General features: G+C 60.3%; 58 protein-coding genes and 2 pseudogenes (2 of these 60 running past the window's edge). 26 read left to right on the plus strand and 34 right to left on the minus strand.

The genetic code is table 11. The annotated features are described in order from the left end of the window. The 5 genes from folP to FHT92_RS25880 all read left to right on the plus strand — a co-directional run. A protein-coding gene (folP, locus tag FHT92_RS25860; protein WP_409527176.1) for a dihydropteroate synthase crosses the window boundary here: on the plus strand, positions 1 to 250 show its end. The gene continues 680 nt to the left of window position 1, outside the view; the window shows 250 of its 930 coding nt (coding positions 681-930); the start codon falls outside the window, past its left edge; its stop codon occupies positions 248 to 250. 75 nt (positions 251 to 325) lie between these two features. Then, complete coding sequence (folB, locus tag FHT92_RS25865; protein WP_112547776.1) at positions 326 to 694, plus strand: dihydroneopterin aldolase; 369 nt, start codon at positions 326 to 328, stop codon at positions 692 to 694. Then, entirely contained in the window at positions 675 to 1,202 is a 528-nt protein-coding gene (gene folK, locus FHT92_RS25870; RefSeq protein ID WP_210276866.1) for a 2-amino-4-hydroxy-6-hydroxymethyldihydropteridine diphosphokinase, read from the plus strand. Before folB ends, folK begins: the two co-directional genes overlap by 20 nt. Before the next feature lie 185 nt (positions 1,203 to 1,387). Next, the gene (locus FHT92_RS25875; RefSeq protein ID WP_183830738.1) at positions 1,388 to 1,882 is read left to right on the plus strand and encodes a hypothetical protein; all 495 of its coding nucleotides are present in this window, start codon (positions 1,388 to 1,390) and stop codon (positions 1,880 to 1,882) included. Positions 1,883 to 1,886: 4 nt separating this feature from the next. Continuing rightward, positions 1,887 to 2,330 carry a DUF421 domain-containing protein gene (locus tag FHT92_RS25880; protein ID WP_183746784.1) on the plus strand — a complete coding sequence of 148 codons (444 nt, stop codon included), beginning with the start codon at positions 1,887 to 1,889 and terminating at the stop codon, positions 2,328 to 2,330. A 13-nt stretch (positions 2,331 to 2,343) separates the two neighbouring features. Here the strand turns inward: FHT92_RS25880 and FHT92_RS25885 are convergent, their stop codons facing one another. The 4 genes and pseudogenes from FHT92_RS25885 to FHT92_RS25900 all read right to left on the minus strand — a co-directional run bounded on the left by FHT92_RS25885 (position 2,344) and on the right by FHT92_RS25900 (position 5,191). Then, on the minus strand, positions 2,344 to 2,919 hold the full coding sequence (locus FHT92_RS25885; protein WP_183830740.1) for a cysteine hydrolase family protein: 576 nt from the start codon (positions 2,917 to 2,919) through the stop codon (positions 2,344 to 2,346). A 20-nt stretch (positions 2,920 to 2,939) separates the two neighbouring features. After that, positions 2,940 to 3,155 (minus strand): annotated as a pseudogene (locus FHT92_RS25890) (hypothetical protein); the annotation flags it as partial. A 54-nt stretch (positions 3,156 to 3,209) separates the two neighbouring features. After that, positions 3,210 to 4,010 (minus strand): SDR family oxidoreductase, encoded by an 801-nt coding sequence (locus FHT92_RS25895; RefSeq protein ID WP_183830742.1) that lies wholly within the window; start codon positions 4,008 to 4,010, stop codon positions 3,210 to 3,212. Positions 4,011 to 4,021: 11 nt separating this feature from the next. Continuing rightward, complete coding sequence (locus FHT92_RS25900) at positions 4,022 to 5,191, minus strand: zinc-dependent alcohol dehydrogenase (RefSeq protein WP_183746796.1); 1,170 nt, start codon at positions 5,189 to 5,191, stop codon at positions 4,022 to 4,024. Positions 5,192 to 5,351: 160 nt separating this feature from the next. Between FHT92_RS25900 and FHT92_RS25905 the strand changes: the two genes are divergently transcribed. Then, positions 5,352 to 5,531, plus strand: coding sequence for a hypothetical protein (locus tag FHT92_RS25905; RefSeq protein ID WP_183746799.1), 180 nt, complete (start codon positions 5,352 to 5,354; stop codon positions 5,529 to 5,531). A gap of 87 nt (positions 5,532 to 5,618) precedes the next feature. On the opposite strand, the gene FHT92_RS25910 is transcribed toward FHT92_RS25905, so the two are convergent. Continuing rightward, positions 5,619 to 6,263 (minus strand): flavodoxin family protein, encoded by a 645-nt coding sequence (locus tag FHT92_RS25910; RefSeq protein WP_210278597.1) that lies wholly within the window; start codon positions 6,261 to 6,263, stop codon positions 5,619 to 5,621. Positions 6,264 to 6,352: 89 nt separating this feature from the next. Then, positions 6,353 to 6,904 (minus strand): hypothetical protein, encoded by a 552-nt coding sequence (locus tag FHT92_RS25915; protein WP_183746801.1) that lies wholly within the window; start codon positions 6,902 to 6,904, stop codon positions 6,353 to 6,355. 9 nt (positions 6,905 to 6,913) lie between these two features. On the opposite strand from FHT92_RS25915, the gene FHT92_RS25920 reads away from it, so the two are divergent. Continuing rightward, complete coding sequence (locus tag FHT92_RS25920; RefSeq protein ID WP_183830744.1) at positions 6,914 to 7,051, plus strand: hypothetical protein; 138 nt, start codon at positions 6,914 to 6,916, stop codon at positions 7,049 to 7,051. Between the two features lie 63 nt (positions 7,052 to 7,114). Here FHT92_RS25920 and FHT92_RS25925 read toward each other — a convergent pair whose 3' ends face one another. From FHT92_RS25925 to FHT92_RS25935, 3 genes are all read right to left on the minus strand, one after another. Next, on the minus strand, positions 7,115 to 8,194 hold the full coding sequence (locus FHT92_RS25925; protein WP_183830746.1) for a YcjF family protein: 1,080 nt from the start codon (positions 8,192 to 8,194) through the stop codon (positions 7,115 to 7,117). After that, complete coding sequence (locus FHT92_RS25930; RefSeq protein ID WP_183830748.1) at positions 8,191 to 9,666, minus strand: YcjX family protein; 1,476 nt, start codon at positions 9,664 to 9,666, stop codon at positions 8,191 to 8,193. Before FHT92_RS25930 ends, FHT92_RS25925 begins: the two co-directional genes overlap by 4 nt. 86 nt (positions 9,667 to 9,752) lie before the next feature. Continuing rightward, a complete protein-coding gene (locus tag FHT92_RS25935) occupies positions 9,753 to 10,247 on the minus strand; it encodes a histidine phosphatase family protein (protein WP_183830750.1) in 495 nt (164 codons plus the stop codon). A gap of 277 nt (positions 10,248 to 10,524) precedes the next feature. On the opposite strand from FHT92_RS25935, the gene dksA reads away from it, so the two are divergent. Then, positions 10,525 to 10,944, plus strand: a complete 420-nt coding sequence (dksA, locus tag FHT92_RS25940) for an RNA polymerase-binding protein DksA (protein WP_007826301.1) — start codon at positions 10,525 to 10,527, stop codon at positions 10,942 to 10,944. A gap of 126 nt (positions 10,945 to 11,070) precedes the next feature. Here the strand turns inward: dksA and FHT92_RS25945 are convergent, their stop codons facing one another. Then, a complete protein-coding gene (locus FHT92_RS25945) occupies positions 11,071 to 12,162 on the minus strand; it encodes a flagellar biosynthetic protein FliO (RefSeq protein WP_183746815.1) in 1,092 nt (363 codons plus the stop codon). A gap of 286 nt (positions 12,163 to 12,448) precedes the next feature. Between FHT92_RS25945 and cckA the strand changes: the two genes are divergently transcribed. Next, positions 12,449 to 15,052 (plus strand): cell cycle histidine kinase CckA, encoded by a 2,604-nt coding sequence (gene cckA / locus FHT92_RS25950; RefSeq protein ID WP_183830752.1) that lies wholly within the window; start codon positions 12,449 to 12,451, stop codon positions 15,050 to 15,052. Positions 15,053 to 15,130: 78 nt separating this feature from the next. On the opposite strand, the gene FHT92_RS25955 is transcribed toward cckA, so the two are convergent. Further along, positions 15,131 to 16,057, minus strand: a complete 927-nt coding sequence (locus FHT92_RS25955) for a pseudouridine-5'-phosphate glycosidase (protein ID WP_183746821.1) — start codon at positions 16,055 to 16,057, stop codon at positions 15,131 to 15,133. A 30-nt stretch (positions 16,058 to 16,087) separates the two neighbouring features. Then, a complete protein-coding gene (locus FHT92_RS25960) occupies positions 16,088 to 17,032 on the minus strand; it encodes a carbohydrate kinase family protein (RefSeq protein ID WP_183746824.1) in 945 nt (314 codons plus the stop codon). A gap of 229 nt (positions 17,033 to 17,261) precedes the next feature. Between FHT92_RS25960 and recA the strand changes: the two genes are divergently transcribed. From recA to FHT92_RS25975, 3 genes are all read left to right on the plus strand, one after another. Further along, complete coding sequence (gene recA, locus FHT92_RS25965) at positions 17,262 to 18,350, plus strand: recombinase RecA (RefSeq protein WP_183746827.1); 1,089 nt, start codon at positions 17,262 to 17,264, stop codon at positions 18,348 to 18,350. Positions 18,351 to 18,506: 156 nt separating this feature from the next. After that, positions 18,507 to 21,161, plus strand: a complete 2,655-nt coding sequence (gene alaS / locus FHT92_RS25970) for an alanine--tRNA ligase (protein WP_183830754.1) — start codon at positions 18,507 to 18,509, stop codon at positions 21,159 to 21,161. 194 nt (positions 21,162 to 21,355) lie between these two features. Further along, a complete protein-coding gene (locus FHT92_RS25975) occupies positions 21,356 to 22,207 on the plus strand; it encodes a GyrI-like domain-containing protein (RefSeq protein ID WP_183830756.1) in 852 nt (283 codons plus the stop codon). A 9-nt stretch (positions 22,208 to 22,216) separates the two neighbouring features. Here the strand turns inward: FHT92_RS25975 and FHT92_RS25980 are convergent, their stop codons facing one another. The 3 genes from FHT92_RS25980 to FHT92_RS25990 all read right to left on the minus strand — a co-directional run bounded on the left by FHT92_RS25980 (position 22,217) and on the right by FHT92_RS25990 (position 24,493). Further along, a complete protein-coding gene (locus FHT92_RS25980; RefSeq protein ID WP_183830758.1) occupies positions 22,217 to 22,846 on the minus strand; it encodes a glutathione S-transferase family protein in 630 nt (209 codons plus the stop codon). Then, a complete protein-coding gene (locus tag FHT92_RS25985) occupies positions 22,752 to 23,132 on the minus strand; it encodes a hypothetical protein (protein WP_183830760.1) in 381 nt (126 codons plus the stop codon). The genes FHT92_RS25980 and FHT92_RS25985 overlap by 95 nt, the downstream gene beginning before the upstream one ends. 149 nt (positions 23,133 to 23,281) lie before the next feature. After that, on the minus strand, positions 23,282 to 24,493 hold the full coding sequence (locus FHT92_RS25990; protein ID WP_183746838.1) for an NADP-dependent isocitrate dehydrogenase: 1,212 nt from the start codon (positions 24,491 to 24,493) through the stop codon (positions 23,282 to 23,284). Between the two features lie 190 nt (positions 24,494 to 24,683). Between FHT92_RS25990 and FHT92_RS25995 the strand changes: the two genes are divergently transcribed. The 6 genes from FHT92_RS25995 to FHT92_RS26020 all read left to right on the plus strand — a co-directional run bounded on the left by FHT92_RS25995 (position 24,684) and on the right by FHT92_RS26020 (position 31,889). Then, positions 24,684 to 25,226, plus strand: a complete 543-nt coding sequence (locus FHT92_RS25995) for a hypothetical protein (RefSeq protein WP_183746839.1) — start codon at positions 24,684 to 24,686, stop codon at positions 25,224 to 25,226. 109 nt (positions 25,227 to 25,335) lie between these two features. After that, entirely contained in the window at positions 25,336 to 27,372 is a 2,037-nt protein-coding gene (locus FHT92_RS26000; RefSeq protein WP_183830762.1) for an FUSC family protein, read from the plus strand. A gap of 7 nt (positions 27,373 to 27,379) precedes the next feature. Further along, positions 27,380 to 28,210, plus strand: a complete 831-nt coding sequence (locus FHT92_RS26005) for an RNA methyltransferase (protein WP_183830764.1) — start codon at positions 27,380 to 27,382, stop codon at positions 28,208 to 28,210. Further along, entirely contained in the window at positions 28,191 to 28,994 is an 804-nt protein-coding gene (murI, locus tag FHT92_RS26010) for a glutamate racemase (RefSeq protein WP_183830766.1), read from the plus strand. The genes FHT92_RS26005 and murI overlap by 20 nt, the downstream gene beginning before the upstream one ends. Positions 28,995 to 29,090: 96 nt before the next feature. Beyond that, the gene (locus FHT92_RS26015) at positions 29,091 to 30,266 is read left to right on the plus strand and encodes an MFS transporter (RefSeq protein WP_183830768.1); all 1,176 of its coding nucleotides are present in this window, start codon (positions 29,091 to 29,093) and stop codon (positions 30,264 to 30,266) included. 108 nt (positions 30,267 to 30,374) lie between these two features. Then, positions 30,375 to 31,889 (plus strand): ATP-binding protein, encoded by a 1,515-nt coding sequence (locus tag FHT92_RS26020; protein WP_183830769.1) that lies wholly within the window; start codon positions 30,375 to 30,377, stop codon positions 31,887 to 31,889. 5 nt (positions 31,890 to 31,894) lie between these two features. Here the strand turns inward: FHT92_RS26020 and FHT92_RS26025 are convergent, their stop codons facing one another. After that, on the minus strand, positions 31,895 to 32,230 hold the full coding sequence (locus FHT92_RS26025; RefSeq protein ID WP_183830771.1) for a cupin domain-containing protein: 336 nt from the start codon (positions 32,228 to 32,230) through the stop codon (positions 31,895 to 31,897). A gap of 99 nt (positions 32,231 to 32,329) precedes the next feature. On the opposite strand from FHT92_RS26025, the gene FHT92_RS26030 reads away from it, so the two are divergent. The 6 genes from FHT92_RS26030 to FHT92_RS26055 all read left to right on the plus strand — a co-directional run bounded on the left by FHT92_RS26030 (position 32,330) and on the right by FHT92_RS26055 (position 37,316). Beyond that, complete coding sequence (locus FHT92_RS26030; RefSeq protein WP_183830773.1) at positions 32,330 to 32,860, plus strand: MarR family winged helix-turn-helix transcriptional regulator; 531 nt, start codon at positions 32,330 to 32,332, stop codon at positions 32,858 to 32,860. Positions 32,861 to 33,058: 198 nt separating this feature from the next. Then, positions 33,059 to 33,676: a 30S ribosomal protein S4 gene (gene rpsD, locus FHT92_RS26035; protein WP_183746862.1), complete on the plus strand. Its 618-nt coding sequence runs from the start codon at positions 33,059 to 33,061 to the stop codon at positions 33,674 to 33,676. Between the two features lie 68 nt (positions 33,677 to 33,744). Continuing rightward, on the plus strand, positions 33,745 to 34,674 hold the full coding sequence (locus FHT92_RS26040; RefSeq protein WP_112547754.1) for a glutaminase: 930 nt from the start codon (positions 33,745 to 33,747) through the stop codon (positions 34,672 to 34,674). Positions 34,675 to 34,733: 59 nt separating this feature from the next. After that, positions 34,734 to 35,600: a tRNA 2-thiocytidine(32) synthetase TtcA gene (gene ttcA, locus FHT92_RS26045; protein ID WP_183830775.1), complete on the plus strand. Its 867-nt coding sequence runs from the start codon at positions 34,734 to 34,736 to the stop codon at positions 35,598 to 35,600. A gap of 43 nt (positions 35,601 to 35,643) precedes the next feature. After that, a complete protein-coding gene (locus tag FHT92_RS26050) occupies positions 35,644 to 36,474 on the plus strand; it encodes an inositol monophosphatase family protein (RefSeq protein ID WP_183830777.1) in 831 nt (276 codons plus the stop codon). A gap of 17 nt (positions 36,475 to 36,491) precedes the next feature. Next, on the plus strand, positions 36,492 to 37,316 hold the full coding sequence (locus FHT92_RS26055; RefSeq protein WP_183830779.1) for an inositol monophosphatase family protein: 825 nt from the start codon (positions 36,492 to 36,494) through the stop codon (positions 37,314 to 37,316). A gap of 4 nt (positions 37,317 to 37,320) precedes the next feature. Here the strand turns inward: FHT92_RS26055 and hisC are convergent, their stop codons facing one another. The 5 genes from hisC to FHT92_RS26080 all read right to left on the minus strand — a co-directional run bounded on the left by hisC (position 37,321) and on the right by FHT92_RS26080 (position 41,978). Continuing rightward, positions 37,321 to 38,379, minus strand: a complete 1,059-nt coding sequence (gene hisC, locus FHT92_RS26060; RefSeq protein ID WP_183830781.1) for a histidinol-phosphate transaminase — start codon at positions 38,377 to 38,379, stop codon at positions 37,321 to 37,323. A gap of 30 nt (positions 38,380 to 38,409) precedes the next feature. Beyond that, positions 38,410 to 39,690, minus strand: a complete 1,281-nt coding sequence (locus tag FHT92_RS26065) for a multidrug effflux MFS transporter (protein ID WP_183746875.1) — start codon at positions 39,688 to 39,690, stop codon at positions 38,410 to 38,412. A gap of 110 nt (positions 39,691 to 39,800) precedes the next feature. Continuing rightward, positions 39,801 to 41,048, minus strand: coding sequence for a multidrug effflux MFS transporter (locus tag FHT92_RS26070; protein ID WP_183830976.1), 1,248 nt, complete (start codon positions 41,046 to 41,048; stop codon positions 39,801 to 39,803). 137 nt (positions 41,049 to 41,185) lie between these two features. Continuing rightward, the gene (gene grxD, locus FHT92_RS26075; protein WP_007826252.1) at positions 41,186 to 41,524 is read right to left on the minus strand and encodes a Grx4 family monothiol glutaredoxin; all 339 of its coding nucleotides are present in this window, start codon (positions 41,522 to 41,524) and stop codon (positions 41,186 to 41,188) included. 226 nt (positions 41,525 to 41,750) lie between these two features. Beyond that, positions 41,751 to 41,978, minus strand: a complete 228-nt coding sequence (locus FHT92_RS26080; protein ID WP_183830783.1) for a hypothetical protein — start codon at positions 41,976 to 41,978, stop codon at positions 41,751 to 41,753. 166 nt (positions 41,979 to 42,144) lie between these two features. Here FHT92_RS26080 and FHT92_RS26085 point away from each other — a divergent pair, with 166 nt between their 5' ends. Continuing rightward, a complete protein-coding gene (locus FHT92_RS26085; protein ID WP_183830785.1) occupies positions 42,145 to 43,290 on the plus strand; it encodes a hypothetical protein in 1,146 nt (381 codons plus the stop codon). A 6-nt stretch (positions 43,291 to 43,296) separates the two neighbouring features. Here FHT92_RS26085 and FHT92_RS26090 read toward each other — a convergent pair. The 11 genes and pseudogenes from FHT92_RS26090 to FHT92_RS26140 all read right to left on the minus strand — a co-directional run. Then, a pseudogene (locus FHT92_RS26090) lies at positions 43,297 to 43,545 on the minus strand (EamA family transporter); the annotation flags it as partial. A gap of 175 nt (positions 43,546 to 43,720) precedes the next feature. After that, positions 43,721 to 43,933 (minus strand): hypothetical protein, encoded by a 213-nt coding sequence (locus FHT92_RS26095; protein WP_183746884.1) that lies wholly within the window; start codon positions 43,931 to 43,933, stop codon positions 43,721 to 43,723. Between the two features lie 61 nt (positions 43,934 to 43,994). Continuing rightward, complete coding sequence (locus FHT92_RS26100) at positions 43,995 to 45,809, minus strand: hypothetical protein (protein WP_246735559.1); 1,815 nt, start codon at positions 45,807 to 45,809, stop codon at positions 43,995 to 43,997. A gap of 125 nt (positions 45,810 to 45,934) precedes the next feature. Beyond that, a complete protein-coding gene (locus tag FHT92_RS26105; protein ID WP_007826248.1) occupies positions 45,935 to 46,168 on the minus strand; it encodes a BolA/IbaG family iron-sulfur metabolism protein in 234 nt (77 codons plus the stop codon). A 19-nt stretch (positions 46,169 to 46,187) separates the two neighbouring features. Continuing rightward, positions 46,188 to 48,422, minus strand: a complete 2,235-nt coding sequence (purL, locus tag FHT92_RS26110) for a phosphoribosylformylglycinamidine synthase subunit PurL (protein ID WP_183746887.1) — start codon at positions 48,420 to 48,422, stop codon at positions 46,188 to 46,190. A 150-nt stretch (positions 48,423 to 48,572) separates the two neighbouring features. Further along, a complete protein-coding gene (locus FHT92_RS26115) occupies positions 48,573 to 49,406 on the minus strand; it encodes an IclR family transcriptional regulator (RefSeq protein WP_183830787.1) in 834 nt (277 codons plus the stop codon). 16 nt (positions 49,407 to 49,422) lie between these two features. After that, a complete protein-coding gene (locus tag FHT92_RS26120) occupies positions 49,423 to 49,812 on the minus strand; it encodes a RidA family protein (RefSeq protein WP_183746893.1) in 390 nt (129 codons plus the stop codon). Positions 49,813 to 49,829: 17 nt separating this feature from the next. Continuing rightward, on the minus strand, positions 49,830 to 50,600 hold the full coding sequence (locus tag FHT92_RS26125; protein WP_281413047.1) for an amino acid ABC transporter ATP-binding protein: 771 nt from the start codon (positions 50,598 to 50,600) through the stop codon (positions 49,830 to 49,832). Between the two features lie 12 nt (positions 50,601 to 50,612). Next, complete coding sequence (locus FHT92_RS26130; protein WP_183746898.1) at positions 50,613 to 51,272, minus strand: amino acid ABC transporter permease; 660 nt, start codon at positions 51,270 to 51,272, stop codon at positions 50,613 to 50,615. A gap of 4 nt (positions 51,273 to 51,276) precedes the next feature. Beyond that, positions 51,277 to 51,939, minus strand: a complete 663-nt coding sequence (locus FHT92_RS26135; RefSeq protein WP_183830788.1) for an amino acid ABC transporter permease — start codon at positions 51,937 to 51,939, stop codon at positions 51,277 to 51,279. Between the two features lie 54 nt (positions 51,940 to 51,993). Beyond that, positions 51,994 to 52,833: a transporter substrate-binding domain-containing protein gene (locus tag FHT92_RS26140; protein ID WP_183746904.1), complete on the minus strand. Its 840-nt coding sequence runs from the start codon at positions 52,831 to 52,833 to the stop codon at positions 51,994 to 51,996. Between the two features lie 186 nt (positions 52,834 to 53,019). On the opposite strand from FHT92_RS26140, the gene FHT92_RS26145 reads away from it, so the two are divergent. Continuing rightward, complete coding sequence (locus FHT92_RS26145; protein WP_183830790.1) at positions 53,020 to 54,099, plus strand: D-TA family PLP-dependent enzyme; 1,080 nt, start codon at positions 53,020 to 53,022, stop codon at positions 54,097 to 54,099. A 164-nt stretch (positions 54,100 to 54,263) separates the two neighbouring features. Here the strand turns inward: FHT92_RS26145 and FHT92_RS26150 are convergent, their stop codons facing one another. Together FHT92_RS26150 and FHT92_RS26155 are read right to left on the minus strand one after the other, a co-directional pair. Then, entirely contained in the window at positions 54,264 to 54,845 is a 582-nt protein-coding gene (locus FHT92_RS26150) for an acyloxyacyl hydrolase (RefSeq protein WP_183746910.1), read from the minus strand. 125 nt (positions 54,846 to 54,970) lie between these two features. Continuing rightward, positions 54,971 to 55,522 carry the end of a PLP-dependent aminotransferase family protein gene (locus tag FHT92_RS26155; RefSeq protein ID WP_183746914.1) on the minus strand. 867 nt of this gene lie beyond the right edge of the window, so only the last 552 of its 1,419 coding nucleotides appear in the window; its start codon lies off the right edge, out of view; it ends in the stop codon at positions 54,971 to 54,973.

The raw sequence follows: 55,522 nt of genomic DNA on the forward strand, positions 1-55,522 counted from the left end.
CCTGCCGCTTCTTGCCGGCACCTCGCGCAAGCGCTTCCTCGGCGCCGTCACGGGCCGGGAGCCCGCAGAGCGCGATGCGGCGACGGCCGCGACCAGCGCGCTCTTGCGAGTTCAAGGCGCGGCTGTTTTCCGGGTACACAATGTCGCAATCAACAGGGATGCGCTTGCCGTAGCCGATGCTATGCTGGCCGCCCGGAACGACACTTCTAAAGCGTATCACGATCTGTCAGATCCGCATGCCACGCTTTAAGTCTTTGTTTTACGCATGTCGTTGTCGCAAAACCGCTACGCACTTTTGCGCGATATGCTTTAGGGGGAGGCCGTCATGAGTACCTATACGATCCTAATGCAGAACTGCGCCTTCTTCGCCCGCCACGGCGTGCATGCCGAAGAGGAATTCCTCGGCCAGCGCTTTTTCGTGGATGCCGAACTGGAGGTGGAAGCGGGCAGTGCACTGGAAAACGATTCCATCGATGAGACCGTCCACTACGGCACCGCCTTCACCATCATCGAGGAGATCGTCGTCGGCCAGCGGCGTTACCTGATCGAGGCGCTGGCGTTCGATATCGCCAAAGGGCTCTGTAAAAAATTCCCACAGATCATCAGGGCCAAGATCACGGTGCGCAAGCCGAATGCGCCGATCCCCGGCGTGCTCGACTTCGTGCAGGTGACCGTTGAGCATCGTGCCCGATAATCCATTCCATCTCGCAACGCTCGGCCTCGGCGGCAATATCGGCGATCCGGTCAAGTCCATGGCCGCGGCACTCACGCGGCTCGATGCCGACGCGGATTGCCGCGTGGCGGCCGTTTCGCGGCTTTACCGCACGCCGCCCTGGGGCAAGACCGACCAGTCCTATTTCTTCAACTCCTGCGCGGCGGTGGAAACGCGGCTTGCCCCGGAAGCGCTGCTCGATCTCTGCCTGTCGATCGAGCGGGAGATGAAGCGCGAGCGTATCGAGCGCTGGGGGCCGCGCACGCTCGATATCGATGTGCTGACTTATCAGGGAGTCGAGCAGGATGCGCCGCGGCTGGAATTGCCGCATCCACGCATGACGGAGCGGGGCTTCGTGCTGATGCCGCTTGCGGATATCGCACCCGAACTCATGGTCCGGGGCAGGGCGGTTGCCGACTGGCTGGCCGGTGCCGATATCGCGGGGATCGAGATTGCGGACGAGAGCCGCAACTGGTGGCGCAAGGCCTGAAGGGCCACCAAGAGCAGGCTGCAAGACCTAACAGCCCTCAGAATCTCCGCCATGCGGGGCTTTTCCGTGTGTTCGTAACGTCTTGTCGCCTACACCGGCTGCGCTAACTCAGAAGGGCGACTGAGCCGGAGGTATCATGAGGCAATTCAACAGCGGCCGGAAAGGCTGCTCGTTCAGGTGCTGATATGCCGAGAACGAGCAGCAGCCTTCCCGAAGGCATCGAAGATCATACTCGCTTCCAGCAGCGCGTCTGGTGTGCGCAACGCTGGGCATGGATCGGTTTTGCCGCCGTTCTCATCGCCGCGCTTTTCGGAGCGCTCGGGCGCAGCGGGCCTCTCTCCCAACAGGAATTGAAGCTCGCCGGCGGCAACATCGAGCTGCCGATCGTTACGCGGTGGAATGCGCCCGACGAGTTGCGCGTCTTTTTCTTGCCATCCTCTTCGGATCGTAGGCTCGTCCTCGATCCCGATTTTTTCACGATCTTCTCCATCGAAGGCATCGACCCGCCGCAGAGAGCGGCAGACTACGAGAATGGCCGTATCGGCTATGTCTTTCCTGCCGATGCCGCCGCGACGAGCCAGGTTATTCTGAGGCTTCATACGCAGAAGCCGGGGCTGCATTCCTTCCGCATCGGTATCGGCCAGGACGTCATCGAACGTTCGGTCCTCATCTTGCCGTAAGCCGATGGACGCAGTCGTTCGTGGCGTTGCCATTTATTTCACCCTTCTGGTAATCATTCGCCTGTCGGGACGGCGCACGCTCGCCCAGATGACACCCTTCGACTTGGTCATCGTGCTGGTGATTTCGGAGACGACACAGCAAGCGATGCTGGCTGACGATTTCTCGATCACCAATTCCGTGCTCCTGATCCTGACGCTGTTTACGACCGACATTGCGCTTTCCTACCTGAAGCGCTGGTCGCGCCGGACCGCCAGATTGATTGACGGCGTTCCGACCGTTCTCGTTACCAACGGCGTTTATGACGAGGCTGCCCTGAAGGGTTCGAGACTTCAGCGAGAGGATGTGATGGAAGCTGCAAGAACGGCGCAAGGCATTGAGAGTGTCGAAGATATCCGGTTTGCAATTCTCGAGGTGAGCGGCAACATCAGCATCATTCCTAAGGAGTAAGGGGAACGGCGAATCAGAGACTGGAGAGGAATGCGTCCGTTTCGGTAATCTCCACCTGCACCGAAAAGCGGCCGCCCAGCAATTCGAGCGTGGCGTCATGCGTTTCGTCTGCGCTGCTGCAGACGGCGTCTTTCAACAGGATGACTCGATAACCGAGATCGATTGCGCCGAGTGCTGCAGCGAGCACGCAGATATCCGTTTCGCCGCCGGTAATGACGACGGTCTCGACCTTGTCTCGAGTGAGTGTTTCATACAGCCGTCCGTCGACCCAGGGAGAATAAGTTCGCTTGTTGAAGAAGCGGGCAGGTGGGGCGAAAGCCTTGAGATCAGCAACGATATCCGTGAGTTCCGGCAGCAACTGCTCGCCGGTCATCATCGGCCACTTTTCGTAATAGTTCCTCCACATGCCCGGCATGGCATCAGCAGTCGGCGGGGGAATAAAGCGTGTGAAAATCGTTCGCTCGGGGTATCGTCCTGCGAGTTCGATGATCTGGGGCGACACCGTCGCCATCCATGGCACATGCCATGCTGTCTGTTCCGCGAACATTCTTTGCATATCGATGCAGAGATGGATCCAGTTGTCGGGCATCGGACCTGCAGCTTCCAGATTCAGGGCGAATTGATGGTGGGCAGGAAATCCTCGACCTGTTTGCGGTCAGCGGCAGAAAGCGGCTCGACTTGTTCCTTCCAAAAGCGTTCGGCCTCCGGCGGATCTTTTTCCCACTGGCGCACAGTGGTGATGTTATCGTCGATCTTGGAGCGGCGGTGTCCGCCGAGGCGCAGATATTCCTTGGCGAGCTTCAGGCTTCTCGTTTCCGTATCCGTATTGGTCGCGTTCATTTCATTGATCTCCCTTGCTTTGTGTGGTCTGGGCGGGCCTCACTTTTCACCAGAAGCCGGCTTCGCCATTTTCGCATGCTGGTGGGCAAGCATGCTGGCGGGGGTGACGTTGGCGACCGCGGCTTGCAGCTTGTTCTTCCAGCCGCTGACGACATCGCCTTGCCCATCCAACATAGCGTCGTAGCCGATGCGGGCTACGTCGGCAGGGTCATCTTTTTTCGATTGGCCGATCGACGTATCCAGCAGATCCGCCCGCTTGAAGAATTCTGTTTCGGTTGCACCGGGCATTAGGCAACTCACCGTGACGCTGCTTTCCTTCAGCTCTTCGCGCAGAGCAAAGGAGAAGCTGTTGATGAAGGCTTTCGTAGCGTTGTAGATGGCCTGGTATGAGCCCGGCATGAAACCGGCGATCGAACCGGTAAGAAGGATGCGTCCTTGCCCCCGCGCCCGCATATGATTGCCGATCTGCTGGACCAGATAGATCGTGCCGATAATATTGGTGTCGACAACCTTCCTCGCCTCCGCAAAATCCTGATCGAGAAATCCCTTCCCGAGGCCGCGACCTGCATTCGCCATCAGCAAGTCAACTGACCGGCCATCGGCTTCGACCCGTTCCATTAGCTTATCGACGCCCTGAATAGTGGAAAGATCGGTATCGACAGCCTCGACGGCCACGCCGAATTCCTTGAGATTTGCGGCCGCCTGGACAATGCGCGCTTCATCCGCGGCGATGACGAGGTCATAGCCATCCTGTGCCGCGCATTTGGCAAGTTCATAACCGATGCCGGTGGACGCCCCCGTAACGACGGCGAGGCCCTTGGTCGAAGCAGTATCAGCCATGTCGCTTCTCCTTATGGCTTCAGGACAACCTTGATGCAGCCATCCTGTTTGTCGCGGAAAGTCTTGTAGAGGTCGGGGCCATCCTCCAGGGATGCCCGATGAGTAATGATAAAGGACGGATCGATTTCGCCCTTCTCAATGCGCTCCAACAGCAGCGGCAGGTAGCGTTGCACCGGCGTCTGGGCCATCTTGAAGGTTAGGCCGCGGTTGATCGCCGAGCCCATCGGAATCTTGTCGAGAAAGCCGCCATAGACGCCGACGATGGAAACGGTGCCGAAGTTCCGGCAGCAATGGATAGCCTGGCGAAGGACATGCGGTCGGTCCGTGCCCATAAAGGTGGCGACCTTGATGCGGTCGAGCCTTGAATCCCAACTAGCGGCAGCCTCGGCCTCGGTTCCGACAGCATCGATACACGCATCGGCTCCGCGGCCGTCCGTCAGATCCATAATCTTGTCGTAAATATCCTCATCCATGAAATCGAGGACGACGGCGCCTGAAGCTTCGGCCAACGCCAGCCGCTCCGGCACGGTATCGACAGCGATGACGCGTTCGGCGCCGAGCATGAAGGCAGACTTGATCGCCATCTGGCCGACCGGGCCGCAACCCCAGATGGCGATCGTATCGCCCGGTTGAATATTGCAGAAATCGGCTGCCATATAGCCTGTGGGGAAAATATCGGAGAGAAAGAGGACCTGTTCGTCCGTCAGCCTATCCGGAACCTTGATCGGGCCGATGTCGGCATAGGGCACGCGCAAATATTCTGCCTGTCCGCCGCTGTAGCCGCCGAGCAGATGCGAATAGCCGAACAGGCCGGCCGGCGAGTTTCCCCACAGCTTTCGCACCTTGGACGAGTCGGGATTGCTACGCTCGCATCCCGAGAAGAAGCCGCGTTTGCAGAAGAAACATTCGCCGCAGGAGATGGTGAAAGGCACTACGACACGATCGCCGACCTTGAGTTTGGTATTGTCCTTGCCGACCTCGACAACCTCGCCCATGGTTTCGTGCCCCATGACATCGCCGCTGCGCATTTCAGGCATAACGCCGTCAAAGAGGTGAAGATCGGAGCCGCAGATCGCGCAGGCGGTGACCTTGATGATCGCGTCGCGGCCGTCCTGAATTTTGGGGTCTGGGACGCTTTCGCAGCGGATGTCGTGTTTGCCGTGCCAGGTAAGGGCCTTCATCGCAGTTCTCCGTTTTTGTTTTCGTAGAACTGTGCAGATCCCGAAATGATCCTGTGGAGTTCACGAAATATTAAATGCGGAACGATGTCGCGCTGCCGCGGTTTCCTTATCGAGGCGGCAGCCAGCCGCTCTCGCAAAACAATCCAAAGGAGAATTTATCATGGCAAACCAAGGCGGTTCACACGAACAGCACGTCAAGGCAGGCCAGCAGAGCCACAAGAATACCGGCTCGCAGCAGGCTTCGTCGTCGCGCGATAATCAGTCCGGTTCGGGGACCCGCGGCGGCACGCATGAACAGCATGTGAAGGCCGGTCAGCAGAGTCACAAGAACTCTCATTAAAAATCTGACCAATATGGAAAGAAGAAGCCCGCAGAAGCGGGCTTTTTTCATGTCTTCGTTTCAACCGTAAACCACGTCGCCGGGCAGTTATTTCCTCTCGCCCGGATAATGGTTCTGCTTAAGCAGGTTCGCCAGATGAACCGTGTTGCGGGTGAGCATGTCGACCGCCGTCGTGACCACTTCGGGTATCTCTTGGAGATCGACAAAATTGGTGCTGGCCATGGCTTCGCCCACCCAATAGGCGACGGCATTGGCAGGTATGGTGAAACCGACATCGTTCAGTGCCTGATAGAGTTCGGCCGAGACGTAATGGGCGCCGTCCTCATTGCCGACGACCGCGACGGCCGCTACGCGGCCATAGGACATCATACGGCCCTGATCGTCCGTTTCTTCAAGGAAGGCATCCATGCGCTCCAACGCGCGCTTGGCAATGCTCGAGGGCTGCCCCAGCCAGATCGGTGTGGCGAAGACGAGGATATCAGCATCGAGGATCGTCTTGCGGATATCGGGCCAGGCATCGCCAGGTCCCTCGTCGGAAGTGACGCCGGGCAAGATGTTATGGTCGGCAAGGCGGATCGTTTCCATATCGACATCCTGCTTGCGCATGGCTTCGCCGATGAGGGCAAGCATACGATCGGTGGAGAAAGGCTCGCCGCCGCTGGATTTCAGGGTTGCGTTAAGGCGACGGCTTTCGGGGGCACGATCGATCTCCGGGTTGTTCGTTCCAGACAACCCGGACCGATGCTCATGGTTCCCGATGCCAAAAAGCAAAAGCGGCGGAAAACCGCCGCTTCAGGAAAACCCGGTCTACGATAATGACTTTACTCGATCGAACCGACGGCTATTTCATCGACCTGTCGGGTCAGCGTCAGGCCGATCACCGGGATCATCTGGCTTTCGACCTTGACGGAGACCGTAACATTCATGGTCTTGTCGTCGCGCACGCGGGCAATCATCGCACCGTTCAGCTTGGCGCGGTTGATGCCGACCACGACGGTATCGTTGGTAACGGCGCCAGAAACGACATCGAGGCCTTTACCTTCGGCGCCGTCGAGGAACTTGCCCTTGTAGGTGGAGCCGGACTGCGAGATGACGGCGCTCATCGGCTGCTTGAAGACGCCGACGCGGCAGGTGCCGTCGAGCTTGATGCCGGCGGCGGAATCATCGGCCGGCGAGCCGACGAGATTACAGGTGAATTTGGTGCCCTTGTACTTGCCGGCGACGATTTCGCCAGGCCCCTTCCAGGTGCCGGCGACGGATTCGAAGAAGGCCTTGTCGCGGGTTGCAGCAGTAGCTTGAGGAGCGACGTCTGCGACCGGAGACAATGCCGCGGCGGCCAGGCCGCATACAAACAGAAACTTGCGCGAATACATGGATTTTCCTTGGCAAACACCACTCTGGAACTGGCAGGCAGTTTTGCCGGAGAATGGTTAACCCTTTCTTTCCGAGACGCCGAAATGCGCGGAAATGCAGGGCTTTCGCAAGGCAAGACTTTTGAAGAGGTGGATGTAGCACATTGAATTCGCTCGGATTTTCCGCAGCTTGAATAAGAAGGCATGCATGTGTCTAAATCCGGCGATTTATTAAGGATTGCCATTGCGCGCAGTCATCGACGGCGTCAGGTCACCGATGAAATCGCCGATTCCCGGCCGTTTCAGCGCCCGGAAGGTCAGCGGACGGCAGAGATCCATGGCGGCAATGCCGATCCGCGCCGTCATCAGTCCGTTGATGACGCCTTCGCCGAATCGAGCCGAAAGCTTGGAAGCGAGCCCATGGCCGAGCACCTGCTGCACGAGGCTGTCACCGACGGCAATCGAGCCGGTCACCGCAAGGTGGGCGAGCACGTCACGCATCAATCTCAGCATGCCGAGCGTGCCGGGACGGCCGCCATACAGTTCGGCCATGGCGCGGATCAGGCGGACAGCCTCATAGAGCACGTAGAGGAGGTCGACGATGGCGCGCGGGCTGACAGCCGTGACGATCGAGACACGCTTGGAGGAATTGACGATCAGCGCGCGTGCCCGACGATCCAGCGGTGCCAGCAATTCGCGCTCGGCAAGCGCAATCAGATGCGGAGCGTCGATGATCTCGCCTTCGGTTTCCTTCAACGTGGCGCGGCCCTTGGCGGTCTCCGGCTTGTTTCCGAGCAGACCTGTCAGGCGAGCGACGACTGCGCGAGCCTTGGCGGGGCGGGTTTCCAGGACCGCGGCATCGGCCTCAGCCTTGATGGTCTGCACCGCGGCAAGCCGCATCATGCCTGCCGTCTCCCTGATGACGATGGCAATGACGGCGAGGATGCCGATCGCGAGAACGGCAAGCGCGGCATAACCCAGCCAGTCGGCGCGGCTGAAGAGATCGTGGATCAGCCGGTCGGTCCAGAGGCCGAAAGCGAGCGAGAGGAGAATACCGAAAGCGCCGGCGGCGATTCTGGCAAAGGAGGTACGGCGCTTGTGCGGAGTGGCGACAGGTACCGGGCTCAGATCCTGTTCCGGATTAAGGAAGGGATCTTCGTCATCCGGCGTCAGCACCACCTCACCGGAAAAGCTTGCGGGCTTGCGACGTTCTGTGCGCGGGGCTTCGGGCGCCGAATTCTCTTCCTCATAGGTGAAGGCGGCAGGTGCGCGGCGCGGCTGATTGGGCTCATCGATTGGCGGCTTGCTCATGCGAGTCGGTCTCCGAACAGGAACTGCATGGCACGGTCGAGGCGGATATGCGGCACGGAGAGTTTGATGCCGCCGCCGGTTTCCTCGAGCTGCGGCGGGCGGAAGCGCACGACATTGACATCGGGCAACTCGACCGAGGCGTCGCCTGCTTCGATGAGCTCGAACAGGGATTCGGGATTTTCCGGCAGATCGCCGGGGAAGATTGCCGTCTTGCGCTCCCCGTCGAAGATTTCGCCGGCGATTTTTTCACCGGCCATGGGCGTTCCGACGATGACGGGCAGGTCGTGGCCGTCGCGGCGCACCGTGGCTTCCCGCGTGGCGCGTACGGAGGCGAGCGCCATGACATCGATGCCGGCGCCGGCCATGCCGATGCGCTCGATGGCGCGATCGACGAGGCGGCGCGTCAGGCGATCCAGCCTGTCGTGGCTTTCGTGGTGCAAATGGTCCGCCTTGGTGGCGGCCACCAGCACGCGGTCGATGCGCCGGCCGAGCAGCGAGGAGAGGATGGAATTGCTGCCGGGGCGGAAGCAGGCGAGCACATCCGTCAGCGCTCGCTCCAGATCCTGCACGGCTTCGGGACCGCGGTTCATGGCCTGTAATGCATCAACCAGCACGATCTGCCGGTCAAGCCTCGCGAAATGCTCCCGGAAGAAGGGTTTGACGACGACGGACTTATAGGCCTCGTAGCGGCGATCCATCATCGCCCAAAGCGAGCCGCGCTCGGGCCTTCCATCCGGGGGTAGGGCAAGCGGCGCGAAAGTCAGCGCGGGCGACCCTTCGAGATCGCCGGGCAGCAGGAAGCGGCCGGGCGGAAGCGTGGAAAGCGAGCGTTCGTCGGCTTTGCAGGCCTTCAGATAGTCGGCAAAGCTGGTAGAGAGATCGCGGGCGACCATTTCGTCGGCGGAAGCGGTGATATCTGTCGCTTTCGTCATCGCAAGCCAGGCGCCCGACAGCTCGGAGCGGATGCCGGTTGCGGCAAGAGCAATGGTTTCCTCGCTGAAGGTTCGGAAATCTTTGCCGAGCAGCGGCAGGTCGAGCAGCCATTCGCCGGGATAATCGACGATATCAATCGACAGGCGGCCGGGTGAGAACATGCGCGTCCAGGAGCTGGCGCTCTGATAGTCGAGCGTGATGCGCAGCTCGGAGATCGCCCGGGTGGAATCCGGCCAGATACGCTCCTTCACCAGGGCTCGGATATGATCTTCATACTGGAAGCGCGGCACGGCGTCATCAGGCTGCGGCTCCAGGCGCACAGCCGAAACGCGGCCGGACCGCACGGCCTCGAAGAGCGGCAGGCGGCCCCCATGCAGAAGATTGTGGACCAGAGAAGAAATGAAGACCGTCTTGCCGGAGCGGGAAAGGCCGGTGACGCCGAGCCGGATCGTCGGATTGACGAGACCGCTGGCGCGGTCTGCAAGATTGTCCAGCGCGATCAGCGCATCGTCAGCAAAGGATGTCAGGCGTGGCGGCAAATCGGAATCCCTGATGGCACTGTCCGCAATATAGGCCCAACATATAGGAAACCGCCGCTGCCTGAAAAAGAAGCGGCGAAAAAGCTCTAATCGATGACGAAATCGATGAGACGCCAAGTCAAAGCGGAAGCATCATAATCGATGACCGCAAGACCCGATGTCGGGAAACCTGACGGTAGAGAGGAGGCCATTGCTTCATGGCCGATCAGTGCCTGCAGGGCCTGTTCCATGGTCGGATTATGGCCGACAAGCATGACGGTGCCAACGTCCTGGGCGTCGATGATTTCGAGATAAGTATCGACCGAGGCGTTGTAGAGCGTGTCGACGAAGCGCATGTCGAGCGTTTCGCCCATGGCCCGATGCATGGCTTCGGCGGTGTCACGGCAGCGAATCGCGGTGGAACTGATCAGGACATCAGGACGGTAACCCTTGTCGGCGGCGCGGTCGGCGACGATCTCGGCATCGCCGTAACCCTTCTGGTTCAGTGGGCGGTCGAAATCGCGCTGTCCCGGCTCGGCCCAGGCGGCTTCGGCATGACGCAGCAGGTAGATCCGGTGGGGTGGAGGCAGGAGGGCGGCCATGGGCAAATCCAGCTTCGAACGGAGCCTTTTCAGTAGCGGTTGCAGTCCGGCAACGTCAACCGCCCACAGGCTTCCAAGGTCGCAAAAGCGAAGCTCAAACACCGCGTTTTGAAAGCGAAGCAAAAATCGCTATTCGGAATAACGATGCGAAAATAGTCTGTTAGCTTAAATTTATGACAGATTTAAAAATCTGTTTGCCTGTCTTATTTGGCTTGAATCGCGGATAGCCCTTGGGATATACACCCGGCCAGATGAGATGTTCTTCAGGAGAATCGCGTTGAGTGAGAAGATCGATCTTAGCAATTATGTACCCTCGGAAGACGAGGAGTTCATGAATACGAACCAGCGCGCTTACTTCAGAGCCAAGCTGGTTGCCTGGAAAAACGATATCCTTAGAGAAGCGCGCGAAACACTCGACCATCTGGCTGAGGAAAGCGCAAACCACCCCGATCTCGCCGACCGTGCATCCTCTGAAACCGACCGGGCGATCGAACTTCGCGCCCGCGACCGACAGAGAAAGCTGATCTCCAAGATCGACGCAGCCCTGCAGCGTATTGAAGATGGCACTTACGGCTACTGCGAGGAAACCGGCGAACCAATCGGCCTGAAACGCCTCGACGCCCGCCCGATCGCCACGCTGTCGATCGAAGCGCAGGAACGCCACGAGCGCCGCGAAAAGGTTTACCGGGACGAATAATCGCTCCCGGAATAATCACTTCCCAGATGGAAATGAAAAGGCACCCCGAGACGATCGCGGTGCCTTTTTGTTTTGGCGGTTCTTGCTCCGGATCATACGACCCCAGCTTTTACTTGTCCCGCCCGCTCACTTGTCACGATTGACGCTCATTTCGCCGAAGATGCGGGCAACTTCCTTCTGAAGGGCGGCATCCGCACCTGTGATCGGCGCCATTTCGGGATCACGGCGCGGCATTGAGCCAGACTGATGGGAGCCGGACTGAGGGGAGCCGGACTGCGAAGAACCGGGCTGCGAGGCAGGGCGAGCCTGCTGGGTATTGGGTGAGGGAACCACGCGCTCGGCGGCAGGATTGGCTGAAATTTCTTCATCGAGGATGCGCTGGAAATCGCGGCGAATGTCGGCTGACTGCAAACCGCCGTCTTCCGTTGCGACACGGGGGACGTGCGAAACGGCGGAAACGCTCTGGGCCGGTGCGGATACCTGCGGTTCGATGCGCTGCTGCGGCAGCACGCGCTGACGGGCTGCATCGAGAATATCGGCGGCGTTGGCCGCGTCCTGCACGGGGGCGGGGCGTTCGGGCTGCCACGGCTGAATCGGCACCGGGCGCTGTGGATCGCCACGTTCGGCCGTGAGCGTCGGAATCGGGTTCGGCTGGACGGGTGCCTGCTGAGCGAACGTCTGCTGCTGGCTGGCCATCGGCGGGGCGACGGCCGGAGTGACCGGCACTTCGGTCCGATGACGGACGGGCTCGGCCGGTGGCGCGATGACCGGAGCGGGCTCCGGCCTGTGGGTTTCGAAATCGGATTCACCGGTTCTGGCCACAGGCGGTGCGACCGGTTTTGGCCGTGGTTGCGGGGCAGGCGGCGGCTGGATGAGCGCGCGTTCTTCGGCCTGCAGCGGACGGAACTCGCCTGCCATTTCCGTCTCCTGCTCCGGCAGAATGCGGCTTTCGATGACGATGTCGGTCGGACCGCCGATCATGACGAGGTGTTCGACATTGTCGCGGCGCACGAGCACGAGACGGCGACGGGCATCGACGGCTGCTGCATCGAGCACCTGAAGGCGCGGCTGGCGGTTGCGCCCGCCGCGAACGAAGGGCGAGGGCGCACGGTTGCGCAGGAACCAGAGAATGGCGATGAGCAGGATGAGCGCAATACCAACGCCGCCGGCGGCAAGCAGGAAGCGGCTACCGTAAGCTCCTACAACATCATCGAACATAGGCACGCACTCCATTTCGCATTATGGCACAAGAGACGACTTTTCCGTTTCTTAGGCAAGAGCCGCCGGCTCTGTCCAGGCACCAACGAAGGCCTTTTCGTGTCATGCAACTTATTTGGCCGGGCGAGCTTAGAGGCAAACTGGCGCGTTTGCCTGTGAATTCAAGCAGTCTGACGAAAGCTGGTGTTTTTGCGGGCGCAGCAAGTTGATAAGAAGGAAAGACTGCCTGATTCCTGTTTCGTAGCGGCGTTGCGAGCGCGGCAGGAAGGGCTTATGCGAGGAATAGATGACGAAATCGCGTCAGGTCGACGACTATAACGCACCGCTCGTGGATCATGGGGGGCGTTCCGGCACGGCGATACGCATCATTCTGCTGGCGATCGTTCTGATCGCGGCGGCGGCAGGCTTCGTCTTCTTCAAGGATTCCCTCGGCAACGAGCTGGTCCTCGGCTGTCTCGGCGTTCTCGCCATGGTCGGCATCTTCTTCCTCGTCTCCTCGGTCATCGGTTTCATCGAGGTCATGCCGCAGCGCCAGTCAGACAGTCTGGCGCGTGCTTTTCTCAACAGCCATCCCGACGGAACGCTGATAACAGACGAGAAGGGCCGCATCGTTTATGCCAATGCCGCCTATGGCGCATTGACCGGCGCACGCAAGGCGACTGAAGTGCAGACGCTGGAGACGCTGCTGTCGCGCCACCGGGAATCGAACGAGGCGCTCTATCGGCTGGTGAACGGCCTGCGCGAGGGCCGGGAAGGCCGCGAGGAATTCCGCCTCCTGCGTGCCGTCGGGCCTGGAAGCAGCGCCGGCGCCCACTGGTATCGCCTGAAGGCGCGGCAGCTGACACCCGAAGAAGGCGGCAAAAAGCCGCTGCAGATCTGGCAGATCACCGACATCACCGCCGAGCGCGAGGACCAGGAACGCTTCTTCAAAGAGCTGCAGAACGCCATCGATTATCTTGACCATGCTCCGGCCGGTTTCTTCTCAGCCGGACGCAAGGGTGAGATTTTCTACCTGAACGCAACGCTAGCAGAATGGCTGGGTCTCGACCTCACCAAATTCATGCCGGGCTCGATGACTATCGGAGATCTCGTCGCGGGCGAGGGGTTGGCGCTGATCCAGTCGGTACAGGCCGAGCCGGGTCTGAAGAAGACCGTCACACTCGACCTTGACCTGCGCAAATCAAACGGCCAGAGCCTGCCGGTCCAGATCATCCACCGCGTCACCTCCATGCGTGACGGGGCGCCGGGCGAGAGCCGGACGATCGTGCTGACGCGCGACAAGGACGGCGAGAACGGCCAGTCGGCTTCGGCGGCCGCCATGCGCTTTACCCGCTTCTTCAATAATACGCCGATGGCGATTGCCTCCGTCGACGGCAATGGCAAGATCCTGCGCACCAATGCACCGTTCCTGAAACTCTTTTCCAATATCATCTCGCGTGACGATCTGGAGCGCGGCGCGCTTCTGGAAACGATCGTGCAGGAGAGCGACCGGCCACAGATTGCCGCAGCGCTGGCCGCCGCAAAGGACCGACAAGGCGATATCGCGCCGATCGATTCCCGCACGCCGACCGACGAGGCGCGGTTCTTCCGCTTCTATGTGAATGCCGTCATCGACCAGTCCGACGAGGCGCCGGAAGAGGCGGCCATCGTCTATGCGGTCGAGGTGACCGAGCAGAAGGCGCTCGAAGCGCAGATGGCGCAGACACAGAAGATGAATGCTGTCGGCACGCTTGCCGGCGGCATCGCTCATGATTTCAACAATGTGCTGACGGCGATCCTGCTCTCTTCCGACCATCTGCTCCTGCAGGCGCGACCTGCCGATGCAAGCTTCGCCGATCTGATAGAGATCAAGCGCAACGCCAATCGCGCGGCAGTGCTTGTGCGCCAGCTTCTCGCCTTCTCGCGCAAGCAGACGATGAGGCCGACGGTATTGAACCTGACCGATGTCGTCGGCGACCTGCGCATGCTCGTTGACCGGCTAATTTCGGGTACCAACGTCAAACTCGACGTCGAATATGGTCGCGATCTCTGGCCTGTTAAAACCGATCTTTCGCAATTCGAGCAGGTGCTGATCAATCTCTGCGTCAATGCGCGCGACGCCATGCCCCAGGGCGGCACGCTGACGCTGCGAACGCGTAACCTGCCGGCCGCCGAAGTCGCCGCCTTCAACTACTCCTACATGCCGCATGAGGACATGGTGCTGGTGGAAGTGACCGATACCGGCACCGGTATTGCGCCCGAGATCATGGACAAGATCTTCGAGCCTTTCTTCACGACGAAAGAAGTGGGCAAGGGTACCGGTCTCGGCCTCGCCATGGTCTACGGCATCGTCAAGCAATCCGGTGGTTATATCCAGCCGGAATCGGAAGTCGGCAAGGGCACGACCTTCCGCATCTTCCTGCCGCGCCACATCGTCGAACCGGCGGTGGCTGCCGAAGCGGAAGCCGCCGATCAAGCCGTTGCGGCCGGCGGTGCGCAGATTGTGGAACTCGTCCAGCCGAAGCAGCCGGAAGACCTGACAGGCTCAGCCGTCATCCTGCTCGTCGAGGACGAAGAAGCGGTGCGGCGAGGCGGCAAGCGCATGCTGGAGACGCGCGGCTATACGGTCCATGAGGCGGGCTCTGGGGTCGAGGCCCTCGAGATCATGGAAGAGCTGGAAGGCAAGGTGGACATCGTCGTCTCCGACGTGGTGATGCCTGAAATGGACGGGCCGTCTTTGCTGCGCGAGTTGCGCAAGAACTATCCGGACCTGAAGTTCATTTTCGTGTCAGGCTATGCCGAGGACGCATTCGCCCGCAACCTGCCGCCGGAAGCGAAGTTCGGCTTCCTGCCGAAGCCGTTCTCGCTGAAGCAGCTGGCTGTGGTGGTGAAAGAGACGCTGGATAGTTGATATGATTAAGGGGCGCTGTGCGCCCCTTAAGCCATTCCGCGATGGATCTCGTTGGCGGTGCCGGCGCCAGATGTTGGCTTACTCGCCAAGCGCCACGGCAATCTCCGCTGCAAGCCGCGCGTTGTTCTCCACAAGCGCAATATTCGTCTTCAGGCTTTGGCCATCCGTCAGATCGAAGATCGTGCTCAGCAGGTAAGGTGTTACCGCCTTGCCGGTAACTTCATCGCGCTCGGCGCTGTCGAGGGCGCGTTCGATATAGATTTCCATTTCCTCGCGAGCGATCTCGTCGGCTTCCGGCACCGGGTTGGCAATCAGCATGCCGCCATCGATGCCGAGCTGTTCGCGCGTCGTCTGGAAGTTGGCGATCGCGGCTGGGCTGTTCAGCGTCAGCGGGCTGCGGATACCCGAGGAGCGCGACCAGAACGCCGGGAATTCATCGCTTTCATAGGTGACGACGGGCACACCGCGGGTTTCCAGCACTTCCAGCGTTTTCGGAATATCGAGGATTGCCTTGGCGCCGGCGCAGACCACGATGACGCCGGTGCGGGCCAGTTCTTCCAGATCGGCGGAGATATCGAAAGTTTCTTCGGCGCCGCGATGCACGCCGCCGATGCCGCCGGTCGCGAAGACCTTGATGCCGGCGCGAGCTGCCGCGATCATCGTGGCGGCAACGGTCGTCGCGCCGGTGCGACGCTCGGCGATCGCGAAGGCGAGATCGGCGCGCGACACCTTCAAGACATCCGTCGCCCGGGCGAGCTGCTCAAGCTCAGCGGCTTCGAGGCCGACATGCAGAGTGCCGTGGATGACGGCGATGGTGGCGGGAACCGCCCCCTGATCGCGAATGATCGATTCGACGCTGCGCGCCATCTCGATATTACCGGGATAGGGCATGCCGTGGGTGATGATGGTCGATTCGAGCGCCACGATCGGGGCGCCGCGCTGCTTGGCGGCGGCCACTTCCTTGGAATAGGAGATCGGCAGGAGGGGCGAGATAGGTTTGGTCATGGTCCGTATCCGTTTATCGATGTTGCCGCTTCATTGCAGAATTCTCGCCGCCGGGACAAGCGAAAGCATGTCGCGAAGAAGGTCCGACGCGAGATTTTCGTTCACCGCATGCCGCGACTGGACGGTGAGGGCTGCTGCCGCCGCGCCATGGCGGACCGCTTCTTCGAGCGGATGGCCGTGCATCAAAGCAGACAGTGTGCCCGCCGCAAGCGAATCTCCCGCACCGGTGACATCGGCCACCTCATCAGAGATCGGCGGCTGCAGGAGAAGTGCGCGACCGTTCTTGAAGGCGACAAGCTCGCGCTGGCCGCGGGTGACGACCGCGCCGCTAACGCCGATGTCACCGAGCAGCGACGGCCACCCGGCAGCATTGTCCGGCCGCTTGCCAGTGAGGGCTGCAGCCTCGGCCTCATTCATGAAGAGATAGTCGATACCTTCCAGGCAGGGCAGGAGGCGCACCACCTTGGCCGGTGAAATGGCGATTGCCGCCACCGGCTTGCCGAGCGCCTTGGCCCTTGCGACGATCGCAGCTGCCGTGTCCTCGGGCAGGTTGGCGTCGAAGAGGATGAAATCGGTGGCAGCGAAGGCATCGCGCACCCAGCGGATCGACAGCCGCCGCGGCACGAAGAAGCGGTAAAGCTCCATATCCGCCAACGCGATGACGAGATTGCCGTCCTTCTCAATGATCGCCGTATAGCTCGGCGTCTTGCGGTCGAGGAAGACGAAGGGGCGGTCGTTAATTCCGGCAATATCGGCCGCCTCGCTCACCATCTCGCCGATCGGATCGCCGCCACGCGGCGAAATCATCGTCACCTCGAAGCCGAGCCGGGCGAGATTGCGCGCCGCATTAAAGCCGCCGCCGCCCGGTTCTTCGAACCAGGTTCCGGGGTTGCTGGCGCCCGGCGCCGTCTCGCCGGCAATGCGGCCGCGGCGATCGATATGGGCACCGCCGAGAACAAGAATCTTGCCGCTCATTTCTGCACCCCCGAAGCGAATCGAATGGAGGCCAAAGCGGCCTCGTTAATCGCGCAGAGCAGACTAAGCCGTTGCTTTACATCGATAAAACAAAAATAGAACACGGGCCGTTTTACCTTTTTCTTTCAATTATTTGCAACCCCATTGCGAAATAAGAACAAATGGGGTACAAACTTCACATCAGCGGCGACATTGCTAGAGCAGCGTCAATAACCTAAAGGTGGATCGAATGTCTCAGAATTCATTGCGGCTCGTAGAGGACAAATCGGTGGACAAAAGCAAGGCGCTCGAAGCGGCACTCTCACAGATCGAGCGGTCGTTCGGCAAGGGCTCGATCATGAAACTCGGCTCGAACGAGGGCATCGTCGAGATCGAAACGGTTTCCACAGGGTCGCTCAGCCTCGACATCGCGCTCGGCATCGGCGGTCTGCCGAAGGGCCGTATCATCGAAATCTATGGTCCGGAAAGCTCCGGTAAGACGACGCTCGCTCTGCAGACCATTGCCGAAGCACAGAAGAAGGGCGGCATTTGCGCCTTCGTCGATGCCGAACATGCACTCGACCCCGTCTATGCCCGCAAGCTCGGCGTCGACCTGCAGAACCTCCTGATCTCCCAGCCGGACACCGGCGAGCAGGCGCTCGAAATTACCGATACACTGGTGCGCTCCGGCGCTATCGACGTTCTCGTCGTCGACTCGGTCGCCGCGCTGACGCCGCGCGCCGAAATCGAAGGCGAAATGGGCGACAGCCTGCCAGGCCTGCAGGCCCGTCTGATGAGCCAGGCGCTGCGCAAGCTGACGGCTTCGATCTCCAAGTCGAACTGCATGGTGATCTTCATCAACCAGATCCGCATGAAGATCGGCGTCATGTTCGGCTCGCCGGAAACGACAACGGGCGGCAATGCTCTGAAGTTCTACGCCTCCGTCCGCCTCGACATTCGCCGCATCGGCCAGGTCAAGGAGCGCGAAGAGGTGATCGGCAACCAGACGCGCGTCAAGGTCGTCAAGAACAAGATGGCGCCTCCCTTCAAGCAGGTCGAATTCGACATCATGTATGGCGAAGGTGTTTCCAAGACCGGTGAACTCATCGACCTCGGCGTCAAGGCCGGCATCGTCGAAAAGTCTGGTGCCTGGTTCTCCTATAACAGCCAGCGCCTCGGCCAGGGCCGCGAGAATGCCAAGATATTCCTGCGCGACAATCCGGATCTCGCCCGCGAGATCGAGACGGGTCTGCGCCAGAACGCCGGCCTCATCGCCGACCGCTTCCTGCAGAATGGCGGCCCTGATGCCGGTGATGACGCGGGTGATGGCGATATGTAATTTTCGCCTCTACCGTTGAAGCAGATTTCCTGCCGGCCGCATTCCCTCACGAGAATGCGGCCGGTTTTGTTTGTTCGCTGGACAGTGGCTAGGTCGAACGATAAAAGCCGATGGATTTAATTTTACCTGCCTGCAGGCAGCATCGAAGGGCATGAAATGAGCGGTGTAAACGATATCCGGTCGACCTTCCTCGACTACTTCAAGAAGAACGGCCACGAGATCGTTCCATCGAGCCCGCTCGTGCCGCGCAATGACCCGACGCTGATGTTCACCAATGCCGGCATGGTGCAGTTCAAGAACGTCTTCACCGGTCTCGAAAAGCGTCCCTATTCGACGGCGACCACCTCGCAGAAATGCGTACGCGCAGGCGGCAAGCACAACGACCTCGACAATGTCGGCTATACTGCACGCCACCTGACCTTCTTCGAAATGCTCGGCAACTTCTCCTTCGGCGACTATTTCAAGGAGAATGCGATCGAGCTTGCCTGGAAGCTCGTCACCGAAGGTTTCGACCTGCCGAAGAGCCGGCTGCTGGTCACGGTCTATTCCGAAGACGAGGAAGCAGCGTCGCTGTGGAAGAAGATCGCCGGTTTCTCCGACGACAAGATCATCCGCATTCCAACCTCTGACAATTTCTGGCAGATGGGAGATACCGGCCCCTGCGGTCCGTGTTCGGAAATTTTCATCGATCAGGGCGAGAATGTCTGGGGCGGCCCTCCCGGCTCGCCGGAAGAGGATGGCGACCGGTTCCTGGAATTCTGGAACCTCGTCTTCATGCAGTTCGAACAGACGGAGCCTGGCGTGCGCAACCCGCTGCCGCGTCCGTCGATCGATACCGGCATGGGTCTGGAGCGCATGGCCGCGGTTCTGCAGGGCGTCCAGAGCGTCTTCGACACCGATCTCTTCCGCACGTTGATCGGGGCCATCGAGGACACAATGGGCGTCAAGGCGGAGGGCAGTGCCAGCCACCGCGTCATCGCCGACCATCTGCGCTCCTCGGCCTTCCTGATCGCCGACGGCGTGCTGCCGTCGAATGAAGGTCGCGGCTATGTGCTGCGCCGTATCATGCGCCGCGCCATGCGCCACGCCCAACTGCTCGGCGCCAGGGAACCGCTGATGTACAAGCTGCTGCCAACGCTGGTGCAGGAGATGGGTCGCGCCTATCCGGAACTGGTGCGCGCCGAGGCGCTAATCTCCGAGACGCTGAAACTCGAGGAAAACCGCTTCCGCAAAACGCTGGAGCGCGGCCTGTCGCTTTTGTCAGACGCGACCACCGACCTTTCCAAGGGCGACATGCTGGATGGAGAGACCGCCTTCAAGCTCTACGACACCTACGGCTTCCCGCTCGACCTTACTCAGGATGCGCTGCGCGCCCGCGAAATCGGTGTCGATATTTCGGGTTTCACCGATGCGATGGAGCGCCAGAAGGCCGAAGCACGTTCGCACTGGGCCGGCTCCGGCGAGAAAGCGACGGAAACCGTCTGGTTCGAGCTCAAGGAGAAGCACGGCGCGACCGAATTTCTGGGCTACGACACCGAAACGGCTGAAGGCGTCGTCCAGGCTGTTGTCAAGGACAACGCCGTTGTCGACCAAGCCAAGGCCGGCGACAAGGTGCAGATCGTCGTCAACCAGACACCATTCTACGGTGAATCCGGCGGTCAGATGGGCGATACCGGCGTGATCTCGTCCGACCACGGCAAGATCGAGATTTCAGATACTCAGAAGAGGGGCGAGGGCCTGTTCGTGCATCTGGGTACGGTCGTTGAAGGTGTGATCAAGGCCGGTGATGCGGTCGTGCTGACGGTCGATCATGCGCGCCGCTCGCGCCTGCGCGCCAATCACTCGGCCACCCACCTGCTGCATGAGGCGCTGCGCGAAGTACTCGGCACCCATGTGGCCCAGAAGGGCTCGCTGGTCGCACCCGAGCGCCTGCGCTTCGACGTTTCGCATCCGAAGCCGATGACGGCTGACGAACTCAAGGTCGTCGAGGAGATGGCCAACGAGATCGTGCTACAGAACGCGCCTGTCACGACCCGCCTAATGAGCGTCGACGACGCCATCGCGGAAGGCGCCATGGCGCTCTTCGGCGAGAAGTACGGCGATGAAGTGCGTGTCGTCTCGATGGGTATGGGTCTGCATGGTGCGAAGAGCAACAAGCCTTATTCGGTCGAGCTCTGCGGCGGCACCCATGTATCGGCGACCGGCCAGATCGGCCTCATTCGCATCCTCGGCGAGAGCGCCGTCGGTGCCGGCGTTCGCCGTCTCGAAGCCGTCACCGGTGAATCTGCGCGCGAATATCTCGCCGAACAGGACGATCGCGTGAAGACACTCGCTGCCTCGCTGAAGGTTCAGCCGTCGGAAGTGCTCTCGCGCGTCGAGGCGCTGATGGACGAGCGCCGCAAGCTCGAAAAGGAACTGGCGGACGCCAAGCGCAAGCTCGCCATGGGCGGCGGGCAGGGCGGTTCTGCCGATGCCGTGCGCGACGTCGCCGGCGTCAAGTTCCTCGGCAAAGCCGTGGCCGGCGTCGACCCGAAGGACCTCAAGGGGCTCGCCGATGACGGCAAGGCCAGCATCGGCTCCGGCGTCGTGACGCTGATCGGCGTATCCGATGATGGCAAGGCAAGTGCCGTCGTGGCCGTTACGCCCGATCTCGTCAGCCGTTTCAGCGCTGTCGATCTGGTGCGCGTCGCCTCCGCAGCGCTCGGCGGCAAGGGCGGCGGCGGCCGTCCCGACATGGCGCAGGCCGGCGGCCCTGATGGATCCAGGGCCGACGAGGCGCTCGAGGCAGTTGCAGCGGCACTTGCAGGCTGAGCTTCTGATACGGATCGATTGCAAAGGCGGGACATGTTCCCGCCTTTCGTTTTAAGCGAACGCCCCTTCCATTCTGCGTGGGTTTTTCCCGAAGAGGATGAAAGCGCACGCTCTTGCATTTCATGGAAAGTCCGCAGGATTTGTCAAACCGGACTATGCTTTGCTGCAGCCGATCGATTTGCATGAGGTTTGACATGGTGGGTGAAACGGCATGGGCGCTCTACGAAAACCGCGTGAGACGGGTCTCGGCCTATATCCACGATCATCTGGACGAGGATCTGGACATGGAGCGGCTGGCCGAAATCGCCTGCCTGTCGAGCTATCACTGGCACCGGATCTACAGGGCGATTTACGGTGAGACGCTGGCGGCGACTGTCAAGCGACTGCGACTGCATCGCGCGGCGGGCGACATCGTCCGCACGGATCTCGATGTCAGCGAGATTGCGAAGCGATCAGGCTATCCCAATCTCCAGTCCTTCAACCGCATCTTCAAATCGGTCTACGGAATGCCGCCGGCACGCTACCGGAAAGAGGGAAGCCACACAGTCTTCGAACCCTCAATCTCCGGAAAGGCGACAGCCATGTTTGATGTCACCCTGAAAACCATTCCGCCGCTCGAATTGATCGGCGTTCCCCATACCGGTTCCTATATGGAGATCGGCAAGGCCTTCGAGACGTTGTTCGGCACGCTCTATGCCCGCGGACTCGCAAAGCCGGAGATGCGCATGATCGGCGTCTATCTTGACGACCCCGATCTCGTGCAACCCGAGAACCTGCGCTCCGTCGCCTGTGTCGCGGCAGGTGAGGAGACGGCTGCCAACGCACCGCTGGAGCGACGTGTGGTGGAAGGCGGCGATTATGCCGTGCTGCACCACAAGGGGCCTTACGCCGATATGTACAAGGCCTATCAGTGGCTCTACGCCCAGTGGCTGCCGGGATCCGGCCGGCAGATCCGGGACTGCGTCATGTTCGAGGAATATCTCAACAATCCGCGCGAAGTCGCGCCGACCGAATTGCGAACGGATATCTACATGCCGCTTGCCTAGCCGGGGAGGCTAGGCAGCCTGCATCGCTTTCGCTGCCTCTTCATCGAGCGCGGTTGCCCGCTTATAGGCATCACGTTCGGCAAGGCGGCCGAAATAATCGACGAAGGCCTGGCGCTTTTCGATGCCGCCGAAGGCAAGGCCCCAGCCGATATGCGAGCCGACATAGACGTCAGCTGCCGTGAACCGGTTGCCGGTGATATAAGGAGAGGCGGCCGAAACCGCCTTTTCCAGCGTTCCCATGACATCGCCGAAGGAGCCGCAGCCGGCCATACGCAACCGCTCCTGCGGGATTTCGAAGCCAAGCGCCTTCAGCATGACGGAGGTTTCCAGCGGCCCGGCGGCGAAGAACATCCAGCGGTAATAATCGGCACGCTCATCGGGCTGGGGGGCGAGGCCTGCTTGCGGAAATGCTTCTGCAAGATACGCACAGATCGCGGCGCATTCCGTCACGATCGTCTCGCCATGTCGGACCGCCGGCACCTTGCCCATCGGGTTGATGGACATATAGGCCGGCTCCTTTATCGTCCCACCGAATGTCAGGATTTCAGTATGATATGGTACGCCGGTTTCTTCCAGCATCCACCGTGCTATCCGGCCGCGCGACATCGGGTTCGTGTAGAAGGTGATTTTCTCGGTCATCCTGCTCTCCTCTCTCCCATGCTTTCTTCGTAGCATTGGTGCGAGAGATTTCAACCTTTGGCGCAGGCGAGCTCTTCGCGGCGGATCGAGGAATGACCTCTGTCGCCGGCAGTACATCAGCTCCAGGGGTTTCGGCGGAAGCGGATCGCCAGCGCTGACGGTAATGCTGGGTCTGCGTCTCGATCAGCGCAAGATCAAGGTAGAAGACGATCATATCCTGGCCTTCGCGGCGCGCCATCAGCCTCGCAAGTTGCAGAAACTCGGGAACGAAACTCTTCTTGGCCATCAGAACCTCCACGCCCAGGCGAGTAGATTGATAGGCTTTGCAACTTACGCGAAACTTGCATTTTATAGGTCATTACTGATTATCGGCCACGACGACAAAAAAACCCGGCACAAAAGGCCGGGTTTTCCGATGCTTCATCCGAGCAGAGCTCAGGCCATGGCAGCCTGCAGGTTCTGGTCGATCTTGTCGAGGAAGGCAGTGGTCGAGAGCCACGGCTGATCGGGGCCGATGAGCAGCGCCAGGTCCTTGGTCATGAAGCCGGCTTCGACGGTGTCGACGCAGACTTTTTCCAGCGTGGAGGCGAACTTGGCGAGTTCGGCATTGTCGTCGAGCTTGGCGCGGTGCGCCAGGCCACGCGTCCAGGCGAAGATCGAAGCGATCGAGTTCGTCGAGGTTTCCTGGCCCTTCTGGTGCTGGCGGTAGTGGCGGGTGACCGTGCCGTGAGCGGCTTCGGCTTCAACCGTCTTGCCATCTGGCGTCAGGAGAACCGAGGTCATCAGGCCGAGCGAGCCGAAGCCCTGGGCGACCGTGTCGGACTGAACGTCGCCATCGTAGTTCTTGCAGGCCCAGACGTAGCCGCCGGACCACTTGAGAGCGGAAGCGACCATGTCGTCGATCAGGCGGTGTTCATAGGTGATGCCGGCTTCCTTGAACTGATCCTTGAATTCGGTCTCATAGACTTCTTCGAAGATGTCCTTGAAGCGGCCGTCATAGGCCTTGAGGATGGTGTTCTTGGTCGACAGGTAGACCGGCCACTTGCGCATCAGGCCGTACATCATCGAGGCGCGCGCGAACTCGCGGATCGACTCGTCGAGATTGTACATGGCCATGGCGACGCCGGCGCCCGGTGCGTTGAAGACTTCCTTCTCGATAACCGTGCCGTCTTCGCCGACGAACTTGATCGTCAGCTTGCCCTTGCCGGGGAACTTGAAGTCGGTTGCGCGGTACTGGTCGCCGAAAGCGTGACGGCCGACAACGATCGGCTGCGTCCAGCCCGGAACGAGTCGGGGAACGTTGCGGCAGATGATCGGCTCACGGAAGATGACGCCGCCGAGGATGTTGCGGATCGTGCCGTTCGGGCTCTTCCACATTTCCTTGAGGTTGAATTCCTTCACGCGGGCTTCGTCCGGAGTGATGGTCGCGCACTTGATGCCGACGCCGTACTTCTTGATGGCGTTGGCGGCATCGACGGTCACCTGGTCGTTTGTGGCGTCGCGGTTTTCGACCGAGAGGTCGTAATAATCGATGTCGAGGTCGAGATACGGATGGATCAGCTTGTCCTTGATGAGCTGCCAAATGATGCGAGTCATTTCATCGCCGTCGAGATCGGCGACAGGATTGGCGACCTTGATCTTCTTCATGTATCTGCCTCGTAAGCTTAAGAAAGGGACAGCTGTCCCGGGTGGGTGATGTGGTCCGGAGCGCTATAGCATTGTGAGCCGGGAACGCAAAGCCGAACGGGCGGAACCGTGACGTTTTTGCCGCCATTGCCATGTGCCGGAAAATGGCTAGTCTCGCCCGCATAAGCTCCCGAGTCCCGGACATTTTGCCATGAAAAAGATCGCCGTTCTGTTCGCTGGCCTCGTCGCCGCCCTGTCCGTCGCACCAGGCCTTTCGCTTGCGTCCGATGCCACCGCGCCGGTCAAGGAAATCATTGATGATACGAAGAAGAACTGGGCGAGCGACGTCAGCGACTGGATCGATATTTTCCAGGAAAGCATGCTCGATCGGCTCTACAGCAAGGATTTCGGCGACAAATACAAGGCGGCCGCCAAGAACCCGGCAGCCGACGAGGATGGCATTTCGCCCTTCGACTATGACGTGATCGTCAATGGCCAGGATGCCTGCCCGCTGCAGGATCTCTCCATCGAAAACGGCCAGCCGGCAAACGGCACGACCGAGGTGACGGTGAAGTTCAAGGCGGCGACCTGCCTGGAAGGCACACCCAACAGAGATGCCTTTACCACTGTGCGTTTCGAGGTGATCGAGGAAGCGGGCAAACCCGTCATCGACGATATCATGATCCAGGGCGAAGAGGGGAACGGGCCGATATCGCTCAAGGAAACCATGGTGCAAATCGCCAACGGCGAATGATACGCCGGCTGTTCGCAGCAAACCAAGCCAAGGTGTGATTTGATTTTTGCTGAGGCGGCGGTATCTCGCTTTCGGGTTCGCCACATCCGGCGCATGAGGACTGGCAAGGGTGATTTCCGGCTTTGAGTTCCGAGACTGGCTGCTTGCCAACGACCCGGCGCTTTCGCGCCTGCGCATGGGCTGCCGGGTCACTCTGTCGATCATGCTATCCTTCACGGTGCTGCTCGTTATCCATATGCTCATCGTGCCGCTGCCGACCGCCTCCTATGGTCTCGGCATCGTGCTGTCGATCGAAGGCGGGGTTGCCGTGCGCGACAAGGGCTCGACCCGCCAGCTCATCACCAGGCTGCTCGGCTGTCTTGCAAGCCTCGTCGTCGTCGGCATCGCCGCCGCGCTTGAATCGCAACGCTACCTTTCGGATTTCATCTTCCTCGTGGTGATCTTCCTCGCCTCCGCTGCGCGTGTTTATGGGCCGCGTGGCTTTGCCATCGGCATGTTCGCCTTCACCTCCTATTTTATGGGCGCCTACTTCCACCCGACGATCGGGGAATTGCCTGTGGTCGTGATCGGCCCAGTTGTCTCGGCGCTTGTCAGCCATTGGGTGAGGGCGGTGCTTTTGCCAGACAATTGGCGGCGCGACCTGCTGCGCTCACTGGAGAGCGTGCGAGGCCGCATAAACCAGATCCTCTTCAAGCTCGCGGCACTTGCAACGGATGGAAAGGTCGATGAGGCCGACCGGCAGGAACTGCGCCAGCTGGAAGACCGGCTGAAGGAAGTGGTGCTGATGGCCGAAAGCTTCATTCCGCGCCCGCCGGGCGGCGTCTTCGATGGTGCTTCACCGCCGGCCGCGGAACTGGCGATCCGGCTGTTCGACGCGCACCTGGCGACGGAAAGCGCCATCGTGCTGAGCTATCAAAGTGCGCCGGCTTTTGCTCTGGTCCATGCCGTGATCGAGGACGACAAGGCGGTACTTTCGGCTGAGGAAAAGGCGGTCGCCGACATAGAGGGCCGGCCGCAAGGAGAGACGGTGCGTGCGCTCCTCTGGCTCGCCGCCGCGCGCAGGCAGCTCGTGGAAACGATCGATGCCGGACGCAGGTCGGATTTCGCCGAGATCGCTTCGGTGGAAGAGTCCAGCGCACCTGCCAACATCGATTTTTCGTTCAGAAACCCGCTGATGCGCTCGGCCTTGCAGATCACGCTGGCAGCGGCAATTGCCATGACGCTCGGGCTCGCCTTGTCGCGCGAGCGCTGGTTCTGGGCGGTGCTTGCCTCCTTCCTCGTCTTCACCAACACCAATTCGCGCGGCGATACTGCCATCAAGGCGCTGCAGCGTTCGATCGGTACGCTGTTCGGCATCGCCTTCGGCCTGGTGCTGGCGACATTGCTGACGCACCACCTGGCTGCCGCCCTCGCGGTTTCACTCGCCTGCGTCTTCCTTGCTTTCTATTTCCTGCAGATTTCCTACGCGACGATGACCTTCTTTATCTCGATCGTGCTCTGCCTGGTTTATGGCGTGATGGGTGTCCTGACCTTCGATCTCCTCAAGCTGCGATTGGAAGAGACGCTGATCGGCGCGGTGGCGGGAACGCTGGTCGCCTTTCTCGTCCTGCCGGCACGCACACGCGGGACACTCGATACGGCGGTCGCCAAGTGGTTCGACGCCCTGAAGGAGCTGCTCCTAGCCGTGTCTGACAAGAAGAGCCAACCGGAGCTCATCGTCATCTCACAGAAAGTCGATGCCTGCTATCGCGACATCACGCTTTCAGCGCGCCCGCTTGGTTCGACCTGGTCCATTGTCACCAGGCCGGGACAAATTCGCCAGACGCTGGCGATTTTCCTCTCGGTTACCTATTGGTCGCGCATTCTGGCCCGCAATAATTCCGCCGATGCCGTCGACGAGGATCTCAAGGAACGGATCACCGCAGATATCGGCCTTCTGGACAGGTTTGCGCCGCGCGGCTCGGAATGTTTCCTCGTCACCCGCAAGCAGATGCGGCACGTCAGCCGTCACCTGCCGCTGTGGCGGGAAGGGGCGCGGCTGGCCGTCGAAATGATCGGCTCGACCATCGAACGGCTCTATCCTACAGAGACGCAGGACTTGCCGTTTGCGGCCGGCAAAGCTATTGCGCCCGTAAATCAGGAATAGGAAGCATATGGCGGGCACCAACAGCGAGCGTCAACTTCTGGCCGAGGGGCCAGTCATCATTCTGGTCGAGCCGCAGATGGGCGAGAACATCGGCATGGTGGCGCGCGCCATGGCGAATTTCGGCCTGGCCGATCTGCGCCTCGTCAATCCGCGCGACGGCTGGCCGAATGAGAAGGCACAAGCCGCAGCCTCCAAGGCCGATCATGTCATCGAAGGCACCAAGGTTTTCGCCACGCTGGAAGAGGCGATTGCCGACCTCAATTTCGTCTACGCGACGACGGCGCGCAGCCGCGACAACTACAAGCCTGTGCGCTCCCCGGTCTTTGCCGCCGGAAACTTGCGCAGCCGCTTCCGGGCAGGCGAGGCGACGGGTATCCTGTTCGGCCGCGAGCGCTGGGGGCTGACCAATGAGGAAGTGGCACTCGCCGACGAGATCGTCACCTTTCCGGTCAATCCGGCCTTTGCCTCGCTCAACATCGCTCAGGCGGTGCTGCTCATGTCCTATGAATGGATGAAATCGGGCATGGAGGATCTGGAAGCGGTGCCGTTCCAGGCGCTTGAGCAGCGGCCCTCCACCAAGGAACAGCTCTTCGGCCTGTTCGACCAGTTGGAAGAAGCGCTGGATTCCCGCAACTATTTTCATCCGCCCTCGAAAAAGCCGAAAATGGTCGACAACCTCCGCGCTGTTCTCTCCCGCCGGGCCTTCACGGAGCAGGAAATCAGCGTGCTGCGCGGCGTCATCTCCTCCCTGGACCGCTTTTCGCGCAACAGCCCGCGCAAAGGCGGTTCTACTCGATCCGCCAAGGGTGCCCCGACCGATGACAGCGCCGACAAATGAGCTGAAACCCATCCTCGTCTTCGATTCAGGCATCGGCGGGCTGACCGTGCTGCGCGAGGCGCGCGTGCTGATGCCGGAACGCGGTTTTATCTACATCGCCGACGATGCCGGCTTTCCCTATGGCGGCTGGGAAGAGCAGGCGCTGAAGGAGCGGATCATCGGGCTCTTCGCCAAGCTGCTCGAAGATTACGATCCCGAAGTCTGCATCATCGCCTGCAATACGGCCTTCACGCTTGTGGGTTCGGATCTGCGCGCTGCCTTTCCGCAGATGACCTTCGTCGGCACGGTGCCGGCGATCAAGCCTGCCGCCGAACGCACGCGGTCCGGCCTCGTCTCGGTGCTTGCGACCCCGGGTACGGTCAGACGCGCCTATACGCGCGACCTCATCCAGTCCTTCGCCCAGCAATGCCATGTGCGGCTGGTCGGCTCCGAAAACCTGGCCCGCATGGCCGAGGCCTATATCCGCGGTGACGCCGTTTCAGACGAGGCAGTGCTCACCGAGATTGATCAATGTTTTGTCGAGAAGGATGGGCGCAAGACCGATATCGTCGTGCTCGCCTGCACGCATTATCCCTTCATGGCCAATCTATTCCGCAGGCTGGCGCCTTGGCCGGTGGACTGGCTGGATCCGGCGGAAGCCATTGCGCGGCGCGCTCGCACGCTGGTTCCGCACGTTGCGGACGCCGTTCACCCTGACAATTTCGACTTTGCCGTCTTCACCTCGGGCAATCCGGATTTTGCCACGCGGCGGCTGATGCAAGGTTTCGGTCTGAGCACGCGGTAGGGCACTGCGCGCTTTATTTCCCCTGTCTCATCACGCAAGATCCCCGCGGGGAATCGCGAGCAGGTGTTTGCCGCTCAAGATGAAAAGGGATGCGCCGTGCCGCTGCAAAGACTTGTGATGCTGATCTTCTTTTTGCAACCGATCGCCTTTGGCGCCTGGTTACCGCGCATTCCCGATATCCAGGCGAAGCTCGAACTCGGCACCGCCGATCTCGCGGTAGCCCTTTTGGGATTACCCATTGGTACGCTGATCATTCTCCCGTTTGCCGGCCGGATCGTCTCGCGCATCGGCGGGCGCATGGCGATCATCTATGGGTTCATCTTCTTTCTTGCGGTGGTTTCGCTGCCGGCCTTCGCGCCCAGCGCCTTGCTTCTTTTCCTTGCCCTGATGATCGTCGGGGTCGCGCTTTCCACGGTGGAACTCGGCATGAATGTCGAGGCCGATGTAACGGAGAAAGCGACGGGACTAATCATCATGAGCCGCTGCCACGGCTTCTGGAGCTTCGGCATCATGGCCGGCAGCCTGATCGGCGTTGGCGCCATTGCCATCGGGCTTTCACCGCATTGGTCGATCCTGATCACGGCGATCATCGTCCTGCCGATCGCGCTCATTGCCAGCCTGCGCCTGCCGAAATTGCCGGAAAGTCACCATGAGGAGAATTCGCAGGTAAAGAGCGGCTTCAAGCCGCCCAGCCTTGCCCTGCTCGGGATCTGTGCCTTCGTCTTCGGCGTGACCATGACCGAAGGTGCGATCGCCGACTGGTCGGCGGTCTATCTCCGCGATGTCATGAATGCCGAAGGTGCGCAAACCGGCCTCGGTTATTCGGTTTTCGCCTTCATGGTTGCGGCGGGGCGCTTCAGCGGTGATTACATGAAAGGCCGTTTCGGTGCGGTTGCCATTGCCCGCGGCTGCGGCATCGCCTCGCTTGCCGGCATGCTCGTCGTTCTGCTTGCGCCGGTGACGCCGCTTGCACTGCTTGGCTTTGCAGCCGTCGGTGTCGGCGTCTCGGTCGGATTCCCGCTTGCGGTGACGGCCGTCGCTTCGCTGACCGACCGACCGCCTGCTTCAAGCGTTGCCATACTCTCCTTCGCGGCGCTCAGCGGTTTTCTCATCGGGCCGCCGATCATTGGCTTTCTCGGCGAACTCCTGGGATTGCGCGTGGGGCTTGCGGTCTTGCTGGTACCGCTCTTCGTCAGCCTGCTCTGCACCCGTTTGCTGATTCCGACGCAGAACGACATGGCGGGCAATCTCGTCGAGCGCGAGGCGGTGTAGGTCATCTTTCCAGGCCTGACTTTCCCTGTGGGTTTTTAAAGGTTTGACGACAACAGTGCCTGCGAATCTGCTAGAGACGGGGGCTGGAATTTGTAAGGGGAATTGGACGTGCAGGTTGGCATCGATATGGGAATGGCGTCCGGCAACCCGGCGACGCTCGATATCGAGGAATTGCTGGCGACGCGTCTGCTCGTGCAGGGCAATTCCGGCTCCGGCAAATCGCATCTGCTGCGCCGTCTCCTCGAGCAATCGGCGCAATGGGTACAGCAGGTCATCATCGATCCCGAAGGTGATTTCGTCACGCTGTCCGACCGGTTCGGCCATATCGTCGTGGATGGCGAGCGCACCGAGGCCGAGCTTGCCGGCATTGCCAACCGTATCCGCCAGCACCGCGTTTCCTGCGTGCTGACGCTGGAAGGGCTCGATATCGAGCAGCAGATGCGGGCGGCGGCCGCCTTCCTTAACGGCATGTTCGATGCCGATCGCGAATATTGGTATCCGGTTCTGGTCGTGGTCGACGAGGCGCAGATGTTTGCGCCCTCGGTCGGCGGCGATGTCTCGGAAGATGCGCGCAAGGCGTCGCTTGGCGCCATGACCAACCTGATGTGCCGTGGACGTAAACGCGGGCTTGCCGGCGTCATCGCCACGCAGCGTCTCGCCAAGCTTGCAAAGAACGTCGCGGCCGAAGCTTCCAACTTCCTCATGGGCCGTACCTTCCTCGATATCGACATGGCGCGCGCCGCTGATCTGCTCGGCATGGACCGCCGTCAGGCGGAAATGTTCCGAGATCTGAAGCGCGGCCATTTTGTCGCCCTCGGTCCTGCCTTGTCGCGTCGCCCGCTGCCGATCCAGATCGGCAATGTCGAGACATCGGCGCGCTCTTCCAGCCCGAAGCTGATGCCGCTGCCGGATTCGCCACAGGATGTCGAAGACCTGATCTTCACGCCGGATCCGGAAGAGTTTCAGCGGCCGATTGTGCGGCGTGCTCCACCGGCGCCGCGCCCGACCACCGATATTCTTGCCGAGCTCTCCCGCTCGACGCCGGCCGCCAGCCCCATGCAAGCCGCCGAGCCGCGTGCGGCACAGCCGGAACTGTCGGCCGAAGAACGCGAGGAGCGGCTTTCCGGCGTGCTCTCCGAGATCCTCGACGATCCGAGCTCCGGTTTCCGCACGGATGCGGTTCTCTATCAGGAATTCCTGGTGCGGCTGCGCATGCGCCGTGTTCCGGGAGCCCCGATGTCCTTGCAGGATTTCCGGCGGCGCGTCGCGGTTTCCCGCTCTGGCGTCGATCCCGACATGGCGGCAGGGGAAGCCTGGGCGACGGCGCTTTCGCTCTCCAATGGCGTCACCGACGATCTTCAGGGCGTGTTCCTGATGATGGCGAAGGCCGCGATCGGGGGCGAGGCCTGCCCTTCGGATGCCCGCATTGCCCGCGCTTATGGCACGCATTCTGCCCGGCGCGCGCGCCGGCTGCTTGGCTATTTCGAAGAGCAGGGGCTGATCGTCGTCCACACGGACTTTACCGGCAAACGCATCGTCGCCTTCCCGGACCTGCAGGCTGAGACCGCACCGGGTTCGGCCGATGCGCCTGACACCGACGCCCTGAAGAGCGCCGCAGAATAAGCCTCTCAGACCCAGCTCTGGATGATCTCGGGGCTGGCATGGATGCAGGTGAGCTCCAGCCGCGTCGTCCCGACATTCTTGAAGCAGTGCGGCGTCTCGGCGTTGACGATGACGATATCGCCGACGTTGGGCTCCAGCGTCTGCTCGCCAACGGTGAAACGCGCCTTGCCGGAGCGGACGATCCACAATTCCGTATAGGGGTGAACATGCAGGTCCGGGCCCTGGCCGGGCTCGTTGTCGATCAGGAAGATCGAGACCGGCGCGCCGTAATCGCCGCCCTCAAAACGGATGGTGCGATTGACGAACTGCTGCTGGCTTTCACGCGGTATGACATGGAACATGATTTCCTCCTTGGATCACGCGGGAGGTTCGCTATATTTATCTTCACGAGAAGATAATCTTCCGATTTATCTTCTCGTCAAGATAGTTTTGGAGTGACCATGGAAAAGCAAGACCATGTCGACCGGTTGCGCGCGCTCTGGGCAGAGGAGCTGCCCGATCTCGATACGACGCCAATGAGCATTCTCGGGCGCATTTACCGAATCTCCAATCTGGTGCGGCCGTCCATCGAGGCGACATTCTCGGAATTCGATCTCGATCGCGGGGAGTTCGACGTGATCGCGACGATCCGGCGCGCTGGACCGCCGTACCGAATGATCCCGACGGAGCTCTACAGCCTTCTGATGATCTCCTCGGGCGGGCTGACACACCGGCTGGACAGGCTGGAGAAATCCGGGCTGATCCGACGGGAACGCTCGGCCGAGGACAAGCGCAGCTTCGAAGTAGCGCTGACGGATGAGGGCATCCGCCGGGCCGAAGCCGCCTTCCGCGAAGACATGAGGCGGGAACTCGGGCATCTCGACGAGCTGGACGAGGACGAGCGTCGGGCGCTGGCCGGACTCTTGCGCAAACTTGCCGGTTCGCTCGAACGGGCAGACGAGAAAGGCCCTGCCGCGGCAGATTCTGTTTGACAATCCTGTGACTTATCCCTAAAGACCGCGCCAGCACCGGGCAGCAATGTCCGGTGTTTCATTTGACATGTCCCGTGGATCAGATCCGTTCGCGTAATGGAAAGATCCTGTCGGGTCTCGGAAACGGGATCAAAGGAGGGCGTGTTTCCTTCGCGCGGTTTGGCAACAAACCGTCATAACACTTTGAAAGGAAATACGATGAGCAAGCGCGAATCGTCCAAATACAAGATCGACCGCCGTATGGGCGAAAACATCTGGGGCCGTCCGAAGTCCCCGGTGAACCGCCGCGAATACGGTCCGGGCCAGCACGGCCAGCGCCGCAAGGGCAAGCTTTCGGATTTCGGCGTGCAGCTGCGCGCCAAGCAGAAGCTTAAGGGTTACTACGGTGACCTGCGTGAGAAGCAGTTCCGCGCGATCTTCGCTGAAGCCTCCCGCCGCAAGGGCGACACCTCGGAAAACCTGATCGGTCTTCTGGAGTCCCGTCTCGACGCGATCGTCTACCGCGCCAAGTTCGTTCCGACGGTCTTTGCTGCCCGCCAGTTCGTCAACCATGGCCACGTTACGGTCAACGGCGTGCGCGTCAACATCGGTTCCTACCGTTGCAAGGCCGGCGACGTCATCGAAGTTCGTGAAAAGTCCAAGCAGCTCGTTACGGTTCTGGAATCCGTTTCGCTCGCAGAGCGCGACGTTCCTGAATATGTCGAAGTCGACCACAACAAGATGGTTGCCACTTTCGCACGCGTTCCGACGCTGTCCGACGTTCCGTACCCGGTTGTCATGGAACCGCATCTGGTCGTCGAATTCTATTCGCGTTAATACGCGAGGCGTTTTCGCATTCTGGAAAAGCCGCCTCTCGGGGCGGCTTTTTCGTATCCGGAGGGAAGATGGTGGATTTGCAGGCAGTCCTCGACAGCATCTACAAGGAGCTGACGCCCCGCATCGGCGAGGGCAAGGTCGCGGATTATATTCCCGAACTTGCCAAGGTCGATCCGAACCAGTTCGGCATGTCGATCATCACCGTCGACGGCAAGGTCTACAGCGTCGGCCATGCCGATGTCGCCTTTTCCATCCAGAGCATTTCCAAGGTCTTCATGCTGACGCTGGCGCTCGGCAAGGTGGGCGAGGGACTGTGGAAACGCGTCGGCCGCGAGCCTTCGGGCTCAGCCTTCAATTCCATCGTCCAGCTCGAGCATGAGCACGGCATCCCGCGCAATCCCTTTATCAATGCCGGCGCGATCGCCGTCAGCGATGTCGTCATGGCCGGCCATGCGCCGCGCGAGGCGATCGGCGAGTTGCTGCGCTTCGTGCGTTACCTCGCTGACGACGAATCCATCACCATCGACGACAAGGTGGCGCGCTCGGAAACGGCAACCGGCTATCGCAACTTCGCGCTCGCCAATTTCATGCGCTCCTATCGCAATCTCGATCATCCGGTCGATCATGTGCTTGGCGTCTATTTCCACCAGTGCGCACTCTCGATGACCTGCGAGCAACTGGCCAGGGCCGGCCTGTTCCTGGCTGCGCGCGGCGGCAATCCGCTGACCGGCCATTCGGTGGTGTCACCGAAGCGCGCGCGGCGCATCAACGCGCTGATGCTGACCTGCGGCCACTACGACGGATCGGGCGACTTCGCCTACCATGTCGGCCTGCCCGGCAAGAGCGGCGTTGGTGGCGGCATCTTCGCGGTCGCACCCGGCATCGCTTCGATCGCGGTGTGGTCGCCTGGCCTTAATAAGGTCGGCAATTCGCAGCTTGGTGCCGTGGCGCTGGAGATGCTCGCAGCGCGCACCGGCTGGTCTGTTTTTGGCGATTGAGGCTGGGTTGGGCTGGCGGTTTCTGTTAAGCAGGGCTGGCACATCAGACAGGTAAGAAGATGAATATCGCAGCCAATATTGCCGATGATCTGGAAACGGCTGAAGCCGGCATCGGCCATGCGCTGTTTGCCGATGCGCCGCACTCGGTCTCCTTCAACAAGCTGCGCAAGCGTCTCCTGCGGCAGGTGCGCCAGGCCTTCGACGATTTCGACATGCTCAAGGGCCAGAAACGCTGGCTGATCGGTATTTCCGGCGGCAAGGATTCCTACGGCCTGCTGGCGCTGCTCCTCGATCTTCAGTGGCGCGGGCTGCTGCCGGTGGAGCTGATCGCCTGCAATCTCGATCAGGGTCAGCCGAATTTCCCGAAGCATGTGCTACCGGAATACCTTTCCAAGATCGGCGTCAAACACCGCATCGAATATCGCGATACCTATTCGATCGTGAAAGAGAAGGTGCCGGAAGGAGCCACCTATTGTTCCCTCTGTTCGCGCCTGCGCCGCGGCAACCTCTATCGTATTGCCAGGGAAGAAGGCTGTGACGCGCTGGTCCTCGGCCATCACCGCGAGGACATCCTCGAAACCTTCTTCATGAACTTCTTCCATGGTGGTCGGGTTGCCGCCATGCCGGCGAAGCTTCTGAACGACGAAGGCAATCTGATGGTGCTCAGGCCGCTTGCCTATTGCGCCGAGGACGACATGGCTAAATTCGCGACTGCCATGCAGTTCCCGATCATTCCCTGCGATCTCTGCGGCTCGCAGGACGGTTTGCAGCGCAACGCGATGAAGGACATGCTCGCCGATATCGAACGCCGCATGCCCGGCCGCAAGGACACGATGCTGCGCGCGCTCGCGCATGTGAACCCGTCGCACCTGCTAGATCCGAAACTTTTCGACTTTTCTGCGCTGACCGTCACCCAAACATCATAATGGACTTGCTATGAGCCTCGCAGTTCCATGCAACGAGTCCAAAATGAATTTCTCAGACAATGACATAGAGTTTCTCGGCGATTGTCTTCGACATGTCGCCGAAGAAGAGGTCATGCCGCGCTTTCGCAATGCGGCCGCGGCCAATGTTTCCGAAAAGACATCTTCCATAGATCTCGTGACGCAGGCCGACCTGCGCTCCGAGGCTTACCTTACGGCAGCGATCCGCGAGCGCTTTCCCTCGGCACTCATCGTCGGTGAAGAAGCCTATGAGGCGGATCGTTCGGTCGTGCCGGCGCTCGCCGATGCCGATCTTGCCTTCGTCATTGATCCCGTCGACGGCACGTTCAATTTTGCGGCCGGCATGCCGGTTTTCGGTACGATCCTTGCCGTGACCGTCAAGGGTGAAACGGTTGCCGGCATCATTCATGATCCGGTGCTCGGTGACACGGTCGTTTCCCTTAAGGGCGCCGGCGCTTTCCAGCAGAAGGGCGATTGCGAGCCTGTCCGCCTCAAGGTCGCGGACCCCCTGGAGCTGAGCCGTATGATCGGCGCCATGGCCTGTAGCCATATGGAAGAACCGGATCGTTCGCGTGTTGCCGCCAATATGGCGAAGGTCAAGATGACCTTCGCGTTCAATTGCTCGGCTTACGAATATTGGATGGTGTCCTCGGGCAAGCTGCATTTCATAGGTCACCCCAAGCTGATGCCGTGGGATCATCTGGCCGGCGTGCTGACCCATCAGGAAGCCGGCGGGCATACCGCTAAATTCGACGGAACGCCCTACAGACCCGGCGAGATTTCCGGCGGCATCATCTCTGCTCCCGATAAGGAAAGCTGGCAGATGATCCGAAACGAGATCGTCGGCTACCGATAAACCGAAAGGAACGCGCTATGACGACTGCCATAGATACGATGAAGCTTGCCGATCTCCTGCGGCAGGCAGCGAAAGCCGAGATCCTGCCGCGCTTTCGCAGGCTGGGCAGCAGTGATGTGCGCGCCAAGACGGAGGCGACCGACCTTGTCACCGAGGCCGATGAGCAGGCCGAAAGGATGATGAAAGTCGAGGCCGCGCGGCTCTGGCCGGAGGCGCTCTTCATTGGCGAAGAATCGGTTGCCGCCGACGAAGCCCTTCTCGACAAGCTCGAAGGTGCCGATCTCGCCATCGTCGTCGATCCCGTCGATGGCACCTTCAACTTTGCTTCAGGCATTCCGGCTTTCGGCGTCATGGCATCGGTGATTTCCAAGGGCGAGACGGTTGCCGGCATCATCTATGATCCGATGGGCGATGACTGGGTGATGGCAGAGAAGGGCGGCGGCGCCTGGCTGCGGCGGCCGGATGGCGAGGCGCAGCGGCTGCGAGTGGCAGAGCCTGTCGCAATCGACCAGATGGTCGGCATGGCTTCGACCGGCTACCTGCCGCAGGAAAAGCGCGCCGAAATCCTCGGCAATCTCGCCAAGGTGCGCTTCCTCATCAACTACCGCTGCGCGGCCCATGAATACCGCACCTTTGCCGGTGGGCACGTGCATTACCTGATGTACAACAAGCTGATGCCCTGGGACCATCTGGCCGGAACGCTGATCAGCCAGGAAGCCGGCGGCTATGCCGCCCGTTTCGACGGCTCGGCCTATCTACCGCATCATGTCACCGGCGGACTGCTGATCACGCCCGACAAGGAAAGCTGGGACATCCTGCGCCGTGAGGTCGTCACGGTCTGAGCCGTCAGGCGAGGATCTGCTTCAGCGCGTCCAGGAGCTTGTTGCATTCGGCATCGGTGCCGATGGTGACGCGCAGGAAATTTTCGGTGCGCTCCCCGCGGAGATGCCGCACGAGGACCGCGCGTTTGCGCAGCTCCGCGGCAAGCTCCACAGCACCGCGTTCTCCATGCCGGGCGAAGACGAAATTGGCGGAGGAGGGCAGGACCTCAAAGGCGAGTTCCCTGAGAGCGGCAATCAGGCGCTCGCGGCTTGCGACGATCAAGTCGCAATGTTTCCGTAACCAGTCCTGATCCTCCCAGGCAGCCACGGCGCCGGCTTGAGCCAGCTTGTCCAGCGGGTAGGAATTGAAGCTGTCCTTGACCCTTTCCAGTGCATCGATCAGCGGCCGCTGACCGACGGCGAAACCGACACGCAGGCCGGCAAGGCCGCGCGATTTCGAGAAAGTCTGGACGACCAGCAGGTTCGGATACTTCCGTACCAGCGGGATGGCGCTTTCGCCGCCGAAATCCACATAGGCTTCATCGATGGCGACAACCTGATCCGGATGCTCTGATATCAGCGCCTCGATTGCCGCTAACGGCAAGGCGGAGCCCGTCGGCGCATTCGGGTTGGGCAGGATAATCGCGCCGCAGGGCTGCCGATAGTCCTCGATCCTGACCTGCATCTTCTCGTCCAGCAGGACCTCGTGGAAGTCGATACCGTAGAGGCCGCAATAGGTCGGATAGAAGCTATAGGTGATATCAGGGAAGAGCAGGGGCAGTTCGTGCTTCAACAACGCCTGGAAGGTGTGCGCCAGGACCTCGTCCGAGCCATTGCCGACGAAGACTTCGCCGGGATCGAGATCGTAGCTTGCAGCAATCGCCTCACGCAGCTTCAGGCCCGTCGGCTCGGGATAGAGCCGCAGCGTGTCGTTAACGGCTTCCGAGATCGCGGCCAGCGCACGGGGCGATGGGCCGTAGGGGTTCTCATTGGTGTTCAGCTTGACCAAGCCGTCAATGACGGGCTGTTCGCCCGCCACATAGGGCCTCAAGGATTGGACAACGGGGCTCCAGAAACGGCTCATGGTGATCTTCCAGTTTATGCTGCAGCACCATTACATGTGCACGGCGCCCGGGTCGATCTGCGGGCTGTCGCCGGGATGGGTGAAAAGCTTACCCTTTTCCGCCCAGAGGACCATGAGAACGGTCACGGCGCCGAAGAGCGTAAAGCCGCCGAAGAGCGGCTGGACTGTGCCGTTGAACAGCTGGCCGACGCCGCCGCCGAGGAGGGCGCCGAAAGTCGTCGACACGAAACCAGTGATGGCGGTTGCCGTGCCGGCAAGATTGCCCATCGGCTCCAGGCTGATCGCCGTGAAGTTGGTGGCGATGACGGCAAACATGATCAGCAGGATCGAGAAGAGTGCATAGGAGAAGGCGAAGGACGGCGTGCCGCCGAGCGCCGCGACCAAGCCGATCGAAGAGATTATGGTGAAGAGCAGCATGGCCGCATGCGAGATGCGGCGCATGCCGAAGGTGCGCACGAGCATGCCATTGGCGAAGTTGGCGACGGCGATGCCGCCCGCGGTTGCCGCAAAGGCAATCGGCAGCCAATCGCCGAGGCCGTAAACCTCGCCGAACACCTGCTGCACCGAGATCACATAGGCACTGATAACGCCGGTGAACATGGTGAGCCCGATCATGTAGCCGCAGGTGATGCGGTTGGTGAGAACCGTCTTGAAGCCGTCAGCGACGGCGTCGAAGGACAGTGGAATGCGCTCTTCCGGCGGTAGCGATTCCTTCAAGCGCAGCAGCGCCCAGACGAAGAGAATCGAAGCGATGATGCCGAGCAGGATGAAAATCCAGTGCCAGTTGGCGTAGGTGATGATGAGCTGACCGACCGAAGGGGCGACGATCGGCACGATCATGAAGACGATCATGACATAGGACATGACGCGCGCCATCTCGCGGCCGCCGAAGCAGTCGCGGACAATCGCCATTGTGGTGATGCGCACAGCTGCACCGCCGATACCCTGAACGAAGCGCATGATCAGCAGCATTTCGAAGCTGCCGGTGGCCGCGGCGGCAAACATGCCGATCACATAGCAGACCAGGCCGCCGAGCAGGATGTTGCGGCGGCCGAAGGCATCCGACAGGCTGCCGAAGATGATCTGCGACGCGCCGAACCCTAAGAAAAAGACGCCGATGACGAGCTGCGCGTCATTGTTGCTGGTTACCCCCAGCGAATGGCCGATATTGGGCAGCGCCGGCAGCATGCTGTCGATCGCCATGGCAATGCTGGCGGTCATGATGGCGATGGTCACCACGAATTCGACGAAACCCATGCCGATGCGGGCCGAACCCTGGTTTTCCGTGTGTGGTTTGTGTGTCGGAGTCATTCGAATCCCCCTGAATGACGGAAGAGCAGCTGCAAACGCGGCCGAACTTGATGTGGAAGGGCGGCGGAGTCCCTACCATGGCGTTCCGCCACTCGATGTGTCTGGAAGCTTCAGTGCCCGGTATCGGTGAAGTCCGAAATTGATGCGTCCTTCGAGAGCGGTGCGTGCTGCGGCCTGAACAGCCGCCCCTTTTCGGCGATCAGCACGAAAACGATCCCAACAAGCGAAACAATGAAGTAACCCGCAATCATTGGCGTTGCCGTTCCGTCGAAGGCCTGTCCGATCATGGCACCTATCGAGGCGCCGCCGATCGTGCTCATGAAGCCGATCACTGAGGAGGCGGTGCCGGCAAGATGGCCGAGCGGCTCCATGGCAAGCGAATTGAAGTTGGAGCCGATCCAGCCGAACTGGAACATGACGAGCGCGAAGAAGATGATGAAGATCACAAAGGGCATCGGCTGCGGCCCCGATATCTGCACCATCAGCCAAATGAAACTCAATGCGCAGAAACCGAGGATCGACGCGTGCGACAGGCGACGCATGCCGAAGCGGCCGACCAGCTGCGAATTGATGAAGGACGAGAAGGCCATGAACAGCGCCACAGCGGCAAAGGCGACCGGCATATAGACGCCGAGCCCGTAGATGCCGACATAGATCTGCTGGGCGGAGTTGATGAAGCCGAACAACGCGCCAAAGAGGATCGTGCTGGCAATGGTGTAACAGAGGGCGATGCGGTTGGAAAAGAAGATCGCAAAACCTTGTGCCACCGAGCGGACCGTGAACGGACGGACATTGGCGGGGTCAAGTGTTTCCGGCAGGCGCAGATACATCCACGTGCCGACGGCCGTCCCCATGGCGCCGATGAAGACGAAGATCATATGCCAGGTACTGATGAGCATGATGATCTGACCGCTGCCGGGCGCAATGACCGGAACGATCATGAAGACCATCATGATCAGAGACATGACCTCCGCCATCTGTCGGCCGCCGTAGACGTCGCGGACAATGGAAATCGTAATGACACGGGTGGCGGCGGAACCCAGACCCTGGATGAAGCGTAACGCCAGAAGCCCGGCAAAGGTCGGCACGACGGCGATGCCGAAGGCGGAAACGACATAGATGGCAAGGCCAATCAGCAGCGGAACGCGACGACCGAAGCGATCGGAAAGCGGCCCATAGAAAAGCTGAGCGAGGCCGAAACCGAAAAGATAGGCAGAAACGACATACTGGCGATGATTCTCGTTTTCGACACCGAGGCTGGAGCCAATCTGCTGCAATGCGGGCAGCATTATATCGATTGCGAGCGAGTTGACGGCCATCAGGAAAGCGGCAAGCGCGATAAATTCCAGCTTGCCCATGGGCAGCCGACCCGCGGACATGGCTTGTGATGAATCGGTCACGATGAAATTCCCATAAACAGGTCAAGGCGCTGCTTGGCGCAGCGCCTCGAACTCAAAATACGGATTTGGAAACCGGACGGACGCCCGGTGACCGATCAGGCGACGGCGGTCTTGATGGTGACGCCGTTTTCCTGGAGATGCTGCTGGAGCTCACCGGCCTGGAACATTTCCCGGACGATGTCGCAGCCGCCGATGAACTCGCCCTTGACGTAGAGCTGGGGAATCGTCGGCCAATTGGAGTAATCCTTGATGCCCTGGCGGATTTCCGAATCGGCGAGCACGTTGATGCCCTTATAGTCGACACCGATGTAGTCGAGGATCTGCACGACCTGGCCGGAGAAACCGCACTGCGGAAACTGTGGCGTGCCCTTCATGAAAAGGACGACGTCGTTGCTCTTGATCTCGTTTTCGATGAATTCGTTGATACCGCTCATGGGACCTAATCCTTTCAACAGGCGGGGTAAAGGCCCGCCGTTTCAATCGTTTTCTTTAGATAGCATGCGGAGGGCGGAATTCCACCCGCCCAAACCAAAAAAGACCAATCCGCGACACTTAGCGGCGCAGATTGTTGCCTATGCGTTACGCCCCATTGCGCCAGATCTTGATCTCTTCAATCTCGGTATCGGTGAAGCGGCCCTGCAGCTCTCAGTGGAGGAGGCTTTAGGCGCGGCGCTGCCTGCTGCGGCCTGCTGCCGTGCGGCGCTTGCTGACCTGCTTGCGAGCAGGCTTGCGACCCACCGGCGTTGCCTTGCGGGTGGTGCGGCTCGCCGTTGCAGACGCTGCCTTGCGGCGCTTGCGCTTGGTGGTACGGCCCATGGTCTTCTTCAGGATTTCCTTGAGCACGCTACTGACGACGCCTGACACCAGTTCATTCACGAGATTGGCCACAAAATTCCCCTTAATCCTATCGAAATGCGCCTTACCCCATTGAATTCCGGAAGAGTTCGCTTAGCAAGACGGCTCGAAGGTTTTATCCGGTTTTTCGCCGCATTTTCGGGCGAACCGTCAGTCGAGCAACGGCGATCACAACACGCCGGAAAGAAGAAAAAGACTTATGAAACTCGTCGAGAAGCGGGTCGTTCTGCATTTCCCCGGATTTGAGCCGTTGGACGGAAAAGCGCATCGGGCGCGGTATGAGCGCACCGCCCGGCAGAGTGCATCCGTGTGGGGATACCAGGTTTCAACGGGTACGGCTAGCGAGGGGGATTTTGTTTCCTTCGATGTCGGCACCGGCGCCGACGGTTGGCAGACGCAGACGCGCGTCCATGTCTTCGACCATAACGACCTGGTGCAGCAGCTGCGCAAGGGCAATACGGCAAGCCGGATCGCCTTGGGCTTCGAGAGCTTCTGGCAGGTGGTGCGCGAGGGCGGCATGGCCGGCTATTTCCGCCACGCCTGGCGCTTTGGCCTCTTCTTCATCTTTCCCTTCCTCCTGACGGCGCTTGCAATCGTCATCACGCTGCAGATCCTGACGCTGCATTACTGGCTGGGGCTTCCCGGCTGGCACGTCGGCTGGAGTGCGCCGCTGGCGGCCATCTTCTTCATCTTCGGTTTCCTGCCGTTCTCGGAGCGCTTCCACACGCTACATCTTTTCGCCGACTGGGAAATGGCGGTGGCATTGGCGCGCATGGACAGGCCTGTTTTCAACGACTGGCTCGATCAATGCGCGACGTCGGTGCGCGAGGCACTCGAGGAGGAGGCCGACGAATATGTCATCTCCTCACACAGCATGGGCTCCAGCGTCGCGGCGCATGTCGTCGGCATTCTCTTGGAGCGGGAGCCGGATGTCTTCAAGGGCAAGCGGGTGGTCTTTGCCACACTTGGCTGCGCGATCCTTCAATGCGCGCTGATGTCGTCGGCGACGCTCCTGCGCTCGCGCGTCGGCCTGATCGCCCGCTGTCCTGACATTTTCTGGCTTGACGTGCAGTGCCTGACGGACTCGATCAACTTCTACAAAGTGCCCGTCGTCAGCGTTTCCGGCCATCCGGATGCGCCGCAGGCGAGCATGATCCATATCCGCGTGCGGCATATGCTGACCCCTGAACATTACAAGAAAATCCGTGGGGATCAGTTACGCGTGCACCGCCAATATGTGCTGGGGCCAGACATGAAATCAGCCTTCGATTTTACGCTGCTGACGGCTGGCCCGATGCCGGCATCGGTCTTTGCCGATCCCGAGCAGAGCAAGCTGCCGCTCTGACCGCTCTCACCCCTCCTGTTCCACCTCCAGTTTGGCAGCGGGGACATGGGCGGAAAGCGCCACGATCATGATCGCCGTGAAGATCAGCAAGGCACCTGTCAGCACATGCCATTGCGGCCGCTCATCGAGAAAGACATAGGCGCCGAGTGCGCCGAAAATGCTTTCGCCCGACACCAGAACAGCCGCCCGCGATGCCGTCGTATAACGCTGGGCGACGGTCTGCAGGCCGAAGGCGGCAGCCGTGGAGATAAGGCCGAGAACGGCGAGTTCTGGAAAAGGTCACGCTTTGTGGCGCATCGAGATCGAGCAGCAGGATATCGCCGGGCCGGGTGTAGGGGAAAGGTGCGTGATAGTCGAAGAGCTATTCATAGGTTCCCTGATGCAGCAAGGCGAGCAGGAGCATCTTGCTGGAGCGCTCGGAGATTTCATTCTAGGCACGCGCCAGATGAACCGCAATGGCGTTGAAACGCGTGAGGAAGGCATTGCCGAACATGCGTCCCGAAAAACTCGCGCGGAAATTACGATCCTTGAAGCGCGACCGGGAGAGATCGATGACCGGCAGCGGCGAACCTTCCACAGCCTCGAAGAGATATGACGCGCGTTTGCCTGGGGAAACGAGATCGGTATCGATGACTTGACCCATCTTCATTCTCTCCTTGCACTTTCGAGCTTCCGAGAATGCAATGCCATAGCTTTCGAGCATCTTATCGCAACGCGGCGTGATCTATGCGAAAGAGTTGAAAATCCGTTTTCGACGGCGCCGGCACACGCTCGAGACCTGGCCACGAGCCGCCTTTAGCCAATTCGGCATAAAGCGGCGCCTGGTTCGGATCCGCGGCGAGGCGAAAACGGCAGACCGCGACATAATCGAACGGCAGGAGTGCCGTGCGGCGGACTTCGCTGTCATGTGTCGTAAAGGCCTCGAACATTCGCTTCATCCCGGGCGATGCCCGATGGAATGGAACGGCTGCAACGGAGAAGCCGTCAGGTGCTGCGAAGACAAGGGGCAGAGCCAGCCCTTGCGGCACCGCAATTCCGCCGGGCTTTTGGCTCGAAAGTACGGAGAAGTCCTGCCCCGGACATTCGTCATAGGCCATGTAGTCGATGGCGTCGTACTGCGACGTTTGGGGAGGAACGGCAAATCGCAACAGGATGATCGCCACGATGACTAGCACGGCGGCAAATGCCGCAAGTCCACGTGATCGATCGGCAACGGAAGTTTCCATTCGCGCCCCGAGCTGGATGGCGAGTGGCAAGAAGAGTGGAATGAACGCAAAGGCAAAGCGAATATTTCGCGTCTGAAGCAGTGTCAGCAGCAGGCTGGTGACGGCAATCGCAAAGATGATGGCCATCGCAGGGCGATGCTTCCGCGTCTCTTCGATTATGCCGGGCACCGCCATCACGGCGATACAGCCGAGCACTGCCAGCATTACCACGATGAAGAATTGCCCATGTTGGAGGAAGTAAAAGAAACTGTATTCCTGGGAGACCCTATCCAGCCAATCGGCCTTGGAGAGCGGATCGATCATCCAGTAAGGCCCTGAGAGGCAGCGCGGAAACAAGAGGGCAGCGGTGGTTGCGACGCAGGCGGCCGGCAGGCCGAGGCCGAGAAGCTTCATATGCAGGCGTTTCTGGCCAAGAAATGCGACACCGGCGGCCAGAGTGGCGGAGAAGCCGATTGCAAGCAGAATGTAGGGCGCGGAGAAGGCGTCGCACTGCATCGACAGGCTTGCTTTGGGACCGATGAAAACCAACGCGGCGGGGATAGTCAGAACAAGGATTGTCGCGGCTGCGGCAAACAAAATTCGTCGCGTGCCTTCCACATTCAGAAGAAAGCACAGAACCAGGCCGGCGAAGCCGACAGCGATGAATGGCAGACCTTCGAGACTGATGACGAAGCACAGAAGGGTGCCCACGCCGGCAAGAATGCCACCTGACCTATCCCATTTCTGGAGGCCGGCCAGGATCATCATAAGACCGACGATCTGCATATTGTGATGGTCGATGCGCCCGGGAACGAACTCCCAAACAGCGAATGTCATCAGAATGACTGCCGTGATCGTCAGGGTGTAGTTCAGCAGGGCAGTCGCCCGAAGCTGGGGGCGCAGGACTATCGCAACCAGCAAACAGAAAAAGGAAAGCATCATCGGCGGCCAAATGTCGAACGAGATCGACATCGCCTTTTCAAGGCCGAAAGCCGGGGCCAGCGCCGTGGTGATTGCGATAAAAGGAAGGTCGATCAGTCTCGACCACGGAGAGCTATATGCATCCGGGGTCGCGATCACCGGCAGGCTCAGATCGTACCAGCTTCCGCCCGCAGAGAAAAAATGGCGTATCTGCAGTTCACGCATGCGATCGTCGATGTCGCCGAGAAAGCTGTGCACGTCGGCAAGGTCGAGAAGCGCGATCGCCAGTGCGGCCGCGTAGACGGCAATGAAGATTCGCCAGATCGCTAAAGGCCTTTTCCCGGACACAATTTCTTCCGTATGGCGGGAATTGATTGACAGATCGATCTGCATGGCGTGGCTCCAACCAGGTATCCGATAGATACACGGTGAGCACTTAAAATTGGCCTACAGTTCGACGATACGTTTTGCGTCCGCCCCGGTAGGAAGGCGCCTCATCGAGCCGGCGCAAATCCCGCTCAATCCGGTGCCGAGGTCTGCAGGGCAAGCGCGTGCAGGATGCCGCCCATATTGCCCTTCAGCGCCTCATAGACCATCTGGTGCTGCTGCACGCGGCTCTTGCCGCGGAAGGCTTCCGCAACGACTTCGGCGGCGTAGTGATCGCCATCGCCTGCCAGATCGCGGATCGTTACCTTGGCACCGGGAATCCCGGCCTTGATCATGTCTTCGATATCGCCGGGTTTCATGGCCATGATCATTACTCCTTGCGCATTATTCCGCAGCGACAAGCTCGCCGCTGTTATCCATGAAATCAGGGAACCACGATTCATGGGCATCGCGCAATTGCTGAATCGGCAGCGCAATCAGATCGTCGATGACGAGGGCATCGCCCTTGATAGTGCCGAGGCGGCGAAAGGGCACGCCTGCGCCTTCTGCGTTGGCGCAGACGAAATCGGCGACGTCGGCAGGAACCGTTAGCACGTAACGCGCCTGATCCTCACCGAAGAGCAGGGCGTGGGCAGCACCCTTGCCTTCGCTGAGGCTGATCTTGAGGCCCTTGCCTGATGCCATCGCCATTTCGGCAAGCGCCAGCACGAGGCCGCCGGAGGAAATGTCGTGGCAGGCGGTCGCCTGGCCGTTGCGGATGACCGAGCGGACGAAATCGCCGTTGCGACGCTCAGCGAAGAGATCGACCTGCGGAGCCGGACCTTCGGTGCTGCCGACAATGTCGCGCAGGTAGACGGACTGGCCGAGATGGCTGCCGTCGGTGCCAATGAGCAGAACCTTGTCGCCTTCGGCAGCGCCGCCAATGCGGGCCATCTTGCGCCAGTCGGGCATCAGGCCGACGCCGGCAATGGTCGGCGTCGGCAGGATCGCGACACCATTGGTTTCGTTATAGAGCGAGACGTTGCCGGAGACGATCGGGAAGTCGAGCGCGCGGCAGGCTTCGCCGATGCCCTTAACGGCCTCGACGAACTGGCCCATGATCTCCGGCTTTTCCGGATTGCCGAAATTGAGGTTGTCAGTCGCAGCCAATGGCTCGGCGCCGGTCGCGGTGATGTTGCGCCAGCATTCGGCCACGGCCTGCTTGCCGCCTTCGAAAGGATCGGCCTCGACATAACGCGGGGTGACATCCGAGGAGAAGGCCAGCGCCTTCAGCGGATGGCCTTCGACGCGCACGACGCCGGCGTCGCCTCCCGGAAGCTGCAGAGAGTTGCCCTGGATCAACGTGTCGTACTGTTCGTAGACCCAGCGGCGGCTCGACTGATTGGCGGAGCCGACGAGCTTCAGCAGCGCTTCGTTGTAATCTTCCGGTGCCGCAACCAGGTTGGCGGGCAGGGGCGCACGCTTGCCGGATTCGCGCCAGGGGCGGTCATATTCCGGCGCCTGGTCGCCGAGATCCTTGATCGGCAAGTTTGCCACTTCCTCGCCCTGGTGCATGACGCGGAAGCGCAGATCATCGGTGGTCTTGCCGACGATGGCGAAATCGAGGCCCCACTTGACGAAGATCGCCTTGGCTTCCTCTTCCTTTTCCGGCTGCAACACCATGAGCATGCGCTCCTGGCTTTCCGACAGCATCATCTCATAGGCCGTCATCTGCTCTTCGCGCACCGGCACCTTGTCGAGTTCCAACAGGATGCCGAGGTCGCCCTTGGCGCCCATTTCCACGGCCGAGCAGGTGAGGCCGGCCGCACCCATGTCCTGGATGGCGATGACGGCGCCGGTCTGCATCAGCTCAAGGCAGGCTTCGAGCAGGCACTTTTCGGTAAAGGGGTCGCCGACCTGAACAGTCGGACGCTTCTCTTCGATCGATTCATCGAATTCGGCCGATGCCATGGTCGCGCCGCCGACACCATCGCGGCCGGTCTTGGCGCCGAGATAGACGACCGGGAGGCCAACGCCCTTGGCTTCCGACAGGAAGATGGCATTCGACTTGGCGAGGCCGGCCGCGAAAGCGTTGACGAGGATGTTGCCGTTATAGCGGGCATCGAATTCCACTTCGCCGCCGACCGTCGGCACGCCGAAGGAATTACCGTAACCGCCCACACCGGCAACGACGCCGGCAACGAGGTGGCGGGTCTTCGGATGGTCCGGTTCGCCGAAGCGCAGCGCGTTCATGGCCGCGATCGGGCGCGCGCCCATGGTGAAGACATCGCGCAGGATGCCGCCGACACCGGTCGCCGCGCCCTGATAGGGCTCGATATAGGAGGGATGGTTGTGGCTCTCCATCTTGAAGACGACGCAGTCGCCGTCATCGATATCGACCACGCCGGCATTTTCGCCCGGTCCCTGAATGACGCGCGGTCCCTTGGTCGGCAACGTGCGCAGCCACTTCTTCGAAGATTTGTACGAGCAGTGCTCGTTCCACATGGCCGAGAAGATACCGAGTTCGGTAAAGGTCGGTTCGCGGCCGATCAGATCCAGAATGCGCTGATATTCATCCGGCTTGAGGCCGTGTGAGGCGATGAGTTCCGGCGTGATCTTGATAGTGTTGGGAATGGTCATGAGCTCTCGAAAATCCCTGCCTAGGCGCGTTTGCCGTGTCTTTAGCCTATGTAAGAACTGCGCGCGACAGGAAAATGCCTGCCGTCAACAGAGGGCAGGCATCCTAGGTTCCTTACGGGTGACTTGGAGGTAGCAGGTCGAGAGATTCGACTACCGGACATTGGCCGAGACCCTGCCTGCCCCCTCGACGTCGACCGACCTTTGAACTCGCTGGTATCCGAGCTTCTCCGAAATCTCGTTGGCTGCACCAAGCAAGCTCTCCAGATATTTCGTTCTATTCCGCACGCCGTCCTCGCGCGGAGTTACGAGGCACAGGGTGGCGATGCAGGCACCATCGGCCTGATGAACCGGTACGGCGAAACAATGCGTGAAATTCTCCACCTCGCTATTGAAGGTGAAAAACCCGTCGCGGGACGCCTGACGCACCTGGGCGATAAATTCTGCCGGCTTCATCTGCCGACCGCTGGGGAGAACGAAGTCCTCCGGCGGGATCAGATCGATAATCTCCTGATCGCTCAGATGCGAAACGAGCAAACGGCCCGACGCCGTCCAGGGGATGGAAACGAGCTCCCCGACATTCGAGGAGATGCGGAACGGCCGGATGCCCTCACGCATCATGGCGACGGTGTATTTGCGTCCTTCGAGCAGGCACATCTGTGCCGTCTCGCGGGTTTCTTCGGCCAGCCGCACCAGCATGCGGTCGCACTCCCGCATCAGATCGAACTGTTCGGCGTAGGCCGTTCCAAGGAAATAGAGGCGGCGACCAAGATTAACGCGTCCGTCTCCCCCATGGTAGTCGAGCATGCCGTGGCTGAGCAGGAGATTGACCAGCTCGTAGACCGAAGATCGAGGCGCGCCAATTTCGGCGGCAATCTCGTTCGGCCGCATCGGCTGTCGCTTCACTCGCAGGAACTCGAGGATCTCGAAGGCACGATCCAGTCCTCGGGTGCGCCGCGATACTGTGTCGATACCGGCCTCAGCCATGCTTTTCTCTCCAATGCTAGGCGCGATCCGCGCGGTAGGCCACGCAATCGACTTCGACCTTGCAGTCGACCATCATGCTGGATTGGACACAAGCGCGGGCCGGAGGATTTTCTGCGAAATATTCAGCATACACGCCGTTAAAGCTCCAGAAATCGCGCGGGTCGTCAAGCCACACGCCCACACGCACGACGTCTTCAAGGCTGTAGCCCGCCTCATTGAGAATGGCAATCAGGTTTTCGATTGCCTTTCGGCTCTGAGCAACGATCCCGCCAGCAACGATCTCGCCGTTCTCCATAGGTACCTGGCCGGAAACATAGAGCCAGCCGCCTGCTTCGGTGGCTCGGGCGAAGGGAAGTGGCTGTCCGCCTGCGCCTGTCTCGCCAGCCCCATAACGCTTGATAGTCATTCTTGTCATTTTCCTTTTTAGTTGAAGCTGGATGTCTTCAGGAATTCAGCCAGGCGCTCCGTCCTTGGATTCACGAACATTTCTTTCGGATTGCCTTCCTCGCAGATCACCCCCTGATTCATGAAGATGACCCGTGATGACACTTCGTAGGCAAAGCGCATCTCGTGGGTGACCAGCAGCATGGTCATGCCATCCGCCGCAAGCCCCTTGATGACCTGCAGCACTTCACCCACCAGTTCGGGATCGAGAGCCGAGGTCACTTCATCAAACAGCATAAGACGCGGCGACATCGCGATCGCACGGGCGATCGCCACGCGCTGCTGCTGACCGCCGGAAAGCTGGCCCGGATAATGATCGGCCCGTGCCGACAGGCCGACCCGGTCGAGCCAACGCTCCGCGATCGACCGCGCTTCGTTCTTCGGCATCTTCTTGACCTTGACGAGGCCGAGCATGACGTTCTGGGCTGCGGTCATGTGCGGGAACAGGTTGAACTGCTGAAAAGCCATCCCCGTGAGCGCGCGCTGGCGGGCAATCTCCTTCTCGCTCTTGCGCCGACGTGTCGAACCCTCAACGTGGTAGCCGATCTCTTCGCCGTCCAGGCTGATCGTGCCGCCCTGGAATTCCTCCAGCATGTTCACGCAGCGCAGCATCGTGGTCTTGCCCGAGCCGGACGAGCCGATGATGGAAATGACCTCGCCTTCTTGGACGGAGCAGTCGACCCCTTTGAGCACTTCGTGGTGGCCGTAGCTTTTGCGCAGGCTCTTGATTTCAAGCATTGTTTTGGCCATCGATCGGCCTCCTCAGGATGGAAGGGCAGTCTTGCGCTCGATGAATCTGCCGAAACGCTCGATACCGAAGTTGACGACGAAATAGAGAGCCCCGGCCAGGAAATAGAATTGCAGGCTCATGAAGTTGCGGGAGATGATCTCCTGCGTGCGCAGCAGCAGTTCCGCCACCCCGATCACCGACAGCAGCGTCGACGCTTTCACCATTTCCGCCGCCGTATTGACCCAGGCCGGCAGGCACTGGCGCAGCGCCTGCGGCCATAGGACGGAGGTGAATGTCTGCGTGAAAGTCAGGCCGATCGCTTTTGCGGCTTCGGTTTGCCCCTTCGGGATGGCTTGAAGAGCACCGCGAACGATCTCACCCACGTGGGACGAACAAAATACCGCCAGCGCCAGAACACCCGCCGCGAATGCTCCCAATTCCAAGCCCACGGCACTGGAGACGTAGTAACTCGCGAGGACGAGCACCAAAACGGGCGTGCCTCGGATCACATCCGTATAGGCCCGTACGATCAGGCGCAGCACACTGTTTCCGTAGACCAGCGCCAGACCTACGAAGAGGCCGAGCACGGAGCCTGCGAGAATGGCCAGAAGGGAGATCGATACGGTCATCGCCATGCCATTCAGGATGACATGACGGGCGATCCAAAGTTGATCGAGAAAGGTCTGAGACATTGGCTTACCTCGGCAATGCCAGACGCCGCTCGACAAAACGCATCAGAGCGGCAATGAGGAAACAGGTGACGACATAGAGAGCCGATGTGACCATCCAGGTTTCGACGATACGGAAGCTCTCGACATTGATCTTGCGCGCTGCAAACGTCAGCTCGGGCACGGCGCTCGTTGCCGCAAGCGATGTGTCCTTGAAGAGAGAGATGATTGTCGAGGACAACGAGGGTAGTACGTTGCGGAACATCAGCGGCGCTATGATCGATGTGCGTATCTGCATCGACGTCAAGCCAATCGCCATTCCGGCTTCGCTCAATCCCTTGGGAATCGACAGAAGTCCGGCGCGGAAAACTTCCGCGAGATATGCTCCCGAATAAAGCGAGAGAACCAAGACGAAGCTTTTGATCTTGTCCAGCCGGAAGCCCATCTGAGGCAGCGCGAAGAACGCGAACAGGACGAGCACGAGAATAGGAAGATTTCGAATAACGGTGACGTAGATTCTTGCCGGCGCGACCGCGGCACGGCTCTTCGAGAGCAGCGCGAATGCGACGAACAGGCCAAGGACAGCCCCGATCAAGATCGAAACGACCGCCAAGCCAAGGCTCAACATCAAGCCGCTAAGAAGAAAATCGAAGTTGCGCCAGACAGCAGCAAAATTCAGCGTATAACCCATGGCAGACCGCCCTTTTCAGGGAGAGAGCGGGAAAGACCCGCTCCCTCGGGCCAGTTACTTGTATTCGACCGGGAAGCCGATTTGCGGAGGGGTCAGATCCTTGCCGAACCATGTCTTGTACGACTTGGCGTAAGCGTCGAATTCAACGCCGGTCATGGCCTCGTGGAGGGCGGTGTTGACGAAATTCAGCCAATCCTGATCGCCGCGCTTGACGCCGCAGGCGTAAGTCTGTGGGTTCCAGCCGTAACCGGCATCCCGATATTTCCCTGGATTCTGGGCCATATACCAGGCGAGTGACGACTGGTCAGTTGCGACTGCATCCGCACGACCGGATTCCAGTGCCTGATAGATGAGATCGACGGAGTCGTACTGGTCGACGGTAGCTTCGGGGAGCGCCGCGTGAACCATCGACTCCGCATAGACGTTCTGCAGGACCGAAATCGTCACCGATGAGCCGGCAGCTTTGAGCGCTGCGTAGTCGGCATATTTGCCATCGGCCTTCAGCATCAGGCCAACCCCTTCCCGATAGTATGGAATCGTGAAGGCGATCTGCTGAGCGCGTTCGCCGGTGACCGTCATGAACTGGCAGGTGATGTCGACCTTGTCCGTCGTGATGTTGGGAATACGAGCGTCGGACGACTGGTTGACGTATTCGATCTTGTCAGGATCGCCAAAGAGGGCCTTGGCGATGATGTGGCCCATATCGACATCGAAACCCTGAAGTTTGTCGTCGGCGCTTTTGAAGTGCCAGGGCGCATTCGTGCTGCCGGTCCCCATAACGAGATGACCGCGAGCAAGTACCTCATCGAGCTTACTTCCGGCGGCGAAGACCGGGCTTGAAAGAACTGCAGTTGCGGCCAGCGCAATCAGGCCGGCGCGGAAGGATATGGTCATGATTGTTCCCCTGAGAACCGTGTGTTTCTGATTAATCCGATATAGCGGACATCTGTCCGTATTATCGGATTGACATATCAAGTCCCCTGGCTGATGAATTGTCAATAGCGATGGTTGATATTTGATGCGGCGCCAAAGAGCGGCACATTTGTCCGCACCGCAGGTTCGTTCCATACGAGGTTTGCCATGACTTTTTCGCCCGCGGATATCGCAGCCATTCAAACTCCTGCCGTTCTGATCGATCTCGATATCGCCACCGCCAATATCGGCCGTTTTCAGCGTTACGCGGATACCCACGGCTTGCGCGTTCGCCCGCACATCAAGACGCACAAGCTGCCGGCGATTGCCCATTTGCAGATTGCGGCCGGCGCGGTTGGCATTACCTGTCAAAAGGTATCGGAGGCCGAAGCGATGGTTGCCGCCGATAGTGCAATCACCGATGTGCTGATTACCTACAACATCGTCGGCGCTGAGAAGCTTGAACGTCTGAAGGCGCTCGCAAAGAAGGTGAAATTGTCGGTCGTTGCCGATAATGCGGCTGTCGTGAACGGCCTCTCGGAGGCCTTCCGAAACGAATTTCAGCCGCTGACAGTCCTGGTGGAATGCGACACCGGGGCCAACCGTTGCGGTGTGCTCACTCCCGAAGCGGCAGAGGCTCTCGCGGTCCTTATCCAGACGCTGCCTGGCGTCGTTTTCGGTGGTCTTATGACCTATCCTCCTGCAGGCGGGGAGGCTGCCGTCGAGGCTTTCATGATGGCGGCCAAGACTCGCATCGAAGCGCTCGGCATCGCGGTGCCCGTCATCACGTCAGGCGGGACGCCTTCGATGATGCACGCAGCAGACGCGCCGGTTACGACTGAATATCGCCCCGGAACCTACGTCTACAACGACCGGTCTCTCGTGTCGCGCGGCGCCTGTGGCTGGGAGGATTGCGCACTCAGCGTGCTGACAACCGTCGTCTCTGTGCCCGCTGCCAACCGCGTGATCGTCGACGCAGGCTCCAAAATCCTGACATCGGATCTTTTAGGCCTGATAGGTTACGGCCATGTGCGGGGGCGCGACGATATCGTCATCGACCAACTATCCGAGGAGCATGGCCGGCTGATTAGCAGCGGGCCAATAGGGCTGTCGGTGGGAGATAAACTGCAGATCGTGCCGAACCACGCGTGCGTGGTCACCAACATGGTCGACGCGGTTTACGTTGCAGGAAACGGTTTGGCGTCAGTCGAGTCTTGGCCGGTCGTGGCCCGCGGAAAGATTGTTTGACATGCCGGTTCGATGCTTTTGCATCGGCCAAGTCCAAATAGGACTGAACTGGATTGAACAAGGTTCCGTCGGGAAAATCCTACAGGCGACACGTTTCATGCCGCCTTCATGCTGTTTAACGGCCGTCTGCGCCGATCCGTGGCGCGAGGACCGGCTCTGCAAGACTAGAATTTATAGCCGACCATCAGCCCGGCGCGGGTCATGCCGTCGTTCGGACCGTCGCAGAGGTTGGCATTCGAGGAATGGGCGATCTGCGCCATGACATTCCAGTTGCTGGTAAAGCGATAGCCGGCGCCGAGATATTCATGAAACAGCACACGACAGCCGAGGTCGGGGCCATCGTCATTGTCGCGAAGTTCACCGGTATGGATGACGCCGCCGAAGCCAGCTTCGGCAAAGATTTTGTCGCTGAGGTCGACCGTCCAGGTGAAACCGGCGAAAAACTGGGTCGCTTCGCCGGCCGTACCGATAGAGGTGCCGACATGAACACGCGGATGCATGAGCTGCTGCTTCCAGTCCGTCGCCTGCTCGAAGCCGAACGGGTCGAAAAGGGCCGTTATTTCGGGGAAGATGCCGTCTTCGCCCGAATGGCCGCCCTGGATGGAAGCGGAGGCGCCAAAGCGCAATTCGTCGAAAATCTTGTCTCCGGCTTGCGCCGCTGATGACATTCCCAGACTGCTGGCAATTACTGCGACCGACGCGATACTCGAGAGGCGCAACAGGAGTGAACGGAAATCGGATTTCATCTGCTGTCCCTTGATTCCCGCCCGACCAGCGGAATGAGAAAGAGGTAACATGCAGGTTTCAGCGGTAAAGCGCTTGTATTTCGATTGCGGTCTTTTCCCCAATCCTGACGCTATTTTGCAACAGTTCAGATTTCCCCGTCGTAGGCAGATCCGCCATTTTCCAATAGACGTCTCAATATCATAAGGCCTGCAACCAGCTGGTTCCTATCCTTCGGTGAGGAGAAGCCGATGCGCACGCGGTGATAAACTTTCTCGCCACGGGCCGCCTTGAACTCATCCTCGTCATCCACCAGCACACCATCCCTGTAGGCGGCATTCTTGAAGGTGCCTGACATCCAGGGTTCCGGCAGTTTCAGCCATAGGAAGGGCGCGTGCAGGTGGGACTCGAATTCGAAGCCCTGCAACTGCTCACGGGCAAGCCTGACACGGGCTGACAATTCCACCACGCTTGCATTGCGGATCTCGTGCGCCTTGCCGCTCTGGACCAGCCGCGCACAGGTTTCGGCCAGGATGAAGGGCAGCCCTCCTGTGACCATCTTGTGCGTGACCCTGATGCGCTGGGCGAAATGCGGTGGGCAGGCGACCCAGCCGCCACGCACGCCGGCGGCAACCGATTTCGACAGGCCGTTGACCAGGAAGGTGCGATCGGACGCGATCGAGGCAAGCAGTGGCGTTGC

The organism is Rhizobium sp. BK377 (genome assembly GCF_014193935.1).
In the GTDB taxonomy this organism is placed as follows: Bacteria; Pseudomonadota; Alphaproteobacteria; order Rhizobiales; family Rhizobiaceae; genus Rhizobium.

Excerpts from the sequence above, each read along its gene's own strand:
- folB (WP_112547776.1), top strand. The coding sequence starts at position 326 with ATGAGTACCTATACGATCCTAATGCAGAACTGCGCCTTCTTCGCCCGC.
- FHT92_RS25875 (WP_183830738.1), top strand. The coding sequence starts at position 1,388 with ATGCCGAGAACGAGCAGCAGCCTTCCCGAAGGCATCGAAGATCATACT.
- FHT92_RS25880 (WP_183746784.1), top strand. The coding sequence starts at position 1,887 with ATGGACGCAGTCGTTCGTGGCGTTGCCATTTATTTCACCCTTCTGGTA.
- FHT92_RS25885 (WP_183830740.1), bottom strand. The coding sequence starts at position 2,919 with ATGCCCGACAACTGGATCCATCTCTGCATCGATATGCAAAGAATGTTC.
- FHT92_RS25895 (WP_183830742.1), bottom strand. The coding sequence starts at position 4,010 with ATGGCTGATACTGCTTCGACCAAGGGCCTCGCCGTCGTTACGGGGGCG.
- FHT92_RS25900 (WP_183746796.1), bottom strand. The coding sequence starts at position 5,191 with ATGAAGGCCCTTACCTGGCACGGCAAACACGACATCCGCTGCGAAAGC.
- FHT92_RS25905 (WP_183746799.1), top strand. The coding sequence starts at position 5,352 with ATGGCAAACCAAGGCGGTTCACACGAACAGCACGTCAAGGCAGGCCAG.
- FHT92_RS25915 (WP_183746801.1), bottom strand. The coding sequence starts at position 6,904 with ATGTATTCGCGCAAGTTTCTGTTTGTATGCGGCCTGGCCGCCGCGGCA.
- FHT92_RS25925 (WP_183830746.1), bottom strand. The coding sequence starts at position 8,194 with ATGAGCAAGCCGCCAATCGATGAGCCCAATCAGCCGCGCCGCGCACCT.
- FHT92_RS25935 (WP_183830750.1), bottom strand. The coding sequence starts at position 10,247 with ATGGCCGCCCTCCTGCCTCCACCCCACCGGATCTACCTGCTGCGTCAT.
- FHT92_RS25945 (WP_183746815.1), bottom strand. The coding sequence starts at position 12,162 with ATGTTCGATGATGTTGTAGGAGCTTACGGTAGCCGCTTCCTGCTTGCC.
- cckA (WP_183830752.1), top strand. The coding sequence starts at position 12,449 with ATGACGAAATCGCGTCAGGTCGACGACTATAACGCACCGCTCGTGGAT.
- FHT92_RS25955 (WP_183746821.1), bottom strand. The coding sequence starts at position 16,057 with ATGACCAAACCTATCTCGCCCCTCCTGCCGATCTCCTATTCCAAGGAA.
- FHT92_RS25960 (WP_183746824.1), bottom strand. The coding sequence starts at position 17,032 with ATGAGCGGCAAGATTCTTGTTCTCGGCGGTGCCCATATCGATCGCCGC.
- recA (WP_183746827.1), top strand. The coding sequence starts at position 17,262 with ATGTCTCAGAATTCATTGCGGCTCGTAGAGGACAAATCGGTGGACAAA.
- alaS (WP_183830754.1), top strand. The coding sequence starts at position 18,507 with ATGAGCGGTGTAAACGATATCCGGTCGACCTTCCTCGACTACTTCAAG.
- FHT92_RS25975 (WP_183830756.1), top strand. The coding sequence starts at position 21,356 with ATGGTGGGTGAAACGGCATGGGCGCTCTACGAAAACCGCGTGAGACGG.
- FHT92_RS25980 (WP_183830758.1), bottom strand. The coding sequence starts at position 22,846 with ATGACCGAGAAAATCACCTTCTACACGAACCCGATGTCGCGCGGCCGG.
- FHT92_RS25985 (WP_183830760.1), bottom strand. The coding sequence starts at position 23,132 with ATGGCCAAGAAGAGTTTCGTTCCCGAGTTTCTGCAACTTGCGAGGCTG.
- FHT92_RS25990 (WP_183746838.1), bottom strand. The coding sequence starts at position 24,493 with ATGAAGAAGATCAAGGTCGCCAATCCTGTCGCCGATCTCGACGGCGAT.
- FHT92_RS25995 (WP_183746839.1), top strand. The coding sequence starts at position 24,684 with ATGAAAAAGATCGCCGTTCTGTTCGCTGGCCTCGTCGCCGCCCTGTCC.
- FHT92_RS26005 (WP_183830764.1), top strand. The coding sequence starts at position 27,380 with ATGGCGGGCACCAACAGCGAGCGTCAACTTCTGGCCGAGGGGCCAGTC.
- murI (WP_183830766.1), top strand. The coding sequence starts at position 28,191 with ATGACAGCGCCGACAAATGAGCTGAAACCCATCCTCGTCTTCGATTCA.
- FHT92_RS26025 (WP_183830771.1), bottom strand. The coding sequence starts at position 32,230 with ATGTTCCATGTCATACCGCGTGAAAGCCAGCAGCAGTTCGTCAATCGC.
- FHT92_RS26030 (WP_183830773.1), top strand. The coding sequence starts at position 32,330 with ATGGAAAAGCAAGACCATGTCGACCGGTTGCGCGCGCTCTGGGCAGAG.
- rpsD (WP_183746862.1), top strand. The coding sequence starts at position 33,059 with ATGAGCAAGCGCGAATCGTCCAAATACAAGATCGACCGCCGTATGGGC.
- FHT92_RS26040 (WP_112547754.1), top strand. The coding sequence starts at position 33,745 with ATGGTGGATTTGCAGGCAGTCCTCGACAGCATCTACAAGGAGCTGACG.
- ttcA (WP_183830775.1), top strand. The coding sequence starts at position 34,734 with ATGAATATCGCAGCCAATATTGCCGATGATCTGGAAACGGCTGAAGCC.
- FHT92_RS26050 (WP_183830777.1), top strand. The coding sequence starts at position 35,644 with ATGAATTTCTCAGACAATGACATAGAGTTTCTCGGCGATTGTCTTCGA.
- FHT92_RS26055 (WP_183830779.1), top strand. The coding sequence starts at position 36,492 with ATGACGACTGCCATAGATACGATGAAGCTTGCCGATCTCCTGCGGCAG.
- hisC (WP_183830781.1), bottom strand. The coding sequence starts at position 38,379 with ATGAGCCGTTTCTGGAGCCCCGTTGTCCAATCCTTGAGGCCCTATGTG.
- FHT92_RS26065 (WP_183746875.1), bottom strand. The coding sequence starts at position 39,690 with ATGACTCCGACACACAAACCACACACGGAAAACCAGGGTTCGGCCCGC.
- FHT92_RS26070 (WP_183830976.1), bottom strand. The coding sequence starts at position 41,048 with ATGGGCAAGCTGGAATTTATCGCGCTTGCCGCTTTCCTGATGGCCGTC.
- grxD (WP_007826252.1), bottom strand. The coding sequence starts at position 41,524 with ATGAGCGGTATCAACGAATTCATCGAAAACGAGATCAAGAGCAACGAC.
- FHT92_RS26085 (WP_183830785.1), top strand. The coding sequence starts at position 42,145 with ATGAAACTCGTCGAGAAGCGGGTCGTTCTGCATTTCCCCGGATTTGAG.
- FHT92_RS26095 (WP_183746884.1), bottom strand. The coding sequence starts at position 43,933 with ATGGGTCAAGTCATCGATACCGATCTCGTTTCCCCAGGCAAACGCGCG.
- FHT92_RS26100 (WP_246735559.1), bottom strand. The coding sequence starts at position 45,809 with ATGCAGATCGATCTGTCAATCAATTCCCGCCATACGGAAGAAATTGTG.
- FHT92_RS26105 (WP_007826248.1), bottom strand. The coding sequence starts at position 46,168 with ATGGCCATGAAACCCGGCGATATCGAAGACATGATCAAGGCCGGGATT.
- purL (WP_183746887.1), bottom strand. The coding sequence starts at position 48,422 with ATGACCATTCCCAACACTATCAAGATCACGCCGGAACTCATCGCCTCA.
- FHT92_RS26115 (WP_183830787.1), bottom strand. The coding sequence starts at position 49,406 with ATGGCTGAGGCCGGTATCGACACAGTATCGCGGCGCACCCGAGGACTG.
- FHT92_RS26120 (WP_183746893.1), bottom strand. The coding sequence starts at position 49,812 with ATGACTATCAAGCGTTATGGGGCTGGCGAGACAGGCGCAGGCGGACAG.
- FHT92_RS26125 (WP_281413047.1), bottom strand. The coding sequence starts at position 50,600 with ATGGCCAAAACAATGCTTGAAATCAAGAGCCTGCGCAAAAGCTACGGC.
- FHT92_RS26130 (WP_183746898.1), bottom strand. The coding sequence starts at position 51,272 with ATGTCTCAGACCTTTCTCGATCAACTTTGGATCGCCCGTCATGTCATC.
- FHT92_RS26135 (WP_183830788.1), bottom strand. The coding sequence starts at position 51,939 with ATGGGTTATACGCTGAATTTTGCTGCTGTCTGGCGCAACTTCGATTTT.
- FHT92_RS26140 (WP_183746904.1), bottom strand. The coding sequence starts at position 52,833 with ATGACCATATCCTTCCGCGCCGGCCTGATTGCGCTGGCCGCAACTGCA.
- FHT92_RS26145 (WP_183830790.1), top strand. The coding sequence starts at position 53,020 with ATGACTTTTTCGCCCGCGGATATCGCAGCCATTCAAACTCCTGCCGTT.
- FHT92_RS26150 (WP_183746910.1), bottom strand. The coding sequence starts at position 54,845 with ATGAAATCCGATTTCCGTTCACTCCTGTTGCGCCTCTCGAGTATCGCG.